This window comes from Luteibacter anthropi (assembly GCF_023699965.1).
Lineage (GTDB): Bacteria > Pseudomonadota > Gammaproteobacteria > Xanthomonadales > Rhodanobacteraceae > Luteibacter > Luteibacter anthropi.
Map to the genome: position 1 here is coordinate 1,843,425 of NZ_CP077072.1, position 57,671 is coordinate 1,901,095.

General features: G+C 63.4%; 40 protein-coding genes (2 of these 40 cut by a window edge). 19 read left to right on the plus strand and 21 right to left on the minus strand.

What is annotated here, in order from left to right:
- Positions 1-1,465, plus strand: partial view of a YifB family Mg chelatase-like AAA ATPase gene (locus KR767_RS08275; protein ID WP_166946177.1) — the 3' portion only. Its footprint begins 38 nt before the window's first position; only the last 1,465 of its 1,503 coding nucleotides appear in the window; its start codon lies beyond the left edge, outside the window; it ends in the stop codon at positions 1,463-1,465.
- A gap of 42 nt (positions 1,466-1,507) precedes the next feature.
- Here the strand turns inward: KR767_RS08275 and map are convergent, their stop codons facing one another.
- Together map and KR767_RS08285 are read right to left on the minus strand one after the other, a co-directional pair.
- Positions 1,508-2,284 carry a type I methionyl aminopeptidase gene (gene map / locus KR767_RS08280; RefSeq protein WP_250878779.1) on the minus strand — a complete coding sequence of 259 codons (777 nt, stop codon included), beginning with the start codon at positions 2,282-2,284 and terminating at the stop codon, positions 1,508-1,510.
- Positions 2,281-2,490: a ParD-like family protein gene (locus KR767_RS08285; protein WP_166946181.1), complete on the minus strand. Its 210-nt coding sequence runs from the start codon at positions 2,488-2,490 to the stop codon at positions 2,281-2,283. The genes map and KR767_RS08285 overlap by 4 nt, the downstream gene beginning before the upstream one ends.
- A 336-nt stretch (positions 2,491-2,826) precedes the next feature.
- On the opposite strand from KR767_RS08285, the gene KR767_RS08290 reads away from it, so the two are divergent.
- From KR767_RS08290 to KR767_RS08305, 4 genes are all read left to right on the plus strand, one after another.
- Positions 2,827-5,130, plus strand: coding sequence for a carbohydrate-binding protein (locus KR767_RS08290; protein WP_250878780.1), 2,304 nt, complete (start codon positions 2,827-2,829; stop codon positions 5,128-5,130).
- Between the two features lie 524 nt (positions 5,131-5,654).
- Entirely contained in the window at positions 5,655-7,160 is a 1,506-nt protein-coding gene (locus KR767_RS08295; RefSeq protein ID WP_250878781.1) for an N-acetylmuramoyl-L-alanine amidase family protein, read from the plus strand.
- A 495-nt stretch (positions 7,161-7,655) separates the two neighbouring features.
- Positions 7,656-8,897 (plus strand): DUF418 domain-containing protein, encoded by a 1,242-nt coding sequence (locus KR767_RS08300; protein ID WP_250878782.1) that lies wholly within the window; start codon positions 7,656-7,658, stop codon positions 8,895-8,897.
- Positions 8,898-9,233: 336 nt separating this feature from the next.
- The gene (locus KR767_RS08305; RefSeq protein WP_250878783.1) at positions 9,234-11,027 is read left to right on the plus strand and encodes a cation:proton antiporter; all 1,794 of its coding nucleotides are present in this window, start codon (positions 9,234-9,236) and stop codon (positions 11,025-11,027) included.
- Between the two features lie 215 nt (positions 11,028-11,242).
- On the opposite strand, the gene aceA is transcribed toward KR767_RS08305, so the two are convergent.
- Together aceA and aceB are read right to left on the minus strand one after the other, a co-directional pair.
- A complete protein-coding gene (gene aceA, locus KR767_RS08310) occupies positions 11,243-12,532 on the minus strand; it encodes an isocitrate lyase (RefSeq protein WP_250878784.1) in 1,290 nt (429 codons plus the stop codon).
- Positions 12,533-12,551: 19 nt separating this feature from the next.
- Positions 12,552-14,147, minus strand: a complete 1,596-nt coding sequence (gene aceB / locus KR767_RS08315; protein ID WP_250878785.1) for a malate synthase A — start codon at positions 14,145-14,147, stop codon at positions 12,552-12,554.
- A 140-nt stretch (positions 14,148-14,287) separates the two neighbouring features.
- On the opposite strand from aceB, the gene KR767_RS08320 reads away from it, so the two are divergent.
- Positions 14,288-15,316: a LysR family transcriptional regulator gene (locus tag KR767_RS08320; protein ID WP_250878786.1), complete on the plus strand. Its 1,029-nt coding sequence runs from the start codon at positions 14,288-14,290 to the stop codon at positions 15,314-15,316.
- 6 nt (positions 15,317-15,322) lie between these two features.
- Here KR767_RS08320 and KR767_RS08325 read toward each other — a convergent pair whose 3' ends face one another.
- The 7 genes from KR767_RS08325 to KR767_RS08355 form a co-directional block, all read right to left on the minus strand.
- Positions 15,323-15,910 carry a 1-acyl-sn-glycerol-3-phosphate acyltransferase gene (locus KR767_RS08325; protein ID WP_250878787.1) on the minus strand — a complete coding sequence of 196 codons (588 nt, stop codon included), beginning with the start codon at positions 15,908-15,910 and terminating at the stop codon, positions 15,323-15,325.
- A complete protein-coding gene (gene arfB, locus KR767_RS08330; protein WP_250878788.1) occupies positions 15,907-16,329 on the minus strand; it encodes an alternative ribosome rescue aminoacyl-tRNA hydrolase ArfB in 423 nt (140 codons plus the stop codon). Before arfB ends, KR767_RS08325 begins: the two co-directional genes overlap by 4 nt.
- Positions 16,330-17,165: 836 nt before the next feature.
- The gene (locus tag KR767_RS08335; protein ID WP_250879136.1) at positions 17,166-17,882 is read right to left on the minus strand and encodes a pseudouridine synthase; all 717 of its coding nucleotides are present in this window, start codon (positions 17,880-17,882) and stop codon (positions 17,166-17,168) included.
- Positions 17,883-17,887: 5 nt separating this feature from the next.
- Positions 17,888-19,540, minus strand: a complete 1,653-nt coding sequence (gene ubiB, locus KR767_RS08340) for a ubiquinone biosynthesis regulatory protein kinase UbiB (protein WP_250878789.1) — start codon at positions 19,538-19,540, stop codon at positions 17,888-17,890.
- Positions 19,537-20,205, minus strand: a complete 669-nt coding sequence (locus KR767_RS08345) for a ubiquinone biosynthesis accessory factor UbiJ (RefSeq protein WP_166946199.1) — start codon at positions 20,203-20,205, stop codon at positions 19,537-19,539. The genes ubiB and KR767_RS08345 overlap by 4 nt, the downstream gene beginning before the upstream one ends.
- A 52-nt stretch (positions 20,206-20,257) precedes the next feature.
- Positions 20,258-20,722, minus strand: a complete 465-nt coding sequence (locus KR767_RS08350; RefSeq protein WP_250878790.1) for a tRNA (cytidine(34)-2'-O)-methyltransferase — start codon at positions 20,720-20,722, stop codon at positions 20,258-20,260.
- Positions 20,723-20,729: 7 nt separating this feature from the next.
- Positions 20,730-20,918 (minus strand): hypothetical protein, encoded by a 189-nt coding sequence (locus KR767_RS08355; RefSeq protein WP_166946203.1) that lies wholly within the window; start codon positions 20,916-20,918, stop codon positions 20,730-20,732.
- A 400-nt stretch (positions 20,919-21,318) separates the two neighbouring features.
- Between KR767_RS08355 and KR767_RS08360 the strand changes: the two genes are divergently transcribed.
- A complete protein-coding gene (locus KR767_RS08360; protein WP_250878791.1) occupies positions 21,319-24,168 on the plus strand; it encodes a M16 family metallopeptidase in 2,850 nt (949 codons plus the stop codon).
- An 88-nt stretch (positions 24,169-24,256) separates the two neighbouring features.
- The gene (locus KR767_RS08365; RefSeq protein WP_166946207.1) at positions 24,257-24,664 is read left to right on the plus strand and encodes a DUF4156 domain-containing protein; all 408 of its coding nucleotides are present in this window, start codon (positions 24,257-24,259) and stop codon (positions 24,662-24,664) included.
- Between the two features lie 9 nt (positions 24,665-24,673).
- Here the strand turns inward: KR767_RS08365 and KR767_RS08370 are convergent, their stop codons facing one another.
- Positions 24,674-25,585 (minus strand): LysR family transcriptional regulator, encoded by a 912-nt coding sequence (locus tag KR767_RS08370; RefSeq protein ID WP_250879137.1) that lies wholly within the window; start codon positions 25,583-25,585, stop codon positions 24,674-24,676.
- A gap of 115 nt (positions 25,586-25,700) precedes the next feature.
- Between KR767_RS08370 and KR767_RS08375 the strand changes: the two genes are divergently transcribed.
- From KR767_RS08375 to KR767_RS08405, 7 genes are all read left to right on the plus strand, one after another.
- Positions 25,701-26,441, plus strand: coding sequence for an SDR family oxidoreductase (locus tag KR767_RS08375; protein WP_166946209.1), 741 nt, complete (start codon positions 25,701-25,703; stop codon positions 26,439-26,441).
- A gap of 29 nt (positions 26,442-26,470) precedes the next feature.
- Positions 26,471-27,367 (plus strand): SDR family oxidoreductase, encoded by an 897-nt coding sequence (locus tag KR767_RS08380; protein ID WP_250878792.1) that lies wholly within the window; start codon positions 26,471-26,473, stop codon positions 27,365-27,367.
- A gap of 502 nt (positions 27,368-27,869) precedes the next feature.
- Positions 27,870-30,659, plus strand: a complete 2,790-nt coding sequence (locus KR767_RS08385; RefSeq protein ID WP_250878793.1) for a TonB-dependent receptor domain-containing protein — start codon at positions 27,870-27,872, stop codon at positions 30,657-30,659.
- 205 nt (positions 30,660-30,864) lie between these two features.
- Complete coding sequence (locus KR767_RS08390; RefSeq protein WP_250878794.1) at positions 30,865-31,356, plus strand: MarR family winged helix-turn-helix transcriptional regulator; 492 nt, start codon at positions 30,865-30,867, stop codon at positions 31,354-31,356.
- Positions 31,357-31,369: 13 nt separating this feature from the next.
- Complete coding sequence (locus KR767_RS08395; RefSeq protein ID WP_250878795.1) at positions 31,370-33,496, plus strand: FUSC family protein; 2,127 nt, start codon at positions 31,370-31,372, stop codon at positions 33,494-33,496.
- Entirely contained in the window at positions 33,486-33,683 is a 198-nt protein-coding gene (locus KR767_RS08400; protein WP_250878796.1) for a DUF1656 domain-containing protein, read from the plus strand. The genes KR767_RS08395 and KR767_RS08400 overlap by 11 nt, the downstream gene beginning before the upstream one ends.
- Positions 33,684-33,694: 11 nt before the next feature.
- The gene (locus KR767_RS08405) at positions 33,695-34,717 is read left to right on the plus strand and encodes an HlyD family secretion protein (protein ID WP_250878797.1); all 1,023 of its coding nucleotides are present in this window, start codon (positions 33,695-33,697) and stop codon (positions 34,715-34,717) included.
- Positions 34,718-34,933: 216 nt separating this feature from the next.
- Here the strand turns inward: KR767_RS08405 and KR767_RS08410 are convergent, their stop codons facing one another.
- Positions 34,934-35,140, minus strand: a complete 207-nt coding sequence (locus KR767_RS08410) for a YdcH family protein (RefSeq protein WP_166946451.1) — start codon at positions 35,138-35,140, stop codon at positions 34,934-34,936.
- 101 nt (positions 35,141-35,241) lie between these two features.
- On the opposite strand from KR767_RS08410, the gene ttcA reads away from it, so the two are divergent.
- The 4 genes from ttcA (at position 35,242) to KR767_RS08430 (ending at position 39,154) form a co-directional block, all read left to right on the plus strand.
- Positions 35,242-36,114, plus strand: coding sequence for a tRNA 2-thiocytidine(32) synthetase TtcA (ttcA, locus tag KR767_RS08415; protein ID WP_250878798.1), 873 nt, complete (start codon positions 35,242-35,244; stop codon positions 36,112-36,114).
- Between the two features lie 36 nt (positions 36,115-36,150).
- Complete coding sequence (locus KR767_RS08420) at positions 36,151-37,338, plus strand: amino acid aminotransferase (RefSeq protein ID WP_250878799.1); 1,188 nt, start codon at positions 36,151-36,153, stop codon at positions 37,336-37,338.
- A 77-nt stretch (positions 37,339-37,415) separates the two neighbouring features.
- Entirely contained in the window at positions 37,416-38,324 is a 909-nt protein-coding gene (locus KR767_RS08425) for a recombination-associated protein RdgC (RefSeq protein ID WP_166946227.1), read from the plus strand.
- Positions 38,325-38,386: 62 nt separating this feature from the next.
- Positions 38,387-39,154, plus strand: a complete 768-nt coding sequence (locus KR767_RS08430) for a M48 family metallopeptidase (RefSeq protein ID WP_250878800.1) — start codon at positions 38,387-38,389, stop codon at positions 39,152-39,154.
- A gap of 214 nt (positions 39,155-39,368) precedes the next feature.
- On the opposite strand, the gene KR767_RS08435 is transcribed toward KR767_RS08430, so the two are convergent.
- The 8 genes from KR767_RS08435 to KR767_RS08470 form a co-directional block, all read right to left on the minus strand.
- The gene (locus KR767_RS08435; RefSeq protein WP_243852965.1) at positions 39,369-40,364 is read right to left on the minus strand and encodes an alpha/beta fold hydrolase; all 996 of its coding nucleotides are present in this window, start codon (positions 40,362-40,364) and stop codon (positions 39,369-39,371) included.
- Between the two features lie 101 nt (positions 40,365-40,465).
- Positions 40,466-42,316, minus strand: coding sequence for a M1 family metallopeptidase (locus tag KR767_RS08440; protein ID WP_250878801.1), 1,851 nt, complete (start codon positions 42,314-42,316; stop codon positions 40,466-40,468).
- A gap of 117 nt (positions 42,317-42,433) precedes the next feature.
- Positions 42,434-45,685, minus strand: coding sequence for a hypothetical protein (locus tag KR767_RS08445; protein ID WP_250878802.1), 3,252 nt, complete (start codon positions 45,683-45,685; stop codon positions 42,434-42,436).
- Between the two features lie 32 nt (positions 45,686-45,717).
- Entirely contained in the window at positions 45,718-49,053 is a 3,336-nt protein-coding gene (locus tag KR767_RS08450; RefSeq protein ID WP_250878803.1) for a dermonecrotic toxin domain-containing protein, read from the minus strand.
- A gap of 128 nt (positions 49,054-49,181) precedes the next feature.
- The gene (ubiE, locus tag KR767_RS08455) at positions 49,182-49,931 is read right to left on the minus strand and encodes a bifunctional demethylmenaquinone methyltransferase/2-methoxy-6-polyprenyl-1,4-benzoquinol methylase UbiE (RefSeq protein ID WP_250878804.1); all 750 of its coding nucleotides are present in this window, start codon (positions 49,929-49,931) and stop codon (positions 49,182-49,184) included.
- A 53-nt stretch (positions 49,932-49,984) separates the two neighbouring features.
- Positions 49,985-53,584: a DUF6543 domain-containing protein gene (locus KR767_RS08460; RefSeq protein WP_250878805.1), complete on the minus strand. Its 3,600-nt coding sequence runs from the start codon at positions 53,582-53,584 to the stop codon at positions 49,985-49,987.
- 54 nt (positions 53,585-53,638) lie between these two features.
- On the minus strand, positions 53,639-56,818 hold the full coding sequence (locus KR767_RS08465) for a dermonecrotic toxin domain-containing protein (RefSeq protein WP_250878806.1): 3,180 nt from the start codon (positions 56,816-56,818) through the stop codon (positions 53,639-53,641).
- A 153-nt stretch (positions 56,819-56,971) separates the two neighbouring features.
- A protein-coding gene (locus KR767_RS08470; RefSeq protein WP_345779901.1) for a dermonecrotic toxin domain-containing protein crosses the window boundary here: on the minus strand, positions 56,972-57,671 show its final stretch. Its footprint extends 2,087 nt past the window's final position; 700 of the gene's 2,787 nt are visible here — the last part of the coding sequence; its start codon lies off the right edge, out of view; it ends in the stop codon at positions 56,972-56,974.

Sequence of the window (57,671 nt, forward strand, 5' to 3'; positions counted from 1 at the left end):
TGTTGCCGCGCCGCAGGTCGTCGTCGAGGTTCACCTGTCCGGCGGCCTGCCCTCCACGTCCATCGTCGGCCTGCCCGAAGCGGCGGTGCGCGAGGCGCGTGACCGCGTCCGGGTCGCCATCCAGAACACCGCCTTCGAGTATCCCAACCGCCGGGTCACCGTGAACCTCGCGCCCGCCGAGTTGCCGAAGGATGGCGGACGTTTCGACCTCGCCATCGCCCTGGGCATCCTCGCCGCCGGCTCACAGGTGCCCCGCGAACGGCTCGACGACTGTGAATTCCTGGGCGAGCTGGCCCTGTCCGGCGAGCTCCGCCCCGTGTCCGGCATCCTTCCCGCCCTGATCCGCGCCCGTCGCAGCGGCCGTCGCATCGTCGTACCTCGTGCCAATGCCGCCGAGGCCGCCATCATCGGCGAGGCCGATGTACTGCTTGCCGACAGCCTTGCCGAGGTCTGCGCCTGGCTGAGCGGGCAGGTCGAGCTGGTGCCACCACCGGTATCCACCGACTTCTACGACCTGCCGCAGTCCGGCCCCGACATGGGCGACATCCGGGGCCAGCACCAGGCGCGCCGGGCACTGGAGATCGCCGCGGCCGGCGGCCACCACCTGCTTCTCATCGGCCCGCCCGGCACCGGCAAGACCATGCTGGCCGAACGCCTGCCCGGCATTCTTCCACCCATGACTGAATCCGAGGCGCTGGAGAGCTGCGCCATCCGCTCACTGGCTGGCGAAGATATCGATCCGGAAGGCTGGCGCCGCCGTCCCTTCCGCGCCCCGCATCACACGGCATCGGGCGTGGCACTGGTCGGCGGCGGCTCCTGCCCCCGCCCGGGCGAAATCTCGCTGGCGCATAACGGCGTGCTGTTCCTCGACGAGCTTCCCGAGTTCTCGCGGCATGTCCTCGAAGTGCTCCGCGAGCCACTGGAATCCGGGCAGATCGTTATCTCCCGTGCCGCGCGCCAGTCCACCTTTCCGGCGGAATTCCAGCTGGTCGCTGCAATGAATCCCTGCCCCTGCGGTTACGCAGGCGATCCGTTGCACGAATGCCGCTGCACGCCGGATCAGGTGCAGCGCTACCGCTCGCGCATTTCCGGCCCGCTGCTCGATCGCATCGATCTGTGCGTGGAAGTACCGCGCGTACCCATCTCGGCCCTCACGGCCGGCCCTTCACCCATGGACGAAGACAGCGCCACGGTGCGCCGTCGCGTCATCACGGCGCGAGAGAAGGCGCTGCTGCGTTCGGGTCAGAGCAATGCGGAACTGAGCGTCGTGAACCTGGAGCGTGACTGCGCGTTGCCGCATGCGGAACGCGAGTGGCTTGAATCGGCACTCGACAAGCTGGGTGCCTCGGCACGCGCCTATCACCGCATTCTCCGTGTGGCGCGCACCATCGCCGATCTCGAAGGCGGCACAGGGTGTGTCGAACAGCCGCATCTGGCGGAAGCGCTTCATTACCGGCGTTTCTGATCGACGTGAGCCGGCGAAACCAGCGTTGCTGGCAGCCTGCACTCAGCTCATGGCACAAAGCGGCTTTTCGTCAGGCCTGAGCGTCAGCACTCGCACGCCGTGTCGTGTCACGGCCACCGTATGTTCGAACTGTGCGGACAGCTTGCCGTCGCGCGTGTACACCGGCCATTGATCGGGATGCGACACGATGGCGGGCCTGCCCTCGTTGAGCATCGGCTCGATGGTGAAGGTCATGCCTTCCTGCAATTCGACGCCCGTGCCGCGATGTCCGTAGTGGAGCACCTGCGGGTCTTCGTGCATCTCACGGCCGATGCCATGGCCACAGAATTCCTTGACCACGCTATACCCGTGTTCGCGCGCGTGGCGGGCGATAGCGTGACCGATGTCGCCAAGGCGTGCGCCGGGGCGTACTTCGGCGATGCCTTTCCACATGGCCTGGTAGGTCACATCGACCAGGCGCCGGGCTGCATAGCCGACTTCGCCGATCAGGTAAGTGGTGCTGGAATCGGCAACGTAGCCGTCTTTTTCCAGCGTGATATCCAGGTTGACGATCTGCCCGTTACGCAGAATATCGTCTTCCGACGGCATGCCATGGCATACGACGTTGTCGATCGAGGCGTTCAGTACATAGGGAAAGTCATACTGTCCCTTGCTGGCAGGGCGGGCCTTCAGTTCATCGACGATCATGCGCTCGACGAAATCGTTGATCTGCATGGTGCTCATGCCTTCCATGGGCAGGCGATCAAGGGCATGGAACACGGAGGCCAGCAAGCGGCCGGATTCCGCCATGCGAACGATTTCGTCGGATTGCTTGATCACGCCGATGCGGCCAGTGGCTGCGACCGGACGCCGGCTTCCCTCAATTCCCTCGCCACCAGTTCCTGGAAACTCAGCTCGGGATGCAGCTCGCAGAGCATGCCGATGCGAATCCAGAAATTGGCCTGGGCGTTGATCGAACGGCTGGTGACCGTGCATGCGCGGCGCAGCTGGTCGTGCAGTTCGTCGTCGATGTTCACGATGCCCATGGGTGTTCCTGCCTGAAGAATATGCGAAACATATATGAATCGTATATTCCATTCAAGGCCAACAGCCGGTGGAAGAACCCGTCTTCACATACCGGAGAGTGATCCCCGTCACGGCACGGCTACCCCCTGTCCGGGGTAAACAAAGCGCGCGATTTTTTGCCATGCACGGGAGTGCGCCAGGGGCTAGCGTGTCAAAGGGCCATGTTTGCGCGGCACGTCATGCCATGACGTATGCCGAGGCAGGGGAAAGTTCATGACCGTCCGGTTCGCCATGGATCCGCGAGCGACTCCATGCCGTGCCCATGCGCCCGATCCCTTCCTTACGAGACGAGCGTGATGATCGATCGCATCCCTTCCGCCCCGCGTATCCTGAGCATGCTGATTCCGGCCCTTCTGGCCGTTTCCGCCGGCGCCCAGGCCAATGGCGCACATACGCCGTTCACCAGTTACGAGGCCGAAGCCGGACACCTCAACGGCGCGCACCTCGTTGCCCTCACGGCACCCCCGGCCGACCGTTTCGCGACGCCTGCGCTGGAAGCTTCCGGCCATTCCTATGTGGAACTGCGCAACACCGGCGAAGAAGTCTGGTGGAGCAACGACACCGGTCAGCCGATCAGCTACATCGACGTTCGCGCCAGTGTGCCCGATGCCCCGCAGGGCGGAGGCATCGAAACGACGCTCAACCTCTACGTCAACGGCGTTTTCCGCCAGCACGTCAATCTCAATTCCCACCAGTCGTGGATCTACGAGGGCCAGCAGTACCAGGCGAGCGACCAGAATCCCGCCAGCGGTCGTCCGCGCGCCTTCTTCGACGACAGTCACTTCTTCGTGCAGGGCGATCCGATCGCACCGGGCAGCACGTTTTCGTTCCGCAAGGACGGTGACAACTCCGCGAGCTTCTATGACCTCGATGTGATCGACGTCGAGAACCCGCCCGCACCGCTCGCGCAGCCGGCCGGCTCGCTGTCGATCACCGATTGCGGCGCCGTAGCCGACAACGCGCCGACGCTGGGCCGTGGCGATACGAACGCGCCCGACAGCTCGGGCGCTATCCAGAACTGCATCAACCAGGCGCAGGCGCAGAACCGCGTGCTGTGGGTGCCGGCCGGTACGTTCTACCTGAAGGGTACGCAAGGCCTCATCGTCAATGGCCTGACCATCCAGGGCGCAGGCATGTGGTACAGCACCATCTATCGCCAGGTGAGCCTGCCCAACAACGCCGGTGGCCTCGGTGCGCTGTTCCAGGTGCATTCGTCCACGATTCGCGGGCTGCACCTGGATTCCAACGCGACCAGCCGTGAAAGCATCGACGGTGCAGGCGGCGCGATGGATATCGCGGGCACCAACTGGCTACTGGAAAACCTGTGGACCGAGCATGTGCTGTCCGGCTACTGGGCCGCAGGCAACGGCGGCACCATTCGCAACAACCGCGTGACCTCGGTATGGGCGGATGGCTGCAACCTCAACAATGTGTCGCTGGATGCCACGCAAGGCAACAACCTCACCGCCACCAACAATTTCATCCGTGGCACGGGTGACGATGCCATGGCGATCAATTCGGTGCATTACAACGGATCGGGCGCAGGGCAGGTTTTCTACAGCCCGATGACCAACATCCACGAAACGGACAATACGCTCATCGCCGCATGGAATGGCAAGGGCATCGGTGTGTATGGCGGTACCGGCCATGACGTGGAAGACAACCTGATTGCTGACACCGCGCGTTATACCGGCCTTGGCGTAGGGCGTTTCGGCGTCAATGGCGACGACCTGCACAATTCGCGTATCGCGGGCAATCGCATCGAGCGTGCAGGCGGCAACGGTTTCGATCAAGGGCAGCCAGCCATTCACATCGGCAACGGCAGCGATGGTCAGAACACCGGCATCGTGGACGGCAACGTCGTGACGGGCAACGTCGTCGTGCAGCCGATGTTCGACGGCATCGGTTTCTCGACGTCGACCAACACGACGCTGTCGAACAATACCGTGGTGTCACCATGGCGCAACGGCATCGTCATCGGAGCGCCGTTCTATCCGGCGAAGAACGGCAATGCCACGCTGACGGCAAATACGGTGAACGGCGTTGCCGCCGGTCAGTTGCCCTACCAGAACAGCGAGCCGACTTTCAGCGCTACGCTGAGTGGCAACAGCTGGCAGGTGCCGGCATCGGAGACCGCGTTCTCCAATGCTCTCGCCTTCCCTGGAACACTATTGTTCAATAGCTACGACCTAGGTGGTCAGGCCGTCGCCTATAACGTGTTCTCCGCCAATGGCGGTGCGAACGTGTCCCGTCCGGACAGCATCGACTTGGAAACGAGTTCGGATGCGGGTGGCGGCTATGACCTGGGTTGGACGGCTAGCGGGCAGTGGTTCAATTACACCGTGAATGTCGCCCAATCAGGTATTTACCAGCTTGCCTTCCGTGTAGCGTCCCCGGGTGGTGTGCCGCGCGCATTCCATCTTGCAGATGCCAACGGCCACAACCTCACAGGAGGCGTCGACGTGCCGTCTACGGGTAGCTGGCAGGCCTGGACCACGGTCACCGCCTCCATGCATTTACAGGCAGGCAAGCAGGTGCTGACGCTGACCGAGGATGCGTCCGGCTGGAATGTGCATCAGGTAGCGGCCTCGCCTCAGTAAGTCAGGCCGCTCGCCGATCACTTACTGAGGTCGGAGAGACCGCGCCGTCCCTGCGCAGCAGGGGCGGCGCGGTCTGGTGAAGGCGTGCTCGACATCGTTACTGTGCCTATATCGGATGAGGTGATAGGCGAGGTTGGCGGTGTGCCAGAAAGCACGTCGCCTCTGCCTGGAGCTTTGCGAATCAAACGTTGCAATTTTGATGGCGAAGTCATTATCTATATCGATATCCCAGCCCGTTTGGCGCTGCGAATGAAGCAAAGGTGTCATTGCTGATTGAAGATGTTTTCGCCCGATTTGCCATCAGGTAGTGAGCTTGCAACGGTGCGCGGAAATGCTCTGATCGGCAAGGCCGTGTACACAAGTAGCAGCCTGTTTCGATGGTGATGTTTTCATCCAACGCCTCCATTGATCGTCGGGCTGTGCCTGATGTCTTGTATTTCTCATCCCATGAGAATGTGGCCGTGCCTGGCGCCATCTTTTGAAGTGGCGTTGTTGTGCATGCCTGCAATTAAGGGGTGTTCGATATGATGCAGTTACAAAAGAAGTATGGATTCGTGATTCTTCTATTTGCTCCGTCGGTACTTCTGCCAATGACGGGGTTGGCGAACTTTGAGGGTGATCTTGCTCAGTACCCATCTGCGATAGAAAGGACGGCGTTTGCTGATGAAGTCAGAGGTCTGGTGCAATCGATTGTCGACAAGCAAGAGCGAATACCTGGCCAGTTGGCAACTATCCGTGTCAAGGTATCCATTCCTGATGAGGGGTCACGAATCACGGTTGATCTTGGGCGTGGATACGTTCCGTCGATCAATGGTGGTGAGTTAGAGGATCTTCTTCATCAGATAAATATTCATGTCTATACGTTGATCGAATCAAGGGCATTGACTTATGACCTGGAATTCAGATTCGAACGTAAGCGTATCGATGACTACTTCGATGATGATCTTCCCCAGTTCAATGGAGTGGGAAGGGCAAGGCTTCGTCGTGATGTGGCAGATGCTCGCCTGAGGGTTGTGGTTGCCGCAGGGCACGGAAAGTACTATCACAGGCATTTCAAGAAATGGCTTTACCAGAGGGAAGAGCATAATGGCATTATCGAGGATGCGATTACGCCACGATTTGCATGGAGGCTTGGACGCTACTTAACGATGAGAAGCGGAGTTGAAGTTTTTCGTGTTCGCGCGGATGGCGTTGATAGGCATGGCGAGTCTGGTGAATATCTATCCAGTCTGGGTGCGCGTTATTACTTGCAATCCATTCTTCCGGACGTGCCCTCTATATGGAATAGCTTTTCAAGCAGAGATTACGGCTTGGTGGAGAGAGATGAGGACATACGTAGCAGGCCATTTTACGCCAACTATCTAAAAGCGGATGCCCTGATTCACATTCATACTAATGCTTCTTCCTCGCATGTTCGTGGTGTGCGAGTGTACTATTATGACGGTCGCTCAACGGATCGTAGGTTGGCGGAGAACGCTCTTTGCTATATGCGAGAATCCATTCATTCAGTTAGGTCGTTCCAGGATTTTCCTGTGTCACTGAAGCCTCACCCTGGAGATCAGGGTGAAAATAAGCACGCCACCATGCCGTCCATCATTGCCGAAGTAGGATTCCATACCAATGCCGAGGATGCTAACGCGATCCAGCATCCGCTTTTTCAGGATGCTGCGATGCGCGGGCTTGAGAAGGGCTATCGGTTATTTCGCGAAGGAAAGGGCTGCGATCCCTTTACAGTTAACTTCCCCGATTCCAAGCTGATATCCGGGAGTTCGGTAGAAGTAGAGATAGCAGTAGGAGGAAATCCGCGCTATCCCATTCATTACACGACTTACGTGAAAGAATGTACACCGGGCATTATTTGTGTGGCTAGTTCGGGTGTTTTCTATAGCGAAGATCAGCGGAAGGTGACTCATCGTTCCTGTAATGGCGCTAAGAAACCGTTTCGGATGGTCTGGGGCGTCACGGCTAGGGACGATGACGGAGTTACCGCAACAACGGAAACGTCGTTGGTTTGCCAGCCAAGAGCTTGAGGCACTATTGGCTCGGTCCAATCATCGTCTTCTGGTGAATGGACGGTGCGTCTCGTCAACTTGCCTCCGCAGCCTATTTTGAAGTTGTTGTGTAGCCATCTTAATTTTTCTCTTCGATAGCGATAGTTTTTGCGCCTATCAGGCTAGAATGGCCAAGTCAGGGGCGTCTCGATTGCTTTAAGCTTGCCGTGCAATCTCGTCAGGGTCGTATTCACGGTAGATATGTCGAAATGCATATAGGTCGAAGTCAGGGGGACTGGCGGCCACGCAGTCTTTGAGGGGATTGAATCGGTCGACACTTAAGCGTGTGTCGATCATCCCTGCTGTCGTTTGAGTAGAGCCTTCATGTCCGATATCACTGCCGGTTCCGTCTCAAGCGGGGGCTATTCCAGGATGTATGCGCGGCTATCCGTGACTGCACAGCCCGTTAGCGTCGTTGATCGCATCGTTACCATCGATACCCTGAGGGGGTTTGCCCTTCTGGGCATTCTGGTAATGAACATCGATGATTTTGCGATCCCCGGTGCATTCGGCGGTATTCCGCTGAATGCATTCACGGGCGACCACGCCACGCTCAACATGATCATCTGGGCGATCAAGTGGATCTTCTTCGAAGGTCGTATGCGCGGCGTGTTCGCCATGCTGTTCGGTGCAGGCGTGGTTCTTCTCACCGAGCGCATCTCGAAGCGGGATGGCGTCACATCCGCGTCGGACATTTATATGCGACGCAACATGTGGCTTCTCGTCATGGGGTTCCTGCATGGCGTATTCATCTGGACGGGCGACATCCTGTTCCATTACGGCCTGTGCGCGCTCATCTTTCTTTATCCGTTTCGTCTGCTCAAGTCGCGCACACTGATCATCACCGGCACACTCGTTTCCCTGTTCATCGCAACAACCAGCATGTCGCTTTTCTACCTCAAGCTTCCGCAGCGCCTTGCACTCCAGCAGCAGGTAGCGGCCGAGGTAAGCCACACGTCGGGCGCCCACCCGGATGCAGAAGCGGTCAAGCGCGCGAAAGAATGGAAAGAACTCAATACATCGCAGGTGACGGACAAGGAAGGGTATGCGGAGCAGGTCGCCGAGGTTCGCGAGCAGAGCTATGTGGAAGGCGTGGAGGCGCGTTTTACCCGTCTTTATGGCGACAGGTCGGGCCGCGGTTACCTGGAGATCTTCGATGAATTCAGTGCCATGCTGATCGGCATGGGGCTTTTCAAGAATGGATTCCTCACCGGACGTCAATCCACGAAGGTCTACGCCTGGACGGTAGCCATCGGTTTCCTGATCTCGGTGCCGCTCTCGTTGCTCGGGCTATGGCACGTGCAGCAGGACGGATTCACCACGTGGAGCATGAGCCTGTGGCTTTACCTGCCTTATTACCTCAATCGTGAAGCCGCATCGCTCGCCATCACGGCGCTCATCCTGTTGTTGATGAGGCAAGGCGTGGCAAAGGGCCTGTGGAATGCGCTTTCGGCCGTGGGCAGGACAGCGCTCAGCAACTACCTCCTTACCAGCCTCATCGCGCGTGCCCTGTTCTCGGTCGGCCCCTGGGCGCTCTACGGCAGGCTGGAGTACTACCAGATCACCTACGTGATCGCCGCCATCTGGGCGTTCAACATCGTGGCAAGCATGCTCTGGCTGCGTGCTTTCCGTTTTGGTCCGATCGAATGGGCGTGGCGCTCGCTGACGTACGCACAGTGGCAGCCCATGCGTATTCGTGAGCCGGTGACGGCCTGATTCCCGATACGGAAAAGAACAGAGCGTGCGCACCGAACGCTTTCGCTGTTGCTACGAGGTCGTGTCGTGATGACGTGAAACAGTGCGTTTCCTCCGGTGAACTTTATTTCATGTACTGAAGAGTTGACAAATAGGGGGTGGGGGCGGAGAATTCTGTACCAGGCGGTTCTCTTAATAATGGCCCGCCCGCCCCGTCCCGATGCTGGATACCCCTCCCTCCCCCCGCTCCAGCATCGGGACCCGGCCTTTCTTCACATTTGGATCCTTATGATCCCCGTTGGCGACCGGCTCCCCGAGCTGGTCGTTTTTCTTTTGGGAACAAGGATCTGCACCTCTATGGAACTGGCAATGCTGCTGACCCTGATGCTCGGCATCGGGTTCCTGTGCCAATGGCTGGCCTGGCGGGTGCGCCTGCCGGCGATTCTCTTCCTGCTGCTCGCCGGTATCGTCGCCGGCCCGGTGACGGGGCTGCTGCATCCCGATCAGCTGCTGGGCGACCTGTTGTTTCCCATCGTTTCGCTGGCGGTGGCGGTCATCCTGTTCGAGGGCAGCCTCACGCTGCGCTTCGGTGAGCTGAAAGGTATCGGGCACGCCGTGCGTGGCCTGGTCAGCTACGGCGCCATCGCGGCGCTGCTGATGCTGGCCGCTGCCGCGCACTGGATCGGCGGACTCAGCTGGGAGTTGTCGCTGCTGTTCGGTGCGCTGACCTGTGTGACCGGACCCACGGTGATTGCGCCGATGCTGCGCACGGTGCGGCCCAATGCGCGCATCTCCAACATCCTGCGCTGGGAAGGCATCGTCATCGATCCGATCGGCGCGCTGTTCGCCGTGCTGGTGTACGAAGCGATCGTGTCGCACCGGCAGGGGCATTCCATCCAGGTATTCCTGGGCACCGTGGCCTGTGGCGTGATCGTGGGTGGCGTGGCGGCCTTCGTGCTCGGCCGGCTGTTACGTCGGCAGATCATTCCCGAGTATCTGCAGAACTTCGGCACGTTGGCTGCGGTGCTGGCCACCTTCAGCGTGTCCAATCACTTCGCGCATGAATCGGGCTTGCTTGCCGTGACGATCATGGGCATCGCGCTGGGCAACATGCGCGATGTGCATATCGACGACATCATGGACTTCAAGGAGCACCTGACGACGCTGCTGGTGTCCACGTTGTTCATCCTGCTGGCCGCGCGACTGGACTGGCCACTGCCCGACGGCGCGTTGTTCGCGGGTATTGCGATCTTCGTAGTCGCGCAGCTGTTCATCAGGCCGCTATCGGTGCTCATCTCCAGCGTCGGCAGCACGCTGGCGTGGAAGGAGCGTGCGCTGATTGCATGGATCGCACCGCGTGGCATCGTGGCCGCATCCGTCTCTGCGCTGTTTGCCATCCGTCTGGAAAAGATCGGCCTTGAAGGCGCGGACAAGATGGTGCCGCTGGTGTTCCTGATGATCATCGGCACCGTGGTATTCCAGAGCGCCACGGCGCGGCCCCTGGCCCGCTGGCTCAAGGTGGCCGATCCGGAACCGCGTGGCGTGCTGATCTATGGCTCGGACAATGTGGCGCTGGAGATTGCGCAGGCCCTGGCGGCGAACGACGGCCTTCGCGTGGTGGTGGCCGACGACGACTGGAACGGCATTCGTGCCGCCCGCATGGCGGGGCTTTCCACGTTCTTCGGTAATCCGGCCTCGCAGGCGGCGGATCGCAATCTCGATCTGGCCGGTATCGGTCATCTTTTTGCGATGTCCACGCACCGCGAACTGAATTCGCTGGTGAGCGTGCATTACCGCGAGGAGTTCGGGCGCGACAAGGTATATCGCCTGCGCAACCTGTCGCCGGAGGAAAGCCATGGTCGCGCATCGCTGGCCGGTAGCCTGCTTGCCACGGCGCTGTTTGCCGACGACATGACCCATGCGCGTTTCGCCGATCTGTTGAAGGAGGGCTGGCGGATCAAGTCCACGCGCCTCAGTGAAACCTTCGACTGGCCGCACTTCATCGAGCAGTACGGCTCGCGCACGGTGTTGTTGTTCGGCATGGAAGAGAAGGGCGCCCTGCGCATCGCATCCGGGCATCGCGAGCTGGAACCGCGCCCGGGCTGGACGGTGATCGCCCTGGTGCCTCCGGAACAGGGCGTCATTCCTTGACGCGCTGCCATAGGAGGCCGAAAATACGCACCGCGACCGCGCGCAGTCTCCCCGCCCTCGGTCGCAGTCTCCCCCTCGACAGCCAGCCAAGCCCCCTTCCGCGCGGGCCCAGCCAGCAATCGTGCGAGCTGCTATTCCTGTAGGAGCGCGCCTTGCGCGCGACCGGGGCATGCGCAGCGCACCTGTCGCGCGCAAGGCGCACTCCTACACAAGCATCAGGCGGCCGAGGCGGGGTGGAACTGCTCTTCTTCCGTCGAGCCTGACAATGCCGACAGCGAGCTGAGCGAGCCCGAGATCACCTGGTTCACCGCATCGAAGTAGCCCGTGCCCACTTCGCGCTGGTGCTTCACCGCCGTGTAGCCGTCCTTTTCCGAAGCGAACTCCGCATCCTGCAGTTCCACATAAGCTGCCATCTGGTGCTGGCGATAGCCGTTGGCGAGCTGGAACATCGAATGGTTGAGTGCGTGGAAGCCGGCCAGGGTGATGAACTGGAAGGCATAGCCCATCTCGCCCAGGCGCTTCTGGAAGCTGGCGATGGTCTTTTCGTCGAGGTGTTTCTTCCAGTTGAAGCTCGGCGAGCAGTTATAGGCCAGCTTCTTGCCCGGGAACTTCGCATGGATCGCTTCGGCGAAGTGGCGTGCTTCGTCCAGATCCGGCGTGGAGGTCTCGCACCAGATCAGGTCGGCATACGGCGCATACGCCAGGCCACGGCTGATGGCCTGCTCAAGGCCTTGGCGGCTTTCGTGAAAGCCTTCCACGGTGCGCTTGCCGGTGAGGAAGGGTTTGTCGTTGTCGTCGATGTCCGACGTAACGAGGCCTGCGCCCTGGGCGTCGGTGCGCGCGATGATGAGCGTGGGCACGCCGGCCACGTCGGCGGCCAGTCGTGCGGCAACCAGCTTCTGCACGGCTTCCTGCGTCGGCACCAGCACCTTGCCACCCATGTGTCCGCACTTCTTCGCGCTGGCGAGCTGGTCTTCGAAATGCACGCCGGCCACACCGGCTTCGATCATCTGGCCCATCAGCTCATAGGCGTTGAGCACGCCGCCGAAGCCGGCCTCGGCATCGGCCACGATCGGTGCGAGCCAGTCGCGGCCATCCTTGCCTTCGGCGTGGTGGATCTGATCCGCGCGCAGCAGCGCCTTGTTGATCCGGCGTGCGACATTGGGCACGGAATCCACCGGGTACAGTGACTGGTCGGGATACATGGTGCCTGCCGTATTCGCATCGGCGGCGACCTGCCAGCCAGAGAGATAGATGGCTTCCAGCCCGGCCTTCACCTGCTGCATCGCCTGGTTGCCGGTGAGGGCGCCCAGTGCATTCACGAAGGGGCGCTCGTGCAGCGAGCGCCACAGGCGTTCGGCACCACGACGGGCCAGCGTATGTTCCACCTGCACGCTGCCGCGCAGGCGCACCACGTCTTCCGCGCCATAGGGGCGCTCGATACCGTTCCAGCGGTCGTTGTTCTTCCAGTCCAGCGTGATGTGTTCGGCGTTGTGCGTCTTCATGGTGGTTCTCCTTGGAATCTCAGGACAGGCGCTCGTAGGCGGGCAGGGTGAGGAAGTCGCGCAGTTCGTCGGCACGGGTAAGCGCGGACAGCAAGGTGGCGGCTTCGTCGGCGCGTGAGGCACCGGGTGCGGAGGAATCACGCAGGCGGTGACGATGTTTTTCCAGTGCGTGATCGAACAGGGCGAAACTGATGGATGCGTGGTCGCTGAATTCGATCGGCCCGTGGTGCAGCCATTGCCATAGCTGTGCGCGGGCGATCTCGGCGGTGGCTGCGTCTTCCATCAGGTGATGGATGGGCACGCAGCCCTGGCCGTCCAGCCATGCGGCGGTATAGCGCAGGCAGACTTCCACGTTGTTGTCGAAACCCTCGCGGGTGACCGTGCCGATGGCGGGCGCGATCAGCGCGTCACGCGATGCGATGACGTCGTCGCGGCGCACGTGCAGCTGGTTCGGTGTTGGCATGTGTTCGTCGAACACTGCCTGAGCCACTGCGACGAGTGCCGGGTGGGCCACCCAGGTGCCGTCGTGCCCGGCAGTCACCTCGCGCAGCTTGTCGGCGCGCACCTTGGCAAGCGCGGCTTCGTTGGCGGCGTCGTCGCCCTTGATGGGAATCTGCGCAGCCATGCCGCCCATGGCGAACGCACCACGGCGATGACAGGTGCGGATAAGCAGCTCGGAATAGGCCTTCAGGAACGGCACCGTCATGCCCACCTGTCCACGTTCCGGCAGCAGTCGCTCGCGGTGTGCGCGAAAGGTTTTCAGGTACGAGAAGATGTAATCCCAGCGGCCGCAGTTGAGGCCGACAACGCGATTGCGCAAGGCATGCAGGATCTCGTCCATCTGGAACACGGCCGGCAGCGTCTCGATCAGCACCGTGGCCTTCATGCAGCCGTCGGGCAGGCCGAGTTCGGTTTCGGCATGGCTCATCACGTCGTCCCATAGCGCCGCTTCTTCCATGCTTTGCAGCTTGGGCAAGTAGAAGTAGGGGCCACGATCGCGCTCGTGCAGCGTCCGCGCGTTATGAAAGGCGTAGAGCCCGAAGTCGAGCAGGCTGCCGGAGACGATGTCGCCATCCACTTCCATGTGCCGCTCCGGCAGGTGCCAGCCACGGGGTCGCACGACGAGCACGGCAGGGTGAGGCCCCACGGTGTAGCGCTTGCCGGCGTCGCTGGTGAACTCGATGCTGCCGTTCACGGCATCGCGCAGGTTGCGCTGGCCGTCGATCTGGTTGTGCCAGGTGGGTGCGCTGGAATCCTCGAAGTCGGCCATGAACACCTTCGCGCCCGAGTTCAGCGCGTTGATGATCATCTTGCGTTCGACCGGGCCGGTGATTTCCACGCGGCGGTCCTGCAAGGCGGCCGGGATGGGGGCGACGGCCCAGTCGCTCTGCCGCACGGCGGCCGTGTCGGGGCGGAAGTCGGGCAGCTGGCCCGCGTCATAGCGCTGCTGGCGGGCGCTGCGTTCGGCCAGCAGGGCGAGGCGGCGGGTATCGAAGCGCCGATGCAGCCCGGCGACGAAGGCGAGGGCCCCCGGGGTCAGGACATCGGCGTGGGCCTTGCGGTCCTCCACGCGGACGCCGGACAGGGGATCGATCGCACTCTTGGGAACGGCCATGACGTGATGCCTCCAGCGACGGGTCGGGAGTTCACGCTACGCCTCGATCATTGAATTTGACAAAGCATATGTTTCAAAGAAACATATTGAAGAAATTAATAGTAGTTCCAGTTCGCTGATTATCATCAGGAAATCGGAGCATGATAAAGCTGAATGCCGGGCGGAAAACCACGCCGAAGAGCCGTTCCAGGGTTTCAAAGGCCCAGGAGGGCGAGGACACCGGCGGCCGTTTCTACTACAAGGGCAATCGCCTCAAGCAGCTACGGGCCTTCGTCTATATCGCCCGGCTCGGCAGTCTCAGCCGGGCGGCTGAAGCCCTGTTCCTGTCTCAGCCCTCGGTGAGCCTCCAGTTGAAGGCGCTGGAACGGGAGCTGGGCGCCACCCTGCTGGAACGCACCCGCCGACGTATCACGCTCTCCGATGCTGGCGAGGCGTTGTACGAGATGGCCCGTCCCCTCGTGGAGGGCTTCGAGGACCTGGACCAGGCGTTCCGCACGCGCGTACAGGGAGCCAGGGCGGGCAGGCTGACCATTGCGGCCGGGTCGTCCACCATCCAGTACCTGCTGCCCGAACTGGTGAAGACTTATCGTGAGCGCTACCCGGGAGTGCATCTGGCGCTGTCCAACGTGACCAATCGCGATGGCATTGCGCTGTTGCGCAGTGACGAAGTGGATATCGCGGTCGGCTCGATGATCGACGTACCCCATGACATCGCGTGGGCACCGGTCTATCACTACGACCCGATGCTGATCATGCCGCCCGATCATCCGCTGGCGACGAAGAGCGACATCCGGCTGGAAGACATCGCGCAGTACGGGCTGATCCTGCCGCCGAAACGGCTCACCACCTACCGCCTCGTGGACATGGTGTTCCAGCAGCGTCACGTGCCCTACAAGGTGGCCATCGAAGTTGGTGGCTGGGATGTCATCAAGCAATACGTCGCCATGGGGCTGGGCATCTCCATCGTGACCGGTATCTGCCTTACCGAGGCCGATCGCGAGCGCCTGGCGATACGGAACATGCGCCAGTACCTGCCGCAACGCAGCTATGGCGTGGTGATGCGCAAGGGCAAGTTCCTGAGCCCGGAGGCACGGGCCTTCGTCGATCTCATCCGCCCCGGTCTGCTGACTCATCGCGATTACGACGAGTCGGGGCATTCCGAGCGTTGATGCGGATCAGGCGTCGCGGTGCTTGCCGTGATAACCGGCAAACATCGCGCGGATGCGAATCATGTCGGCGTCGATATCGTCGCTGGCGTGCACGAGCGGGCCAAACGTGAAGGTCTTCGTGGGGTAATCGATGAAGATCGGCTGGATGGGCACGCCCGACGCGCGGGAGATGCGCAGGAAACCGGATTTCCACTGTGTGACGGCCTTGCGCGTACCTTCCGGTGCGATGCCCAGCCACATCTTCGGGTGGGTGGCGAAACGCTGCACCATCTGGCCGACGATGTCGGTGGCGGCCTTGCGATCGATGGGAATCATGCCGAGCCTGCGCACGATGGGACCGAACGGGCCGCTGAACACTTCGCGCTTGATCATTACGCCAAGATCCAGGCCAATGGCTGATTTCATCAGCAGGCCCCAGATACCGTCCCAGTATGACGAATGCGGCGCTCCGATGAGAATGACGCGCGACAGGTCGGGCAGGTCGCCCACGATGCGCCAGCCGCTGATGCGGATGGCCCAGCGTGAGAAACGACGCCACGCGGAATCGGGCAGGGACGGTACGTTAGGTGGCAGGCGCTCGGGGATGCCCGTCATTCGCGGCTCCAGTCGCGGGAGCGGCCACGTTTGGTGTCGCCGCGTTGCGATTTGCCGGCGAGACGGCGTTCTTTCGAGGCGCGCGTGGGCCTGGTCGCCACGCGCTTCTTCGCCACGACGGTGGCTTCGCGGATGATCTCCACAAGGCGGTCGCGCGCGTCGTCGCGGTTGCGTGCCTGGTCGCGGAAGCGGCGTGCCTGGATCACCAGGATGCCAGCATCGGTCATGCGCCGGTCGCGGCGGGCCAGCAGTCGCGCGCGAACTTCATCGGGTAGCGAAGGGGAGGAGGCGACGTCGAAACGCAGTTCCACCGCACTCTCGGTTCGGTTCACATGCTGGCCGCCGGGGCCGTCGGCGCGCATGAAACGCTCGACCAGTTCGGTCTCGGGGATGGCGATGGATCGGGTGACGGTGAGCATGGTGGGGGGATTCTAGCAGCGCAGATGATGCCGTCATGATGCGTTGCGGCGGGTTTACGCCAGAGGGCCTCTACACCAAAGCCGATGTGGCGTGGTCGTGTTTGCTGGTAAACCGGGCGCTGGGTTCCAGCGTTCGCTGGAACGACGGGTTACCAGGCTGAGATTCCCCGCCCATCCCTCACGTCGTTCCTGCGAAAGCAGGAACCCAGCGCGGTGCGCTGGGTTTTTGCACGAGGGTGACCTACGCACGAGCTGATGTGGCGTGGTCGTGTTTGCTGGTAAACCGGGGCACTGGGTTCCAGCGTTCGCTGGAACGACGGGTTACCAGACTGAGAATCCCCGCCCATCCCTCACGTCGTTCCTGCGAAAGCAGGAACCCAGTGCGGTGCGCTGGGTTTTTGTACGAGGGTGACCTGCACATGAGCCGATGTGGCGTGGTCGTGTTTGCTGGTAAACCGGGGCGCTGGGTTCCAGCGTTCGCTGGAACGACGGGTTACCAGACTGAGAATCCCCGCCCATCCCTCACGTCGTTCCTGCGAAAGCAGGAACCCAGCGCGGTGCGCTGGGTTTTTGCACGAGGGTGACCTACACACGAGCTGATGTGGCGTGGTCGTGTTTGCTGGTAAACCGGGGCGCTGGGTTCCAGCGTTCGCTGGAACGACGGGTTACCACACTGAGATTCCCCGCCTATCCCTCACGTCGTTCCTGCGAAAGCAGGAACCCAGCGCGGTGCGCTGGGTTTTTGCACGAGGGTGACCTACGCACGAGCTGATGTGGCGTGGTCGTGTTTGCTGGTAAACCGGGGCACTGGGTTCCAGCGTTCGCTGGAACGACGGTCAAGTGAGGCGCCAGTTGTCGTAGGCGGTTTGCCAGTTGAAGCGTTCGAGCAGGCGGAGCCACGTCGCATCCAAGCCTGCGTCGATACTCATGGGGCGGCCATCGCGGGGGTGAGTGAACTCCAGCCTCGCGGCATGCAGCAGCAGGCGGTGCGATGCGAAATGCTGCTTGTACAGCCGGTTGTGATCGCCGCGTCCGTGCTGGCTGTCACCCACGATGGGGTGGTGGATATGCGCGAAATGCTTGCGTATCTGGCGGAAGCGCCCGGTGCGTGGCTCGGCGGCGACCAATGCGTAACGCTGCTTTTCGTAGCGACCCAGCGGAATATCCACCTCGATGATGCCCAGCCGCCGGTAATCGGTCTGAGCCTCCCGCCGCGGACCGGTCTCGCGCGAGCCGGGCAGCGGGTAGTCGATGCAGCCGTCTTCCGGGTCGGGCCATCCACGCACGATAGCGACATAGCGCTTGCGTACCGTGCGCTCCATGAACTGCTCGCCGAGCTGCGCGGCGACTTCGGATGAGCGCGCCACCAGCAGCACGCCGGAAGTAGCGCGATCCAGGCGGTGCGCAAGATGCAGTTTTCCCTCGACCTGCTCGCGCAGCATGTCGATAAGAAAGGCGTCGTCCGGCCCGACGAAGGCCGAGCGATGCACGGCGAGGTTCGCAGGCTTGTTGACGGCGACGAGGTCGTCGTCCTGGTACAGGATCTCGAGCACGTCGGTCAGCGACTGCGACGCGGCCATGCGGCCACGAAGGCTGCAACACCCACGATGCCGAGCACCAGCGCCACGGGCCACGCCGCATGCGGCGATAGCGCGTACAGCAACGACGCACCGATGAACAGCGAGCCACCGAGCAGGCCACAGGCGATGGAGCGGTGCAATCGGCGCGCATCTTCGCGCGCGAGTGCCAGCGCCAGCGGATCGGCCACGTGGCGGCGTTCGCCACTGGCGACCTGACGCAACGCATCGCGCACCAGCTCCGGCATGCGAGGTGCGTTGTGCAACCACTCCGGCACGCGACGACGCACGTCGCGCAGCGTGGAGCGAAGGCTGTAGCGCTCGCGAAGGATGCGCTTGAGCACCGGATGCGCCACGGCCCAGATGTCGATCTCCGGATCGAGCATGCGGCCCACGCCTTCGATGTTCAGCAGTGTCTTCTGCAGCAGGATGAGCTGCGGCTGCAGCGTCAGCTCGAAACGACGCGCCGTCTGGAACAGCTTCACCACCAGCTCGGCGATGGAGATCTGCGATAGCGGGCGCGTGAAATACGGCTCGCACACGGTGCGCACGGCGGCTTCGAGCTCGTCGAGGCGGATGTTCGACGGCATCCAGCCCGCGGCGACATGCAACTGCGCAATACGCGCATAGTCACGCTCGAACAGGGCGATGAAGTTCTCGGCCAACCAGTACTGATCGGCCTCGGGCAGCGAGCCCATGATGCCGAAGTCCAGCGCGATGAAGCGCGGTTCGTCGATACGCGCGGTGTCTACCCAGATGTTCCCCGGATGCGCATCGGCGTGAAAGAAGTTGTCGCGGAAGACCTGCTCGTAGAACAGGCGCACGCCCTTCTCGGCAAGGCGCTTGCGATCCAGGCCTGCGGCCTCGATGGCCGCGATGTCGTCGGCGCTGACGCCACGAACGCGTTCGAGGGTGAGCACGCGCTCGGTGCTGTAGTCCCAGTGGACTTCGGGCACGTAGAGATCGACACCGCTGGCGAAGTTGCGCCGGAGCAGGCTGGCGCTGGCGCCTTCGCGCTGGAGATCGAGCTCGTTGGCGAGCATCTTCTCGACTTCGGACACCACGTCCAGCGGGCGGATCTTGTCGGCATTGGGATGCCAGCGCTGGGCCAGTTCACCCAGCGCCTGGAGCAGGTCGATGTCGCGTGCGATGCGCTTGTCGATGCCGGGGCGCAGCACCTTCACCACTACCTCGCGGCCATCGTGCAGCGTGGCCGCGTGCACCTGGGCGATGGAGGCGGAAGCCAGCGCGTTCTCGTCGAAGCGGGCGTAGACCGTGGTGACCGGTGCCTTCAGCTCGCGCTCGACGATGGCGCGGGCTTCGGCGCCGGGGAACGGCTGCACCTGGTCCTGCAACAGCGCCAGTTCGTCGGCCACGTCGCCGGGTACCAGGTCGCGGCGTGTGGACAGCACCTGGCCCGCCTTGACGAAAATCGGGCCGAGTTCCGTCAGCGCGAGGCGCAGGCGCGCCCCTCGCGACATGCCACGCACATCGGCGGCCGGACGCGGGAAAAGCGGCCGCACGAGCTTCAGGGGCCGGAACAGGTGGGCGCCATCAACCAGCTCATCGAGCTGGTATTTGAGCAGGACGGCGGCGACGCGCAGCAGGCGTGGAACGAGGCGCAGCGACGTCATGCGTTGTTGCCTTTAAGCGAGCGCTCCAGACGCGCAAGGCGCGCCTCGGCACGTTCGGTGCGTTCGCGCAGCGCGTCCACACCGTCAAGGAAGACATCCACTTCGCCGGGCGCCACGACGACACGGCCTTCGTCACGCAACCAGTCCGCGCCATCCTCGGTGAGATGGCCGGCCGTCTGCTTCGCATGCACGAAAGCCTTGTGCAGGGCCTGCGCCAGCGGTACGCCGATCGCATCGCCGAAGCGCTGGGCGAAGGCTTCCTCGATATCCGGCGCGTACTGGCGGGCAAGGCGTTCGAGCCGGCGGGCCAGTTCGGCGTCACCGGCGATATCGACCTTGCCCGGGGATACGCCGTCATCGTCGCGGCGCAGGGCCATGGCGAGCAGGCTGCCTGGCGATGCGGTGACGCGCAGGCTGCTGTCGTCTTCGCCGGGGCCGACACGCAGGCGGCCTTTCTCCACCGAGATGCGCAAGGTCAGATCGGGGCCACTCAGGTGGACCTGCACGCTGCGGCCATCGAGGGCATCGAGGCGCTGGCGGGTATCCGGGTCGAGATCCACGGCACGGTTGAGCACGGACTCCATCGCGCGGCCGGCGAGGACACGCAACGGACGGGGAAGGAAACGGGTCGGGCCGGCGTCGGCCGAGGGACGATCGGAGGTCATGGCCGGATTGTAGCCTGCCACCCCCGGAAGGGACGTATCCGCAGTGTCGCGGTCAGCCCGCGCCGTCGAAACCGGTCTGCCGCCAGGTCTCGAAGACCGCCACGGCCACGGCGTTGGACAGGTTGAGGCTGCGGTTGCCCGGCCGCATGGGCAGGCGCACGCGCTGGTCTTCCGGGATGGCGTCGAGTACGTCGTCGGGCAGGCCGGCGGTTTCACAGCCGAACAGCAGGGCGTCGTCGCTGGCGTAGGTCACGCCGGTATGCAGGCGATGGCCACGGGTGGAAAACGCGAATACCCGGGTGGGACCGATCGCCTTCAGGCAGGTGTCCAGGTCGTCATGGACGGCGACACGGGCAAACTCGTGGTAATCGAGGCCGGCCCGGCGCAGGCGTGTGTCGTCCAGTTCGAAGCCCAGTGGGCGGATCAGGTGCAGGTCTGCACCGGTATTGGCGCAGAGGCGGATCACATTGCCCGTGTTGGGCGGAATCTCAGGACGGAACAGGATGACATGAGGCATGCGCCCATTATGAGGCAGAGGGCACGCACATGACGCCATCGTGTGGCAGGGCGCAGCCGGTCGCGGTAGCGGTGGCGCCCTTGGCGGCGAGCTGGATGGGGTCGCCGGAGTAACCCAGCATGTTCCCGAGGATGAGGCCGCAGACGATCATCGAGGCGACCAGCAGGCTACGGAGCAAGAGCAGTTCGTGTTTCATGGCAGTGTCCTTTGGGTGGTGTGGGGTGGTCAGACCATCAGGCCCAGGGTGAAGCCGCACAGCAGCATCGAAGTGACCAGCAGGGCGGCGAGCATCGGCAGTTCGTACTTCACGGCGTGATTCCTTCAGTGGGTGGTGGGTCGGGCCGTCTGGTCCCGGCATGGGTATTAAGGCAAACGCCGTGCCAGCGGGTCAGAGGCTGCAATCAGCTGATTCGTATGAGGTTTGTCAGGTGTCGTTGTCGGTACTGTCTGTCCGCGGACAGGCGCATCCGCAAAGCGGACAGCCAGAGGGCCAGCGGACACGCCTACAAGGGGTATGACCGATGCCGATTGCGCCCGGTGAACCACGCGGGCTAGCCTCGGTCGATAACGTGGCCATTTGGCTTCCAGGAGCTCGCATGAAGAAACGCCTGACCCTGCTCGCGGCAGGGCTGATTTCCCTGGCCGGCGGCGCATCCGCCGCCGACGGCGCGTCCGCCACCCTTCCCGAGATCCCCTTCACCCGGTTCCAGCTGCCCAATGGCCTGACCGTGGTGGTCCACGAAGATCACAAGGCTCCCGTGGTGGCCGTCAGCGTGTGGTACCACGTGGGCTCGGCCGACGAGCCGGCGCGCAAGACAGGCTTCGCACACCTCTTCGAGCACCTGATGTTCTCCGGCTCGGAGAACCACAAGGGCACCTATTTCCAGCCATTCGAACTGGCCGGTGCCACCGACATGAACGGCACCACCTGGTTCGATCGCACCAACTACTTCGAGACAGTGCCGACCACCGCCCTCGACATGGCACTGTGGATGGAATCCGACCGCATGGGCCATCTGCTGGGCGCCATCGGCCAGAAGGAACTCGACACCCAGCGCGGCGTGGTGCAGAACGAAAAGCGCCAGGGCGAGAACCAGCCCTATGGCCGCGTCGATGAAAACGTGCTCGTCAACACGTATCCGGCAAACCACCCCTATCACCACGACACCATCGGCTCCATGGCCGACCTGGACGCGGCGTCCCTCGCCGACGTGAAGCAGTGGTTCCACGATTACTACGGCGCCGCCAACACCACGCTGGTGCTGGCCGGCGACATCACGGTAGAGCAGGCCCGCGCGAAGGCGCAGAAGTACTTCGGCGACATCCCCGCCGGCCCGCCGGTGCCGCGCCAGCAGCCGTGGGTGACACCGCTGGCCACCTCCACCCGTGGCGTGCAGCACGACCAGGTGGCTCAGCCGCGCATCGTGCGCACGTGGATCGCCCCGCAGCTGGGCACCGACGATGCCGTGCAGCTCGACCTTGCCACCACCGCCCTCGGTGGTGGCAAGTCCTCGCGCCTGTATCAGCGCCTGGTCTACCAGGACAAACTGGTAGACGACGTCAGCATTTCCATCGGTCCGTTCGCCCTGGCCAGCCAGGTGCAGCTCACCATGGACGTGAAGGACGGTGTCGATCCGGCCAAGGCCGAAGCCGTCGCCAATGATGTGCTGGCCGAGTTCCTCGCCAAGGGCCCGACGGACGACGAACTGGAGCGTGCCAAGGTGAGCAACCTGGCCGGCTTCGTGCGCGTGCTGGAAAAGGTGGGCGGTTCGGGCAAGGCCACGATCCTCGCCGAGGGCCAGGTCTACCGTAACGATCCCGCGGCCTACCGCAAGGATCTCGAACGCTCACAGCAGGCCACCACGGCCACCGTGCTCGCCGCCTCGAAGCAGTGGCTCGGTAAGGGCAGCTATACGCTCACCGTGCTGCCGGCGCCGGCAGGCTTCGATCCGGAAGCCGAAGACAAGGCAGTGAAGGGGCTGGGCGATGCCGCCGGGCGTCCGAAGGCGGTGCTGCCTGCGGCCAAGAGCTACACCGCGGGCAAGTCCGAGGTCGATCGCGCATCGGGCGTGCCGGCCGTCACCAGCTTCCCGGACCTCAAGTTCCCGGCCCTGCAGCGCGGCAAGCTGAAGAACGGCATCGAAGTGGTGCTGGCCGAACGCCACACGGTACCGGTCACGCAGATCCAGCTGCTGTTCGATGCGGGCTATGCAGCCGACCAGGGCCGCAAGCTCGGCACGGCCAGCTTTACCTCGGCGCTGCTCAACGAGAGCACCACCGACCTGGATTCTGTGGAAGTGTCCAAGCGCAAGGAGCGCCTGGGCGCCATCATCGGTTCCAGCTGCTCGCTCGATACGTGCGCGGTGGCCCTCAATGCCCTGAACAGCGAGCTTCAGCCGTCGCTGGAGCTGTTTGCCGATGTCGTTCGCCGCCCGGCCTTCAAGCCCGAGGACATCGAACGCGTGCGTGGCCAGTGGATCTCCGGCATCGCCCAGGAGAAGACCGAACCCACCAGCCTCGCGCTGCGCACGCTGCCGCCGCTGCTCTACGGCAAGCAGCATGCCTATGGCATCCCGTTCACCGGCAGCGGCAACGAGAAGGCCATCGCGTCGCTCACCGCCGCTGATCTCACGGCCTTCCAGCATGACTACCTGCGTCCGGATAACCTGCGCATTCTTGTCGCGGGCGACACCACGCTCGATGCCATCCTGCCGAAGCTCGATGCGGTGTTCGGCGACTGGAAGGCGCCGGCCAGTGCCGTTCCGAAGAAGAACATCGGCGAAGTCGCCGCACAGGCGAAGCCGCGTGTGTTCCTGATTCATCGCCCGGATTCGCCGCAGTCGCTGATCCTGGCCGGCCTGCTGGCGCCTTCGACCAAGGCGAAGGATGCGCTGGACCTGGGCATCGCCAACGGCGCCTTCGGTGGCACCTTCACCTCGCGTCTCAACATGAACCTTCGCGAGGAGAAGCGCTGGGCCTACGGTGCGGGCAGCATGCTGTCCGATGCGAAGGGCCAGCGCCCGATGCTCATCTACGCACCGGTACAGACCGACAAGACGGCCGAGTCCGCTGCGGAGATCCTCAAGGAGGCCCAGGCCGTGATCGGATCGAAGCCGTTGACCGACGACGAGATCGCCAAGATCCGCGCACAGCGCGTGCGCGCACTGCCGGGCAGCTTCGAGACGACGGGGTCGGTACTGAGCGCGTTGTCGAGCATCGTGATCTACGACCGCCCTGACGACTACGTGCAGACGCTCAAGTCGCGCATCGACGCGGTGGATCGTTCGGCAGCGGAACACGCGCTGTCCGAGGTGGTCCATCCGAACGCGCTCACCTGGGTGATCGTCGGTGACCTGCGCAAGATCGAAGCCCCTGTGCGTGCGTTGAACCTGGGCGAGATCCAGGTGATCGACGCCGACGGCAATCCGGTGAAGTCGCCCAGGTGACCTCATCGGCCGTGCGCGCGATCAGGGTGATCGCGCGCACGGCGCCATCCGGCTAGCATAGCCGCCGACCGTGATTCCGGAGTTACCCATGCGCAAGGCCATCGTTCTCATCCTCCCTCTCGCCCTGTCGGCCTGCTCGTGGGGCATCAAGCTCGACGACAGCGCACGCAACGTACGTACCGCGTGGAACGGCGACGTCTCGGGATGCCGGGAGCAGGGCAAGCTGTCGGTGTCGGTGATGAACCGCGTCGGCCCGGTCGATCGCAGCGACCTCAAGGTACGCGACGAACTGGAAGTGCTGGCCCGTAACGAAGCTGCGAAGATGGGTGCCGACACCGTGAAGCCCGCCGGCGAGCCGAACGAAGGCGCGCAGGACTGGATCGCCTACACCTGTGGTGCCCGTGCACCTTCCGCCGCAGCTCGCAGTGCACCCGCTCCGGCGCCGCAGAGCCCGGCACCTCAGGGTGGCTTCGAAACCGTTCCGCTCAAGAACTGACCGCGCTCGTCACGGCGGGCGGACACCCTGTTCCTCGCTCGTGGCGAATACCGACACCAGCCAGTCGATGAAGACGCGCACGCGCGGCGACAGCTGGCGACTGTGCGGATAAAGCACCGACACCGGTGACGGTGTCGGTGGATAGTCAGGCAGCAGACGCATAAGGCGACCCTCTGCGAGATAACCCGCCACGTGGTACAGCGGCACCTGCACGATGCCCAGGCCCAGCAGCGCCAGGTCCGTGTTGGTCTCCGCGCCGGTCACCGTTACGGTGGACGGCAGCGTGACGTAGCGCACCTCGCCATCCACCATGAACTCCAGCGGGATCATCGCGCCCGTGGCCGATGACAGGAAGCCGATGGCCTGATGGCCCTGCAGGTCATCGGGCGATGACGGCTGGCCATGGCGTTCCACATAGGCCGGGCTGGCGCAGGTCACTTCCTCCAGCATCGCGATGCGCCGGGCCACCATCGTGCTGTCGCCCAGCTCACCCACGCGCAATACGCAGTCCACCCCCTCCCGCACGAGGTCGACCCAGCGGTCGCCTTCGCCGATGTGCATCCGCAGGCCGGGGTAGAGGGCGAGAAAATCCGGCAGAGCGGGCAGTACGAACGTGCGCGCCAGGATGCCGTGCATGTCTACGCGCAGGAGACCCGTGGGTCGCGCATCGACGAAGGCGGCTTCGGCGTCCTCCACGTCGGAGAGGATCGTCACGCAGCGGCGGTGATACGCCTCGCCATCCAGGGTGGGGCTGACCTGGCGCGTCGTCCGCTGCAACAGGCGCACACCCAGCCGGGTCTCCAGTCGCTTGATGGCCTGGGTAGCGGTGGAGCGCGGCAGGTTCAGGTCCGAAGCTGCCAGGGTGAAGCTGCGCCGTTCCACGATCCGGACGAACAGGCGCATGGTCTCGAAGCGATCCAGGCTCATATTGTTCCACCCGAAGGAATAGTGAAGCCAAATCTAAGGGGATTATCCGGAAGTTGGCAACGGCCATGCTTTCCCTGCCCGGCAATGGTGCCGGTACCGGAGCCTCCCCATGAACGAGCAAACCCAGAAGGTCGCCATCGTCACCGGCGCATCCCGCGGCATCGGCGCCGCCGTTGCCTCACGCCTTGCGAAGGATGGCTTCACCGTCGTCGTCAACTACGCCGGCAATTCACAGGCGGCCGAGGCCGTGGTGCGTGGTATCGAGGCCGGCGGCGGTCGTGCCATCACGGCACAGGCCGATGTTGCCAGCCCGGCCGATGTGCGTCGTCTTTTCGATACGGTGGAAGAGGTTTACGGCGGCGTCGATGTGCTCGTGAACAATGCCGGTGTCATGGCGCTTTCGCCCGTGGCGGACCTGAGCGACGAAGACCTGGACCGCCTGCTCGGCGTGAACGTGAAGGGCAGCTACTACACGATGCGCGAGGCGGCGAAGCGCCTGCGCCAGGGTGGCCGCATCGTGAACTTCTCGTCCAGCGTCGTCGCCTTGCTGCAACCGGGCTATGCGCCTTACGCCGCGACCAAGGCGGCCATCGAGGCCACCACCATGGTGCTGGCTCGCGAGCTGCGCGGTCGTGGCATCACCGTGAACGCGATCGCACCGGGGCCGACCGGCACCGAGCTGTTCTTCACGGGCAAGTCCGACGAGCTGATTGATCGCCTGGCGAAGCTCTCGCCGCTGGAGCGCCTGGGCACCCCGGATGACATCGCCGCCGCCGTCGCTTTCCTTGTCGGCCCGGACGGCAGCTGGATCAACGGCCAGGTGCTGCGCGCCAACGGCGGCGTGATCTGACCGCGCTCTTTCCCTGGAGACCCCATGCCATGAAACAAGTCATCCTGATCACTGGTGCGTCCAGCGGCTTTGGCCTGCTTACCGCCCGTGCGCTCGCCGAAGCCGGGCATACCGTCTACGCCAGCATGCGTGACCTTGCCGGCACCAACGCCGGCCGGTCGCAGGAGGTGCTGGCCGAGGCGAAGGAGCGCGGTATCGACCTGCGCACCGTCGAACTCGACGTCACCTCGGAAGCATCGGCCGAAAGTGCCATCAGCACGGTAATGGCGCGCGACGGGCGTCTGGACGTCCTGATCCATAACGCCGGACATATGGTATTCGGCCCGGCGGAAGCCTTTACCGCCGAACAGTACGCCCGGCTTTACGACGTGAATGTACTTGGCACCCAGCGGGTGAATCGCGCGGCCTTGCCGGTGATGCGCAAGCAGGGCCGGGGCCTGCTGGTCTGGGTGTCCAGCAGCAGCACCCGCGGCGGCACTCCTCCTTTCCTGGCGCCGTACTTTGCCGCCAAGGCTGCCATGGATTCGCTGGCCGTAACCTACGCGGGCGAACTGACCCGTTGGGGCATCGAGACGTCGATCATGGTGCCGGGGGCCTTCACCAAGGGAACCAACCATTTCCTCCATGCTGGCAAGCCGGATGACCCGCTACGTGCCGCCGCTTATCTCGATGGCCCGTACGCGGGCGTTCCGGACCAGGTGCTGGCCGGTCTTTCCGCACTGGAGCCGGCCGATGCCGACGCGTCGGAAGTAGCCCGGAAGATCGTCGAGGTGGTGGATATGCCCTTCGGCAAGCGCCCCTTCCGCGTACACGTCGATCCGTCGCAGGACGGGGCCGAGATCGTGAACGGCGTGGCCGACAGGGTACGCAGGGAGTTGTTCTATCGCGCTGGTATCGACGACCTGCTCGTTCCTGCCGGAACCTGACTGGCGATTTTCACGCGTTAAAGCCTGTTTGCGAACATTTTTCGCAAACAGGTCGTGAATTCGATAATGCGGGTTATATCCATGGAATGGATAAATACGAAAGCGCTGACGCAGGTTTCAGCAAATAAGTCAGAAGTAATGGTTGCGTCACGCCTTGTTGGCTAGCGTTCATATAAGTGAATGGCATATGCCGATATTGCGAAACCGGGAGGCGCAAGATATCGCAATATCCTGCGCATGTGGATCGATACACATATATATTTCAAGGTGTTGCATTACCAAGTTATTGCGAGGAATTTCCACTTTCACTTAATACTTGTTCCAGACCCGCAAAATTGGATGGTTGTGTTAACTGCTTGTAAATCGAAGGTGATGCTGGAAGACTCGAATACAAGACGAGGTATTCCCCATCTGTGACCTCGTTATTACCAGCGTTCTTCAGCCAACCTGATCATCGTATCGGGCCAGCTCACTTCGTCCAGAATTCAGGGTAAGGGTCATCATGAAACGCAATCAGCTCGCCGGCGCCTTGGCCGCGTTGCTCCTGGCTCCCGTTGCAAGTAGCGCGTGGGCGCAGTCCGCCGACAACGCCAACCAGCAGGACACAAAGACCAACCCGCAAAACCTGCAGACCATCACGGTCACGGGTTCGGCGATTCCGCGTATCGACACTGAAACCGCCTCGCCGGTGACCACGATCTCCGCCAAGGACATCGCCCGCAGCGGTTACACCACGATCACCGACGTGGTGCGCTCGATTTCTGCCGACAACAGCGGCTCGATTCCCAACAGCTTCACCAATGGTTTCGCGGCCGGCTCCTCCGGCGTGGCCCTGCGCGGCCTGACGGTCAACTCCACCCTAGTGCTGATCGACGGCCATCGCGCGGCCAACTACGCCGTGGCGGACGACGGCCAGCGCTCGTTCGTCGACCTGAATACGATCCCGCTCGCTGCGGTCGATCGCATCGAAGTGCTGAAGGACGGTGCCTCGTCGCTGTACGGCGCCGATGCCATCGCCGGCGTGGTCAACGTCATCCTCAAGCCGGGCTATCAGGGCGTGGAAGCATCCGCTGATGTGGGCAACTCCGCCCACGGTGGTGGCTTCACCCGCAAGGGAACCTTCCTGGCCGGCGGCGGCGACCTGAACAAGGACGGCTACAACGTCTACTTCAGCGCGCAGTACCAGGAAGACAATTCCATCAGTGCGGGAGACCGTGGCTTCCCGTACAACACGGCTGATCTCAGCCGTATTGGTGGTCCCAACCTCCAGGCCGGCCAGCCTTCGCAGAGTTCCGGTTCGATCTATGGTTCCGTTACGCCTGGCACGCTTGGTACGCCGGGTGATGTCACCACGGGTGTCGCGAACCAGGGGGCGACTTCCAGCATCCTGCAGGGTGGCTGCGGCGCCAAGGGTACGCAGACTACCGACAGCACCGGCACGTATTGCCAGCAGAACATGGTTTCGCAGTACGGCCAGATCCAGGCCAAGATGAAGCAGGGCGGCGCTTATGGCCGGTTGACGCTGAAGATCAACGATACGACCAAGGCATACGTGTCACTCAGCTACATGGAAACCAAGACCTATGCGGTCAATGGTCCGGCACAGATCCAGAACTCCACGCCGAACAACACCAACAACATCGCCCTGCCGGTGTACCTGAGTGACGGCGTCACCCTCAACCCGAACAACCCGTTCGCGGGCGCCGGCCAGGCTGCCCTGCTGAACTATGCTTTCGGCGACATTCCGCGTGGCACCAACTACGACAACCACAACCTGCGCATCGTCGGCGACATCGCGGGCACCTGGGGCGAGTGGAATTACGACGCAGCGCTGATCTTCAACCACACCAGCCTCGACACCCAGCAGTACGGCTACATCAACTACAACGCCCTGATCAACTCGATCAACAACGGCACCTACAACTTCATCAACCCCTCGTTGAACAGCGCTGCCGTTCGCAGCATGCTGGCGCCGGGCTACAACAAGACGTCCACGTCGGACCTCAACGCGCTGGATCTCTCCGCCAACCGTGCCCTGTTCGACCTGCCGGGCGGCTCGTTCGGCATGGCAACCGGCGTGCAGCTGCGTCATGAAGCGCAGGCCGATCCCACGCTGAACCCGGACAACGAATTCCAGGGCCTGGGCAATGCCCAGACCAACGGCAGCCGCAACGTCGCGGGTGCCTATCTCGAATTCGACGCACCGCTTTTGACCTCGCTGGAAGCCGACCTGTCCGGCCGCGTCGATCACTACTCCGATATCGGCACCGAATTCGCGCCCAAGCTGGGCCTGAAGTGGAAGCCGCTGGACTGGCTGGCCGTGCGTGGCACGTTCTCCAAGGGCGTGCGCGCTCCGAGCTTCTCGGAAAATGGTTCCAGCTCGAGCGAAGGCTTCACCAGCTACAGCCCGCCGCCGGATTTCGCCGCGGCGCACGGCAACAACGGCTATGTGCAGACCTACCAGCTGGCGCAGTTCACCGACGCCAACAAGAACATCAAGCCGGAGCGTGCCAAGAGCTACACGCTGGGCCTGGTGCTGCAGCCGACCAGCTGGCTGAATGCATCGTTCGACTACTATCACATCAAGAAGACCGATGTGATCACGCCGACCAGCCCGAATGCGATCCTGGCCGCCTACTACGCGGGCCAGCCGCTGCCGGAAGGTACTCAGGTCATCGCCGACAAGCCCGATCCGGAAAACCCGAACGCGCTGGCACGCCCGATCGAAGTGATCGGCAGCTATATCAACGCCAACTCGCTGAAGACCGACGGCCTCGACGTCGACCTGCAGGCGCACTTCACCTTCGCCAACGGCATTCAGTACATCTCCGAGTTCAACGGCACGGATATCTTCAGCTGGAAGCTCAAGCTGCCTGACGGCACCACGCAGTCGTTCGCCGGCACGCATGGTCCGTACAACCTGTCGTCGGGTGCGGGTACGCCGAGGTACCGTGAGTCGTGGGCGAACACCATGATCTGGCACGACCTCACGCTGACCGGCACGCTGTACCACACCAGCGGCCTGAAGAACACGGCGCCCGACGTCTACGGCACCGAGTGCATTCCGGATGGCTACGACAGCTGCCACGTGGGCTCGTTCACCGAGCTGAACCTCACCGGCAGCTACCAGTTCACGCCGCGCATCTCGGTCACCGCGTCCATCATGAACGCGCTGGACCGCAAGGCTCCGCTGGACGTCGCCAACTACGCGGCCGTCAACTACAACCCCACCTATGCGCAGGACGGCGCCATCGGCCGGTTCTACAACCTGGGTGTGAAGGTCAAGCTGTAAGCCTGACCCCAACGCTTGACCATGAATGGCGCGCCGCAAGGCGCGCCATTTTTTTGCCCTGTAGGAGCGCGCCTCGCGCGCGACCGGTGTGGCCCCGCCCTCCCGGGTCGCGCGCTAGGCGCGCTCCTACAGGAAATTTAGTACACCTATTGATATTTCAGAATTAAAATATATATTTGTGAGGGAAGCCATCCCGGACCCTCCCATGAGCGATTTCGCCCCCACCGAAGCCCGCCTTCAGGTCACCCGCACCAAGTACCCGGCCTTCCCGCGCCAGCCGGCGGCCCTGGTGCGCCTGGTGAAGCACCTGTTCAAGGAGATGAGCGACCAGGCCAACGCCACGCTGCGGGCCTACGGGATCAACCATCCCGAGTACAACATCCTGATGATGCTGTATGGCTCGACGGACAACGCCCTGCATCCCTCCCAGCTGGCCGATGCGGCGGGCGAGAAGTCGGCGAACGTCACCCGGCTGACCACCCAGCTCTGCGACAAGGGCTTTATCGCCCGCTCGGGTAGCGAGGACGACCGCCGCAAGGTCACCCTTACCCTCACCCCGAAAGGCATCGCGCTGATCGAGAGCTTCATGCCCGAGATCATCACGTTGCTTCACCGGCAGACGCGTAACCTGTCCGAGACCGAGCAGGGGCAGTTGGAGACCCTGCTCAAGAAGATGCTGGCCGGCTTCGGGGAATGAGCGAGCGCTCGTCATGTCGACCGTGAACCCTACAAACGCCGCTCCCCCCTTCCGTCAGGTGCTCGCCGAGAGCCTGCGCGAAGAAGCGTCGGTGTGGCTGTTCGTCGTCAAGACGCTGATCTCGTTTTTTGCAGCCGGATGGCTGGCGATGCGCTTCGACCTGCCGGCACCGTCTACGGCGATGCTGACCACGATCATCGTGGCCAACCGCCAGTCGGGCATGGTGCTGGCAAAGAGCTTCTACCGCACCATCGGCACCCTGACCGGGGCGACGGCCGCGATCGGCATCGTGGCGTCCTTTCCCCAGCAGCGCGACCTCTTCCTGGTGGCGCTGTCACTGTGGATCGGCCTGTGTGCGGGCGGTGCCACGCTGTATCGCAACTTCAAGTCCTACGCCTTCGTGCTGGCCGGCTATACGGCGGCCATCGTGGCAGTACCGGTGATCGACAATCCGCCGGGCGTATTCGATTCCGCCGTGGCACGTATCAGCGAGGTATTGCTGGGCCTGCTGGTAAGTGGGGTGGTCAACGACGTGGTGTTTCCCAGCCGCATGCGCGATGTGCTTCGCCGTGCGGCACGCGACCAGTTCGCGCACTTCGTGGGTTTCGTGCGTGACAGTACGGAGGGCGCCATTCCCCGTGATGCGATGGAAAAGGCCCATCTTCGCTTCGTGCGCGCGGCGGTAACGCTGGAAGACCTGCGCAGCTCGGTGATCTTCGAGGATGCCGAAGCACGTGCGCGAAGCAACCACATGCGCCTTTTCAACCAGCGCTTCATGGCAGCATCCACCAGCTTCCAGTCGTTGCATCACCTCATCAACCGCCTGAAGCGCGCTAAGCGGACGCGCACGGCGGATACGCTGATAAAGCTTTACGCCCCACTGGGCGAGGCATTGCATGCGCCGATCGATGCCGGTCTTGCCGCACGCGTGCTGTTGCCGCGAATCGTTATGGCGCGCGATGCCATGCGTCGCCAGGCTCTCGAGTTGCGCACGACGCTCGACGATCCGCAGGATCTGCGTGATTTCGATACGGGCGCCTCGCTGCTTGGTCGCTTTGCCGAGGAGCTGCATGCCTATGTGGATGCGGCCGCCTCGCTGCAGTCGCCGCGTGTCATTGGCGGCTCGGCCGAACGCGTGAGCTTCGACCGGGGTAACGATTTCATCGGTGCGGGCATCGCCACCTTCCGTACTACGCTGACGATGCTGGTGCTCGGTGCGTTCTGGATCGAAAGCGCATGGCCCATGGGTGCAAGCGCCATGCTGCTGGCGACGATCTTTGCGGGCCTGTTCGCCACCACGCCGAATCCCACGCGGGTAACCTGGCTGGTCATGCTCGGCTATCTCGCGGGCATGGTGGCGGGCTTTGTCTGCCTGTTCTTCGTGCTGACGCAGGTGGATGGCTATGGCCTGCTCATCATTGGCGTGGCGCCGTTCCTTGCCATCGGACTCGTGATGATGATGACGCCGAGCCTGGCCTCGATCGGCCTGGGCTGGGCGATGGGTTTCGCCTACATCCTCGCGCTGAAGAATGTGCAGACCTACGATCCGGCACACTTCATCAACGACGCCATTGCCCAGGTCATCGGCCTGGGTGCGGCGGCGGCATCCTTCGTGGTGATTCCGCCGGCCATCGGCAGTGCGTGGCTGCGTCGTCGCCAGCTGGCCCGTCTGCGTTCCCAGGTGGCGCTGGCTGCCGAAGCGCCGTTGCCGGGTCTTCGCCATCGCTTTGAAAGCGTGAACCACGATCTTGTCAGCCAGGTCGTGGCGCAGACCCAGCCGGGCAGCGCCGATTCACGCGCGCTCATTGCATGGGCGCTGGCGGTGCACGAGACCGGCCGTGCGCTGATCGAACTGCGTCACGACATGGGGCGCCGCGACGTGCCCGGCACCCTGCGTCCCTACCTCGACGAAGCACTGCACACGCTCGCGCGCTTCTACGAGAAACCCGATGCACCCGGTTATCTGCTCGCGCGCGATGCCGTGGCCACGGCCATCGCCAGCGTCGGCGAGCACCAGGGCGAGGGTTACCTGCTCGAACACCTTCATCTGGTCCGGCTGGCGTTGCTCGATGGCGAATCCGTGCTCGCCGCGTACATGCCGACCGCCCCGCTCACCAAGGACATCGCCCATGCCTCGTGAAATCGCCCTCGGCGACGCCCTCGTTCCGGGGCTGCTCGTCCTTTTCGTCCTGTCGTTGCTGCTGCTCTGGCTGCTGGATGCGATCGCCGGCCGTTTCGGTCTGTACCGGCTGGTCTGGCATCCGCCGCTGTTTCGCCTGGCCGTCTTCGTCTGTGTCTTCGGCGCCTTCGCGCTGTTCCTGATCTGAGTGATATCGCCATGAAACTCGCCACCGTCGTCCGCTTCGCCGTCACCGCGGTCATCGTCGTCATCGCTGCCTTCGTCGGCCATGCGTTGTGGAAGCACTACATGTATTCGCCATGGACACGCGATGGCCGCGTGCGTGCGGAGATCGTACGCATCGCGCCCGATGTCGCCGGCCTGGTCACCGATGTACGCGTGGTGGACAACCAGACGGTAAAGAAGGGCGACCTGCTTTTCGTGGTGGATCGCGCACGCTACGAGAACGCCGTGGCCCAGGCCCAGGCCAACCTCAATGCGGCCGAAGCCTCGGCGCGTGCCTCGGGCGCCAACATCAACGCGGCCAGCGCCAGCGCCCAGCAGAGCCGGTCCAACTACGAGATGTACGAGGCGCAGTCGGAGCGTCGCCAGAAGCTCATCAACAACGTGATCTCGGCCGAAGACAAGGCCAACGCCCAGGCCGCCGCCAACGCAGCCAAGGCCGGCTGGCAGGCCGCGCAGGCCAGCACCCGCCAGGCCTCTGCGGCGCAGGAGCAGGCCCTTGCCGCCGTAGCCCAGGCCCAGGTCGAACTGGCCGCCGCGCAGCTCAACCTCGACCGCACGGAAGTGCGGGCGCCGGTGGATGGCTACGTCACCAATCTCGATGTGCGCGTGGGCGATTACGCCAGCGCGGGCAGCGCACGACTGGCCCTGATCGACAGCCACTCCTACTGGATCTACGGCTATTTCGAGGAAACCAAGTTGCCGGGCCTGCGCGTGGGTGACGCGGTGGATATCCGCCTGATGAGCGGCGGCGTGCGCTTGCAGGGTCGAGTGGAAAGCATCGCCCGCGGCATCACCGATGCAGACAACCCCACGGGCAGCGACCTGTTGGCCTCGGTGAACCCCACCTTCAACTGGGTGCGCCTGGCGCAGCGCGTACCGGTACGCGTGAAGATCGACACCGACCACCTGCCGGCCGGTACGGTGCTGGCTGCGGGCATGACAGCCACCCTGGTAGTACACCCGACGGGCCCTACCAACCAGGTCGCCGAACGCTGACCCCATGTAGGAGCGCGCCTCGCGCGCGACCGGTACGGAGCGATCATCCCCGGTCGCGCGCAAGGCGCGCTCCTACAGAAGACGGGCTGGGGCCGGTGTAGCCGCCCGCCAGCTGGTTGAGGTGAGCACGGTCTCACCGCTGGTGATCTCGCGGACTGCCCAAGGCGACATCCGGTTTTCTTCCTGGCCGCGCAGGGCTGGCCAGACCGCCTCCGTTCAGGCGTCCAGGTCCGGGATGAGACGGCTCTCGATGCGTGAGATGGCGTCCTTCAGCTGGAGCTTGCGCTTTTTCATGCGGGTGAGCTGGAGCTCGTCGCGGCTGATGGTTTCGACAAGTTGCTCGATGGCCGAGTCGAGCTGGCGATGCTCGACTTTCAGCTCGGCGAGCATGCGGTTGAGTTCGGTCGGGTCCTGAACCTGCATGGCGAAAGGCCGGGCGAAGGGGGGAAAGGTGCAAGTCTACCTCCCGGCGCGGCGGCCCGCAGCGGCTACAATAGGGGGCCGCCCGTCTCAAAGCCCGCCCGATGTCCGCCTCCCTCGAAACCGCCCGCAAGCAGACCTACGAAGCCGCCAAGCTGGCCAAGCGCCTGCGCCGGCAGGTGGGCCAGGCCATCGCCGATTTCGGGATGATCGAGGACGGCGACAAGGTGATGGTGTGCCTGTCGGGCGGCAAGGATTCCTACACGATGCTCGATATCCTGCTTTCGTTGCAGGCCAAGGCGCCCGTGCGCTTCGAGATCGTGGCGGTCAACCTCGACCAGAAGCAGCCCGACTTTCCGGAACACGTGCTGCCGGAGTACCTCACGGCGCGCGGCGTACCGTTCCACATCATCGAACAGGACACCTACAGCGTCGTGACCCGCGTGATCCCGCAGGGCAAGACAATGTGCAGCCTGTGCTCGCGGATGCGCCGTGGTGCGCTCTACCAGTGGGCCGCCGCCAACGGCATCACGAAGATCGCCCTGGGCCATCATCGCGACGACATCCTGGGTACCTTCTTCCTGAACATGTTCTATCAGGGCAGCCTGAAGGCCATGCCGCCGAAGCTGCTTTCGGACGACGGCCGTCACGTGGTGATCCGCCCGCTGGCCTACTGCCACGAGGACGACATCGCCGCGTTCGCCGAGGCCAGGGCGTTCCCCATCATCCCCTGCAACCTCTGCGGCTCGCAGGAAAACCTCCAGCGCAAGGTGGTGAAGCGGATGATGGTGGAATGGGAAAAGAACCATCCCGGCCGCAGTGAGACGATCTTCCGCGCCCTGGGCAACGTGGCTCCGTCGCAGCTGGCTGATCGCGGCCTGTTCGACTTCGCCAGCCTGGGCGCACGCGAAGGTGCGGTACGCGCCGACGCGCACGAATGGCTTTCCGGTGGCGACACCGGTGACGACAACGACTGATCCTTCCACCTTTAGACGCTTCAAGGCCTGCCGATCATGACTCTCTTTTCCTCCGTGGAACTCGCCCCGCGCGACCCGATCCTTGGCCTCAACGAAGCCTATGGCGCCGATACCCGCGCCGATAAGGTCAATCTCGGCGTCGGCGTGTACTACGACGCCAATGGCCGCCTCCCGCTGCTCAAGGCCGTGCAGCAGGTCGAGGACGAACGCGTGAAGGCCCACCTCCCGCGCGGCTACCTGCCCATCGACGGCATTGCGCTCTACAACGCCGGCGTGCAGAAACTACTGTTCGGCGCCGCCTCGCCGCTGCTGGAAGATCGCCGCGTGGTCACCGCCCAGGCCCTCGGCGGCACGGGCGCGCTGAAGGTCGGCGCCGATTTCCTCAAGCGTCTGAATCCGGACGTGCCGGTCGCCATCAGCACACCCAGCTGGGAAAACCACCGTGCCCTGTTCGAATCGGCCGGCTTCCAGGTGGTGGAATACCCGTACTACGACGCGGCCACGCACGGCCTCAACCTCGACGGTATGCTCGATGCCCTGGGCAAGCTGCCCACGGGCGCCGTCGTCGTGCTGCACGCCTGCTGCCATAACCCCACGGGCGTGGATCTCGCCACGGCCGACTGGAAGCGCGTGATCGACATCGTGCGCGAGCGCGGCCTCGTGCCCTTCCTCGACATTGCCTACCAGGGCTTCGGCGACGGCATCGAGGAAGACGCCACCGCCGTGCGCCAGTTCGCCGACGCAGGCGTGGCGTTCTTCGTCGCCAGCTCGTTCTCGAAGTCGTTCTCGCTGTACGGCGAGCGCGTGGGTGCGCTGTCCATCGTCACCGGTTCGCACGACGAAGCCGTGCGCGTGCAGTCGCAGCTGAAGCGCATCATCCGCACCAACTACTCGAACCCGCCGACGCATGGCGGTTCCATCGTGTCCGCCGTGCTCAACCACGACGAACTGCGCAAGGTGTGGGAAGAAGAGCTGGGCGGCATGCGCCAGCGCATCCGTCAGATGCGCAGCGGCCTCGTGCAGCGTCTGGCAAAGGTGGGCGACTTCAGCTTCATCCAGACACAGCGCGGCATGTTCTCCTACTCCGGCCTGTCGGCCGCGCAGGTGGATCGCCTGCGTGAGGAGTTCGGCATCTATGCCGTGAGCACGGGGCGCATCTGCGTGGCCGCGCTGAACGACGGCAACATCGATCGCGTCGCCGACGCGATCGCCAAGGTCGTCTGACCGTTTAGACTGGACCGTTCGCCGGCGGGCGCCTTGCGCCCGCCACGGCCCTTCATTCGCCAGAGAATCCCTGATACATGTTCTTTCGCAATCTCACGCTGTTCCGCTTTTCCGCTACCGTTTCCGACGACCTCGAACGCCTCGACGAAGCCCTGCCCGAACACCGCCTGCGCCCCGTGGGGCCCATGGAGCTGTCCACGCGTGGCTTCGTGTCGCCGCTGGGTCGCAACGACGAGGCGCTGACGCACAGCGTGGGCCGCAACACGATGGTCACCGTGGGCAGCGAGGATAAGCTCCTGCCTTCGTCGGTCGTGAACGACGAGCTGGCCAACCGCGTGCAGAAGATCGTGGACGAGGAAGGCCGCAAGGTCAGCGGCCGCGAACGCAAGCGCATGAAAGACGACGTCATGAACGAGCTGCTGCCGCGTGCCTTCGTGCGCAGCTCCCGCATGCGCGCCTACGCCGACAAAAAGAATGGCTGGCTGGTGCTCGACACCTCCAGTCGCAAGTCGGCTGAGAATACGTTGAGCCAGGTTCGCGAAGCGCTGGGCAGCTTCCCGGCCGTGCCGCTGGCACCGGAAGAATCCCCCCGCATCCTGATGACCCACTGGGTCGCATCCGGCGACCTGCCGGGTGGCCTGGCGCTGGGCGACGAATGTGAACTGCGTGATCCGGCCACGGCCTCGGGCGCCATTGCGCGCTGCCGCCGCCAGGATCTCGACACCGATGAGATTCGCGAGCACCTGCGCACGGGAAAACAGGTCTTCCAGCTTGGTTTGGTCTTCGATGACCGCATCTCCTTCGTACTTGGCGAAGACCTGATCCTGCGTAAAATCAAGTTCACCGACGTCGTGCTGGATGAACAGGCCGACAGCCCCGAATCCGCCGCGGCCGAGATGGACGCGAACTTCTCCCTCATGGCCCTCGAATACGAGCGCCTGCTGGGCAAGCTGGAAGAGTGGTTCAAACTGCCGCGTCCGGAGTAAGCGTCGCAGTCGGTGACACGGGTGGATGGGATGTTCGTCGGGATACGCACGAGAACCGGCACATGGCATCAGACGATAGCGAGTGGCTTGAGCTCTCCACCCCCACCGGCGGCACCATCCGGGTGCTGAAGGCGGCGCATCCGCGTGCGCGTCGCCTTCGCCTCACGGTAACGCCCAAGGGGGCGAGGCTCACCTATCCCAACGGCACCCACCCGGCGCAGATGACGGCCTTCCTGCGCCATCACGCCGACTGGCTGGAGCAGAAGCTCGGCGAATTCCATATGGATTCGGTGCCGCTGCCGCGTCTGCGCGTGGGCGTGCCAGCCACGTTCCCCTTCCGTGGTGAGGGCATCACGCTGGACTGGGCCGAGGGGCCTTATCCGAAGGTCGAGGCGCACGAAGGTGGGCTCACGCTCATGATTCCCGGCCCGCACAGCCGGGCCTTGCTGGTTGCGCGTGGCCTGCTGGCGAGTCACTTCGAGGCGCAGATCCGCCGCGATGTGTCGCGCTGGCTGCCGGCCTATATTCCGCAGATCAATGCGGCGCCCACGGCGTTGCGCATCCGCCCGTTGAAGAGCCTGTGGGGAAGCCTGGATACGCGTGATCGCATCAACCTCGATCTCGCGCTGGCGCTCGCACCGCCCGCAGCATTGCGCTACGTGCTGGTTCACGAGCTTTGCCACCTCAAGGTGCGCAATCACTCGCCGCGTTTCTGGCATTGGGTGGAAAACCTGATGCCCGATCACAAGGAGCAGCGTACGTGGTTGCGGGCACATGGCAGCGAGCTGAAGATGCAGCTGGATAGGCTGGTGGCCGACGTGGCGGATTGACGGCGGCAGGCTTTTGCAGGGGATGCCATATCCGGTCGCGCGCAAGGCGCGCTCCTACAAGGCCGCGATTACCACCCAACTTCAGGAACGCGCCCCACGCGCGACAGGCCCGCGACCACGCCACAACAAACACGCCCCCCTGTAGGAGCGCGCCTGCGCGCGACCGTTCATGCCGAAACGTAAAAAAGAGGGCGCCAAAAGCGCCCCTTCTTCGTCAATGCGCCAGCGCAAAACTGCTCAACACCCGCGCCGTTTCTTCAGGCTTCTCCAGCATCGGCATGTGCCCGCAACCGCTGAGCACCGTGGCACCAATGGCCGGTGCACTCTTCAACCCGCTACGCAGCGTATCCAGTGCCGACACGTCGATCAGCTTGTCGTCATGGCACCAAAGACCCAGCACCGGCATGTTGAGCTTGCCGATCACCGGATCGAGCGCAAAGGCCTGCTCCGGACGCTTCAGCTCATCGAACGTACGCGCGATGAAATCGTGATCCTTGCGGTTGCGCGCCAAGAGCGCATCTTCCACGCGGCCCGGAAGGTGCGGCGGCTTCAGGAAAGTCAGCGCAAGGATGGCTTCCAGATCGGCACGGTTTTCCATCAGGAACGGATTCTTGCCGGCCTTCACCTCGCGGGTGAAATCGTTGTCCTTGAAGGTCAGCCCCAGGGAGCTGACCAGCGCCAGGCTGGCGACGCGCTGCGGGTGTTGCTCGGCGTAGACGCCGGCGATGGCCCCCCCCATGGACTGGCCCACCAGCATGAAGCGCTGCGCGCCCACGGCGGCCACGAAATTCTCCAGGCGCGTGGCCTGGGCGGGAATGCCGTAGTCGCCACCGGCATTGCGCGAGGATTCGCCCCAGCCCGGCAGGTCGGGAACGATCACGTGGAAATGGCTGCCGAGGCTTTTTACCATCTCCAGCCATACTTCCTTGTTCGATGCGAAGCCGTGCAGCAGCACGATGGTGGGGCCTTCACCGCCTTCGTAATACGACCAGGTGGTGTCGCCGGCAACGACGGTCTTCTTTTCCACATGCGCCTGCATGGCCAGGCGTGCGGCATCGGCCTTCAGCAGAAGCTGCGGGGCAAACAGGTAGACCAGGCCCGCGCCGACACCCAGCACGAGCGCCACGACGACGAGGAACTTCAACCGGCGCAGGAGCAGGCGCTGCCAGAGGGGACGCGAGCTGGTGGAGAGGGTGGGGGTCTTGGCCATGGATTGGGGAGATCCGGATATGTGACGCCCCGCAAGATGCGGGGCGCGGGCTCAGGATGCAAGCCTTGCGGGGGCCCTGAGAGCCCCCGCAGGTTCCTGCGTCACTTCTTCTTCGAGGTGCCGGCGAGAATGCGCTCGACCGCCTGCTGAGTCAGCGGGTGGTAGCCGCTCTTTGCCTTGGCGTAGACGTCCTTGGCGTACGCGAGGCCTTCCGGCGTGCGGGCGAAGGCGCGGTAGATCGGCATGGACAGGTACATGCGGCCGATGCGGGTGATGTGCTCGGCGGCGGCCGTCCACACGTCCTTGTCGCCTGCGGCGATGGCGTGGCTGTACCAGCGCATGCCGATTTCCGCGTTCGGCGTGCCGGTGAGGTGCCAGGCGGCGTCGATGGCCTTGATGCGGTCCAGCGGCGTCACGTCAGGCAGGCGATCGAGGAAGTACATCCATTCCTGCGTATTCCAGCCCTTGGCATCGAGCTTTGCCGCATCGAGCTTGCCGGCGAGGAAGTCGGTGCGCTCTTTATCGATGGCATCGAAGCGCGGCGACGTCGGCAGGGGCGCATCCTTCGGGATGCCCGGCTGCCAGATCCACTGACGCGCCTCGGCTTCGCTCATCTTGCCCGGGTACTTGTCGAGCAGATTGGCCTTCATGTAAGCGAACATCGTTTCCGTGTCGATGCTCTGGAAGGCGAAGTGCGCGAAATAGCCCTTCAGGTAAGTGTCGAACGTGTCGCGGCCGAAACGCTGTTCCAGCGTGCGCAGGAACCACGAACCCTTGTCATAGGCCACGGACGACAGCGAATCGTCGGCGCCTACGCCGTGCGGTTCCGGCGCCAGCTTCTGCGAATTGGCCGGGATGTCGCCGATGGTCTTTTGCAGCTCGCGTGCGGAAAGCAGGGCTTCCTCGTCGGCCTGCACCTTGCCGTACACGGCCTCGGTGATGCGGCCCTGAACGTAGGTGGTGAAGCCTTCGTTCAACCAGATGTCGCGCCAGGCAGCGCTGGTGACGAGGTTGCCCGACCACGAGTGCGCCAGTTCGTGCGACACCAGCGACACGAGGCTCTTGTCGCCCACCAGTACCGTCGGCGTGGCGAAGGTCATGTTCGGGTTTTCCATGCCACCGAACGGAAATGACGGCGGCAGCACGAGCAGGTCGTAGCGACCCCAGGCATAGGGGCCGTAAAGCTTTTCCGTGGTGGCAATGAGCTTTTCGGTGTCTTCGAACTCATGGGCCGCCTTGCCGACGACACTCGGTTCCGCATACACGGCACTGCGCGGGCCGGTTTCCTTCACCGCGATATCGCCCGCGGCGATCGCGAGCAGATAGGAGGGAATGGGGTGCGGCTGGTCGAAGGTGAAGCTGCCATCCAGCGGATGCTTTGCATCGTTGATGGCGCTCATCACCACGCGGATGTCCTTCGGCGCCGTCACATGGGCGTCGTAGGTGAAGCGAACGGCCGGCGAATCCTGCAGCGGCACCCACGAACGCGCGTGGATGGATTCTGACTGCGAGAACATGAAGGGCTGCTTCTTGTCGGCGGTCTGTTCCGGTGTGAGCCACTGCAGGCCCGATGCTTCGGGCACCGTGACATAGGTGATGCGCACGCTGGCCGGGTGCGAGGGGGCGTCGATGGTGAGCTTCGAGCCCAGTTCCTTGTCGCGCGGCGCCAGGGCGAATTTCAGCGGCGACGCCTTGCCCGCGGCATCCAGGCTCTCCACCGAGGCGATCTTCAGGTCGCGGGTATCAAGGACCAGGGACTTCGCCTCGCCGTCCTTCCAGTCGAGCTTCAGCGTGGCGTTGCCGGCCAGCTCGCGCTTGCCGAAGTCCAGCTTCAGGTCGAGGTCGAGGTGGGTGACCTTCACCACCTCCGGCTGGGCGTAGGAATGCGGGTCGGCGGCGAAAGCCACGACGGGGAAGGCCATGGTGATGGCGGCAAAGGGAAGAAGGCGCATGGAGCGTTTCCACAGTCAGGAAGGCCCCAGTATGCCATTGTCGGCCACCGGGGCCCCAGCCAGGCCTTCTGCTGTGGCAGAGAGACTGGCCGGGGCCCTGCGTGGCAGGCCTCGCGATCAGATGGGCAGCTGTTCGATGAGGCTGAACTGGCCCCTGCCCATTTCAAGCAGGTTATGTGCCTTGGGACGGATGATGTACTGATCCGTCTTGCCCACGACTTCATAGACCTCGATACCGAGCAGCCCCGGCGGTTGCTGACGGATGATGTCCTTGATGCGTACCTCTACCGCGAATCCCAGCCTGCGCACGAAATCGGGAATCGCCATAGCGGTACCGATCGAGTGATTCGATACATCGGGGGTAAGGGTCGTCGCCCGGATGCCAACAAGGCCTGGTGCCTGCAGTTCGCCGATCAACGCGGCCCAGTCATGGTTCACGGGGCCACGCTGGTGTAATGCCGATCTGACGAACGAACTCTTGTACAGAGGCCCCTGGCCGTAGAACCACAGGCATTCCGGTATCTCGCTTTCCGTGAGTTTCCTGAGTTGTCCTCCCGAAGCGACACTGCCTCCTTCGCTGGTGCGGGTCACCTGTTCGGCTTTTGCCCAGGCACGCTCGAAGCGGATGCGCTGGTCACGACTCAGCGTTCGCAACGGAGGTAATCCGACCAGCTCGCGATCCATCTGGTGAAGTACGTTTTGTCGTTCCAGTGCATCTGGGAATTCTTTCTCAAGCTGCACCAGGTACTCCTGATACAGGCTGAGATCGCGTCTTCCGCCGGCAGTACCCGCCACCGATTCAGTGGCCGGCAGCGACTCTGGTCGCCCTGGCGCAGTGCGCGGGTGTTGCCAGCGGGCGTGATGAAAGCGCAGGGCTGCATGGGCCGCCTTTGCATCCATCGGATGCGCCATGTCGGCATAGACGGTGCCTTTGCTCATGTCGTAATGGGCTGGATAGAGCCTGCCTTCGACAGCCAGCGCAAAGTGACCGTCAACCCTGTAGGCGCCCTGAAGCTGAGGCTTCGTGACGGGGGCGTTGGCCGGACGGGGGAGCGCCCGGACCGTCATGCCGGTATCGGTGGCGCGAAACCGGATGGTAGGCGCAGTGGCGGCCTGAAACGCCGATCGCGTGGATGCCATGCTTACAGCCGCGCTGTAAGCCTCTGCGCCTTGAGCCAGTGCGTTGACGTAATCGCCTTGTTTAAGATGGTCGTAGACGCGCCAGCTGGCAGGCGCCACATGGAAGGGGGCGGTCAGTACTCCCATGGCGAAACGCCCTGCAACCTGCTCGGCGGGTCGCAGGTGCAACAGATCGATGATGCTTCGCGTATCCGCCTCGGCAGTGCTTCGCGTCAATGCCCGGGCATTGCTTTCAATGAGATCGATGCTCTGGTCGTACATCGCCTCCAGAATATTGTTCTCCACGTTCCGGGTAACGAACGCGGTGGCGGTGGGCGTATAGCCTTCGGGCTCCGTGCTGCCGAGAATCCAGTCCGTCCGGCGATGGGCCTTGAAGCGTCGGACGATACCGTTCTCTGGTACTTCGGCCACATCGCCGGGCAGGCGATCAAGAAGGTACTCCACGAATGCCGGATTCCGGAAGAACAACTGCTGGGCTTCTTCCCAGCTGGCAAACTCCCGGAAGGAGGCCCCATCGGGTGCTCCCGGCGTGTAATAGACACGGGAAGACATCAGGTCCACGGGATAGAAGACAGGGATGTCCTTCAGGGCGATTTCCACGACATCGCGCACGGCCACGCCTTGATAGGTCACCAGCCGGGTGGCGACTTCGAGATCGTGGACCTTACGTCGCCCCGATGATTCCGGTGAGTCGAGTACGGCCGTGACCCACTGCCATCCGCGTTGCGACAACGCAAGGTGCTTTTGTGTTGGATGCTCGCCAAGAAACCCGGACAGGCGCGACTCCACGGCCTCATATCGCATTCGCGCGGCCAGCGATTCGATGGCGGTTGCACGACGTATACGAGCTTTTTCGCCTGTGCGCAGTTCCGTGGAAAGCAGGGAAAGATAACGGTTGTGAAGATTAAATCCCCTGACAAGCGCGCGGATATTTGTATCGTCAAGGGTGGGAATCGCCTGGCCATTCTTTCGCTGTGCGGTAAAGGTGCCGAGTCCGGGAGGCGGAGTGTTCTCGTATGCCAGGTCAAGGAGGGTGGTCTGCTGCGAGGAAGGGCCTTCGAGAAGAGAAGGCAATGATTCAATACGAGCGATGGGATCGTTCTTCCTGTCCAGGGTGATGCAGATATCCGGCGCAGGCTCGTCCACACCCATGGCCGTGAGGATCGAACCGAGCATGTCGACCGCATAATCATGCAGGTCGGGAACAGGGTCGATGCCTTGCAGCGCCCGGCGAGCGACACCGGCACGCACTGCTTCAAGATGGTTTGCCGCGGCCTCGTGCCATGCTGCACGCACGCCATCCACATTCTGGAAAGCGGCCATGTCGTCGCTGGGAAGCTTTGCCAGGCGTGCTTCGGATACGGCTCGGTCAAGTAGCGCTTCGCGTACCGTCAGGATGGCGCCGGCATCGAACATATCCGTCAGGCGAAGGGCTTCGTCGACCCGGTCGGCGAGATGATCCGATCGCTCAGCCACTGATCGTTCCAGGGCGAATTCCACCCAGGCCTGCTGGATCTTTTCCTGCTGTACGGCGAGCTGTCGAGTGACGAGCATGTCGCCCGGGGATCCGGCACTTCGGCGTGAGGTTGCATGCGGAAGAAGGTCGGGCCGGGTCTCGCTCCTGGAGAAACCGGGCAATCCGGCTCGCCATGCAAGCGAGCGGCGGACCCATTGATCCACGTGAGCATGTGCCTTTTGCAGGCCGTCGAAGACATCCCATCCCCGGCCAGGGGTAAAGAGCACGACGGTTTCCGGTTTGCGGTCGTCGAAGGCAATCAGCGCCCCCGCGTATACGATGTCCCCGAAAATGATCTCATGGACCTGCATGTGCGGGGGCGGTGTCGTGCCTTCTGCAACAAACGACCTGATCAGCTCCAGTGTCGGGCCATCCATGCTCCCGTCCAGATGGCGGAGCGTTGCTGTATCCAGCATGGCCGATGCGAGTTTACCGATGAGTACCGTTCGTCGGCTGGCCATGTAACCGGGAGCCTGCGGAACGCTGGTGTTCCAGTAGGCATGTAGCGCGGCATCGAAGGCGTCCCGGTCGGCCTGGGTAGGTGCATCGGGTAGTGAAGGCATCAGCTGCTGCTGCTCCGTGAGCCAATGGCCCAGGCTGGCGATGCGTCCATACGCATCGATGGCTTCCTGTTGCGTGCTTGAGACAATGGAAGGAGGTGGGGGTGGTGGCAAGGTGTCCATGATGTCCTTATCGATACGGTTTTCAGTCATTGTCCTGGGATGAGGACCAGCGATCTGGGGTCTTACGGCTGTGCGCGGGGCCATTGCCGGCTGCGGACCGGAGGTGCGAAGTCGCCACCCTGCAGCTCGATATCCAATCCCGATGTGGATCTGAGTACGAACTGCTGTCCACCGGTGTCGCCGACTTCGAGAAGTTGAAGCCGTGGCCGTGGCCCCATCATGTCGCGCGCGGCGATGCGGCGCATGTCAAGCTGCACGGTAAACGCGGCATGCACGCGTGAGATGCCGGTTATCTGTGGAATACCTGGCGAGCCCGGTGGCTGAGTGGTCAGCCGGACCCCACGGAGGTTTTCCCCCAGCACCTGCTGGCGAAATGTTGCCGACATGTTGGAGTATGTCGTGCCAGCATGATGACGACTCATGTTCCTTTGAAAGGAACTACCGGCGTACGGACCCACATCGTAGAAGTACAGCGACTGTGGCAGGGCTTCGGGCGCCACCACGCGATAGCCTTGAGGCGCGGGTATCACAGGCATCACTTGCGTATCGGGCAGCGCGACAGACATGTTCAATGGCATGGGGCTGCCGGACGCTGGCGCGGACTCCCGGAAACGACGGACGTTGGCGACGGCGGCATCGGCGGCATCGATCCATGCCTGCGCGTGCTCCGGCGATAGCCGCGCGGGGCGACCGAGCATCACGCCGTTTTCGATCTCCCGCCACATGTCCTGGCGGACGACGTCGTTAGGAATGCGTGCACGGAGCTCCTGATCCATGCGCAGGCGGAACAGGATGCGTTCGGCATAGTTGAGATCATCGAGGATCGCTGCCTGCCGGTCTGTGACCGACAGTAAGGAGCTGCTTCGCGTGCCTCGCCCTGTGCCGCCGAGAAGCCCGACACGATGTGGGGCCCAGGTGTCATGCATGGTCTTCCGTACCGAAGGACCGATGGCACTTGGTAAGTCACCGGGCCGGTGAAGCCTGACCGTTTCGAACGCGCTGTCGTAGCGGGCACCGTACAGCTTGCCCTGGTGCTCCAGATACGCATGTCCGTCGATGTCGTACAGGCCGTATCGATTGGGTCGGCCCGACTTTTTCACCTGTTTTGCGATATAGCTCGCATCCAGCGAGGGGGCAACCATTGCTTGGACGGGTCCGGATACGAGCTTGTTGCCCGAGCGCGACAGTAATGGCATGCCTGGGCGAGGCATGAAAACTCCTGCACCTGTCGTACGCCCGATGGCGTAGTAGGGAAGCAGCGATAGCGCCTGCGTGTAGGCATCGGTGAAGTCGACGAAGGCCTGTGCATGATCGCCCGCCTTGAGTGCATCGTAGAGGCGCCATGACGCCCGGGCTGCGTGGAAGGGTGCGGTAAAGGCGCCGCGGATGGCCTGGCTGATAAGGTTGTTCCAGGCAATTTCCTGCGGTCGTACAAGAAGGAAATGCCAGTCGGCTTGCGCAGCGCTTCGCGTATAGGTGGTCGTGTCGTGGAAACCTTGTGCGATAGCTGCCTCGTAGGAGGCATCGAAGAAGTCTCCGGGGATATCCTGCTGGCCAAAAGGTTCACCGGTGGGCGTATAACCCGCGTCGGCAGACCCTCCGAAAATCCACTCCCGCCGATCGACATCGAAGCGCCGCCCAAGGCCGTCAGGCGTCATGGCGGTAAATGCCATGGGAAGCCTGTCCAGGAGGTAATCACGGAAGGCCGGGTGATAGAGGAATCGCTTACCCGCTTCCTGCCTGTCGTCGAATTCGCGAAACGTCAGGCCATCCGGTGCACCGGGCGTATAGAGAATGATGGTGGGTACGCTGCCCGCGGAGCGTACGCCGATCTCCAGCACATCTTTCAGGGCTACACCGCGATACGTCACATGCCGGACGACCACATCATGTCCTTCGACCTGGCGCCTGTTCCGTGGTGACGGTGCGTCGAGGATGGCCTGGATCCAGCGGAATCCCCGCTCGTTCTGGTCGAAGCGGAAGGACTGGGGTTCATGAGGCAGGTAATACGCAAGCCTCGCGTCGTTCGCCTCAAGTTGCATGGTCACCTGCTGTTCCAGGATGGCCGTGTCACGGCGTTGCCTGGCTTCATCGCTTTCCCGGAAGTGCAGGGTGAGGTACCGGGTGTAGCTGTTGGCAAGATCGAGCGCTCGGGCCAGGCGACGGATGCTGCTGTCGTCTAGTGCGGTAATGGGCTGGCCTGTCGCATCTTCGGCATGCAGTTGCGTGAAGTCGACCGAGGCGACGTTCTGGAAAGCCAGATCGATCAGCCTGATGCGTGCGGGGGATGGCCCTTCGAACAGCGATTGCAGGGATTCCACGCGTGCTGTGGGGTCGGTTGACCGATCGATGCGGACCATGATGTCTTCCGGCGACGTCGTCACCCCGAGAGCGATCAACCGGTTACGCAGGCGAGCCGAGGCATAGCCGGCCAGGGTTTCGAACGGTGCGATGCCTGTTTCTTCGCGGGCCTGCGTGGCGACAGACAAGTGATTTTCGAAGGCATCCTCCCAGTCTTTGCGGACATGCTCGGGAACCTGCGCCAGCCGTTCGGCCTGGATCGCTTCTACCAGCGAGGCTTCACGAGTTGCCAGTATCGCCTCGATATCGAGGTGATGAACCAGCTGCAATGCGTCGTTGACCTGGTCCACGAGAACCTGATCCCGGTTCGGATCGTGCGTGGCGGCGTGATGATCCATCCACGCTTCGCGTACTTTGTCCTTCTGCACGGTGGCAATACGCGTTGCCATGGTGTGGAAGATGTCGGAAGTAACCTGCCGCGTACCGACGAATGAAGTGTTCAGTGCATCGAGCAGAGGGCGGCGGACCATTCCCGGCAAATCGGAGTTATGCGCGAGGTGCCTCCTGATGCGCCGTTCGATTTCCGCGTGCACGTCGGAAAGGCGGGCGAAGACCTCCCAGCCATGGTCGGCGGTGAACAGCAGTGCGACGCCGGGAACATCGTGGTCCTCGGCAACCAGTGCGCCGGCATAGGCGGTGCCTCCGACGGTGAGTTCACTCAGTACGAGCGAGGACTGCCCGGTGGAAACGCGTGTCGCGGCGACGCGCCGGGCGATGGCCGCAGCTGTGGTATCCATCGTGCCGTCGCGCTCGCGCAGCAGGGCATCTTCACGCAAGACGAGCGCGAGGTGGTCGGCAAGCACAGAGAGTCGTGGGGCAATCGACGTACCCTCGGCCGGTGCTTGCCAGAACGCATCCAGCGCATCGAGGAGGCCCTGTCGTAAACCCGGGTCAAGTGCGCGAATTCCCGCTGGAAGCTGTGCCTGCTGGCGCGCGAGCCAGGTTTGCACCGCGCCCATGCGCTGATAGGCATCGGTGATATCGCGGGCTGCGGGCTGGATTATCGCAGGGGGAGAGGGCGGCGGAGAACTGTCCATGACGCATCCATGACGTTGGTGGTGTCATGGATGGTAGGCAGCCGCCTGGTGCGTCATATGCAGGCGAACCCTTGCATCGTGGAAGATGGTATTCCCGGGTTCGTGTAGCCCGCGGCGCGGGCTCGATGTCAGAGCTTGTAGCCGCGATGGATGGCGACGATGCCGTTGGTCAGGTTGCGCACTTCGACGTGACCGAAACCCGCATTGAGCATCATGCCCTTCAGGGTGTCCTGGTCGGGATGCTTGCGGATGGATTCGGCAAGATAACGATAACTGTCGCCGTCGTTGGCGAACAGGCGGCCCAGGCGCGGCAGCACGTGGAACGAGTGCACGTCGTAGAGCTTCGACAGCAAGGGGCTGCGGACCTTCGAGAATTCGAGCACCAGCAGGCGGCCACCGGGCTTCAGGATGCGCTGCATGTCGGCCAGCGCCTTGTCCTTGTCGGTGACGTTGCGCAGGCCGAAGGCGATGGTCACGGCATCGAAGCTGTTGTCGGGGAAGGGCAGCGCTTCGGCATTCATCTGTGCCCAACGCAGGCCGGCCACCAGGCCGCGATCGGTGAGCCTGTCGCGACCGACGCCCAGCATGGCGGCGTTGATGTCGCCGACCACGACTTCGCCTTCGTCGCCCACCACGGGCTTCAGCAGTGCGGCGATGTCGCCCGTGCCACCGGCGAGATCGAGCACCCGGTCACCCCGGCGCACACCGCTGACGGCCACGAAATGGCGCTTCCACAGACGGTGGACGCCGAACGACATCAGGTCGTTCATCAGGTCGTAGTTGCCCGCCACGGACGTGAACACCTGGCCGACAAGTTTCTGCTTGTCGGCCACGGGCACGTCGCGGAAGCCGAAGTGGGTGGTTTTCTGCTGGTCCATGCGTCGGATGGTACCGCGCCCGCCCCTTGGGAGGCGAGCGCGGTACGCGGGACTCAGTCCGGGCGACGTCCCGTGCGGTAGCTGCCGGGTGGAAGCCTCAGGTGGTGGAACCAGGAGCGCAGGCTGAGGCGGTGGCCGCCGTGGCCTACGGCGGAGGGATAGAGGTCGTAGGCGGGAGAGCCGTTGGCTACCTGCTGCTCGCGCAGCGCCCGAGTATCGATTTCCACCCAGTAACCATAACCCGTGTCCGCGGTGCCGCGTCGCCACTGTGGGATGCCCAGCACGTCATCCAGGATGTCGGCTTCGGTGGTCGGCGGAAGGGTGGTGACCCGGAAGCGGGTCTGCGACTGCGGGTTTCGTCGTGCCTGGCGTGGGGAGAATTCCATGCCCTGGTCGGCGCGCCCGAAACGGGGGAGGTGGTCGGTATAGAACCAGATCCGGTCGGGCCACTGGTCCCTGGCAATCGGGGCGAGGCGCTCGCCCGGCGCCAGGGGCGCTGCCTCGGGGACACGGGGCGGAAGGCGCGGGTGCTCGCGCGCCACCCGCAGTGCCTCCTGCCAGCGCTCACGCTGGGCAGCGGTGAGCGAGGGGAGCTCCGGCAGATCGAGCGGTCCGCCGGCGGCCTCGCCGAGATCGTCGGCGGTGGTGGACGATACGACGGGTACCTGGCCGTCGTCGCCGCGATAAGGCACACGTTCCGGCGAGCGGGGCGGCGAGGGAACCCTGCGTCCATCCCTGGCCAGGCCTAGCTCGTTCATCACCTGGGCACGTTCAGTGGCCAGGGGAAACCGGGCATCCAGTTCATGCATGAACATACGCCGTTGATGAATGCTGAGCGCGGAAAGTTCGGCGGAGAGGCCGTCCCGGGTAATGTGGGCACTGGTCGCATTGACGGCAATGTGGAAGCGACGCCCGTCGTTCCGCACCAGCGCGTGGCCCCCGGGGTTGTCGGCCAGTGCCGCCATGACCTGCGGCCGCAGGTGCTCCGCTTCGGGTGGGAACCAGTGCCAGTCCGCTTCCATCGGAACGGGTTCGGGAAGCGGTGCCGCGGGTGCCTGCGCGGCCGGCGCGGGGTCATCCAGGTGCATCACGCGACGGAACCGGTCGCGCAGGGCGCGCCGCATGCCGCCATGCAGGCCGACCTGCCGGGCGTACTCCCAGCGCTCGCCCACCCGTTCGATGGCGGGGCCACTGAAGCTGGCATCGAGCGATCCCTGGGGCTTTTCCAGTCGCCAGTATCCGTAGGTGTCGTCATGCCGGACCGGATACATCCGGCCATCCTGTTCGACGTAGTTGCGCCCCCGGATACGCCGGATGCCGAAGGCATCGGCGTTGCCCTGCACGGATACCCCTTCGGCGACATACCCGGCTTCGAAGGCAGGGCCGCCCGCCGGTATCGATGTCTGCGCGGGGCGCAAGGTGCGGGAGCCGGCATGTGCGCGCACCAGCGGTGTCCGCGCGACCTGGCCAAGTGCCGGAGGCACCACGATGTTGAGCGCACTGGTATAGCCTTCGGCGAAGGTGACAAGCGCTTCGCGATAGTCGGCGGCCTTGACCTGATCGTAGAAACGCCACGATGCCTGGAGAGTACGGATGGCGCTGGTCGGAATCTCGATCAGTGCCGAGGCAATGAAGCGTGCTTCCGGACCGACCGGCGCATCGAGCAGGGGATGACCGAGGATGGCATCGCGGTCGGCGGTGTCCTGGTCTCGCGTGACGAAGCGCACGTTACGCTTGCGCAATCCCACCGCGGCGTCGTACATCGCATCGAGGAAATTGCTGGTGATTTCCTTTTCTGTGAATGGCTCCTCCGTGAGCGTGTAGGAAGCGGCGCGGTCTGCACCAAGCACCCAGTGGGCGCGCTGGTTGCCGCGAAATTCCCGGGTTCCCCCTGCCGGATTGGTCCGTGCAAATTCGGCCGGCAGCCGGTCGAGCAGATATTCGCGAAACGCGGGGTGATAGAAGAATTCCCGTGCGGCCTCCTGGCGGCTGGCGAATTCCCTGAAGGTTCGTCCATCCGGCGCGCCGGGCGAATAGATGACGATGCGTGATGCGCTGGCCACGGCACGCGTTCCCATCACCAGCACATCGGTCAGTGGTGCACCTTTGTAGGTCATCTGGCTGACCACGATGTCATGGCGGCTTACTTTCTCGCGCTGGCTGGCGACGGGAGCACGAAGCAGCGCGTCGATCCATCGGTATCCCTGTTCTTCGCGGTCGTCCGCCAGGGATGCCTGTTCGTCGGACAGATAGTAGGAAAGCCTCGCCTCCTCGGCTTCGAACCGCATGCGCGCCGTTTGCAGGTGCCTGGCCAGTGCCCGTGCCGCGGCACCCTTGGTGCCGGTGGTGAAGAGTGCGTCCAGATACGCCTGGTAGCTTTCGGACACCCGGGCATTCCTGACAATGGCGCGAACGGCGCCGGCGCCCTGCAATGATGCAAGCGTGTGGCCATCGGCGTCCTGGGCGATGTAGTGGTCGAGATCATGCTGCCCGATGCCATGCATGGCGAGGTCAATCAGTGGCATGACCCGCTTCGCTGGTCTATTGATCAGCCGGTCGGCGAGTTCAAGAGGCGATGACGGATCTGGCGGCGGAGTGACCTGCACCCGTATGTCACGAGGATCCGTCGTCACGCCGTGTGCCTTGAGCTGTTCCGCCAGCCGGCGGGAAGCGTATTCGTACAGCGACTCCGGTTCGGTCAGTCCCACGGCCTGCCGCAACGTCACCACATCGGTCAGTGCGCTGTTATAGGAACGACGCGCTTTCTTCCAGTCTTTTCGAACGTTGGCGGGAAGACCGGCCAGGCGTTCGTTCCTGACGCGCTCCACGAGCTGCGCCTCACGCAAGTCAAGCATGGCGGAGATATCGAACTGGCTGCTCATCCGCTGATGGTCACGGATATCGTCGAGAAACCTGATCGATGCATCCGGGTCGTCGCGATCAAGGGTGTAATCGTCCCAGGCTTGCGCGATCTTCTCGGCCTGGGCACTGACGATGCGGTCTGCCAGTGCGAGGAATACATCGCCGGTGATCGGCCGCTCCCGGATATCGCCGTCGATGGCTGCCTGGGCATGATCATCGGACGTCAGCCCGGGCAATACGGTCGTTTCCCTATGGGGCAGCAGGCGTTGCCGGAGGTATTCCCTGAGGCTGTCCATGTCGCGGAAGGACTCCCAGCCCCGGTCGGGAAGAAACACGAGGGCGGGATCGGAGTCCTGTGTGCCCTGGACGATGAGGCCGCCTGCATAAGCAAAGGGGCCGAGCATGATTTCGCTGGCGTTGATGCTGGCCGCCGCCGTTTCATCGCGTTTCGCGAGCAGCCGGTTGATGGTGGACGTGGCGCGCTCGTCGAGTGTGCCATCGGTGGCACGGATCACCCCTTCATCGCGCATGGCCTGCGCCAGGTGGTTTGCCAGGGTCTGGCGTCGTGTCAGGCCGGATACGTCATCGAGACCATGCCAGAACGCCCCGACCAGGGCGAGGTGCTGATCGATCGTCGACAGCGATTGCGGTGAAACAGGCGCTGGCATGCGTGCCTCGCACTGTTCCAGCCACTGTCGTACCGCAACAAGTCGCGTGAACGCGGCGTTCGTCGTCTCCGCTTCCGTGGTTCCCGCATGCACAGGCGGGGAAGAGGGTGGTGTCATATCCATGGAATTTCCTTGATGTCATGCCGGATGCATGGCGCACCCGGTCGTTCCTTGCCTTCAGCGTGGGCCTGTTTCGGCGGGAAGGCTGAACTCGCCGGGCCTGAGTACCATGACGGGGACATGGCCGTCGGTGGCCGGCTGCACGATGTAATTGACCTCCGTGCCATGCCGTTCCTGGATCACGCGTATCCGTGGCTGCCCGGCGGCCTGGTCCCTGATGAGTGATAGATGGATGCCGATATAGCCATGGCGTGGCTGGGATTCCGCATGGGCTCCGGCGAACACGGGGTTCTGGGAAGATGTGCGCAATCCGCGCAACCCGGTAGGCGTGAGCTCCGGTTGCGGCATGAACATCACGCGTTGCCCTGGATACGTCGGCAACGGTTCCACCGGGTAGTACCAGACGGTAGCTGGCCATTCCGAGGGGGCCAGTACCCGTCGGTTACCCTGTTCCGCTGCAAGCCGGGAAAGTACGGGCGGCGTATGTGGTGGTCTGGCGTAGGGGGCCTGGCGGGCTGCATCGAGCGATTGTCCCCAGACCTCCCACTGCCGCGACGTAACACGGATTGCCCGGCCCGTGCTGCCCACGACATCCCAGTAGATACGGCTGGCCTCCGCATGGCTGGACATGCGGGTCCAGAGTGTTTCCATGAAGACTTCTTGCTGGAAAGGCGACAACGGCAGGAGGTCGGTCCGGCTGACCCAGCGATCTCCTGCCGTTTCCGGTGCCGGAGAACCACCACGTAAGCCACCTCCCGCATGCATATGCCAGCGATTCCCGATACGTTCGATCTGCGGGCCGGTGAACGATGCATCCGGACCGCCGGATCGGGTGAGGCGCCAGGAGCGATAGCTGGCGTCGTATCGCACTTCGTAGACGGCACCGTCCTGCTGGACGTAATCGCGTCCATGCACGCTTCGGATGCCCCGTACATCGGCGGTGGTGCCGCCGATGTCGACGGAGGCACGATATCGCGGATCGAGGCGTGCCTGTGGATGGCGAAGCACGCCTCCGGCCTGGACCAGCCGGGTATGGGAAAGCGACGGCCTGATGGTGGGTTTCGAAATCATCGTGGGGCGCAACGCGCGTAATCCGACGATGGCCAACGAGGCCGTGTAGGCTTCCGTACCTGCGACGAAGGCTGCGGACATATCGCCGGTTTTTATGTCGTCATACGTGCGCCACAGGGCCTGCAACCCCCGGGATAGCGCCGAGACCGTGCCAGCGAGCGCATCGGCAGGTGCCGCGGTACCGCTGGCGGCCAGCCCAAGAAGCCCGGCAGTAGCCTGCAGGTCGGCTTCTCCGGTCGTTCGCGTCATCGCAGTGGCATCACGCGCGAGGCGGGACACCGTCGTGTCGTACAGCACGTCAAAAACGTTCGTGGTGACGAGGCTTTCGGAAAAGGCTTCATCGGTCAGTGTGCGTGCTCCGCCTCCGGGTGCCTGCCCGAGTGCCCATGCGGCTTGTCGGTTCGCGGCGGATCGCCGGAAGTGACGACTTCCTGAGGAAGCATCGGTGAACTCCACCGGCAGGCGGTCGAGCAGATAGCCCTCGAAGGCCGGTTCGTACAGAAAACGGCTGGCCATGTCCGCACGGTCGGTGAACTCACGGATGGCCTGCCCGTCGGGAGCATCCGGCGTATAGGCGACGATCCGCGGTGCACTCCGGCCGTCTCCCGCACTGATGATCAGGATATCTTCCAGCGGAATGCCCTTGTAGGTGAGCTGGTGGACGCCGATGTCGTGGCCGTCCACTGGTTGGCGTCCTTGTGCGCCGGGGCTGCTGAGAACACTGCGTACCCAGGCGTCACCACGATCCTCGCGGTCGAAGATGTAGCTGCGCGGCTCGGCGTCGCGGTAGTAGGACAGGCGTGCATCGGCCGCTTCGAAACGCAGGCGCGCCTGTTGCAGGCGCGTGGCGATGGCGCGAAAAAGATGCCCCGGTGCCGACTCGCGAAGTTGCTGTAGCAGATAACGGTGATAACTCCGGCCTACGTCCAGCTGCCGGATGAGGTCGCGGAGCTGGCGATAGGCAAGCCGTGCTCCCAAGGGCCGGCCTTCTGCGGTCGTTACGCGGGCACTGCGGAAGTCGAGAAAGCCGACATTGGCGCAGGCCAGTTCGATCAGCGTAAGTCGTTGCAGCGGGGGGTCCTGTGTATCGGTGAGAAGATCGCCTGCGGAGCCGGGCACTTCCGTGCCTTTGAGCTCGACGACGATGGTGGCGGGATCATCGTTAATGCCAAGGCCATGCAGCCTTGCCTTCAAGGCATCGCTTGCATAGGCCGCAAGCGACAGGGGGCCGGACAGGCCCTGGCTGGTCCGTGTCTCCAGGGCGTGAATCCATTCCATCTTGTAGATGTCACGACTATCGCGCCATTGGCTGGCGATATCTGCGGGAACCTCGGCGAGGCGCTTTATGGTTATGGCCTCTTGCTGGCGGAATTCACGCTCAAGAAAAATAGCGCCGACATCGAAGTAGCGATGCATGTCCAGCGCGTCGATCATCCCATCGATTCGTTTCCCTGGATCGTCATTCCACGCTGTTTCGGCGCGTGCCCTCTGCAATGCACGTATCCGGTCGACAAGGCTTTCCGAAGGATGTGTTCCCGCGAGGCGCAGCGAAACGAATCCACGGGTCGCGATCAGCTTCTCGAAATCATCGTCTTCCAGGCCGGGCTGATTCAGCCCCGCCGCGGCGCGTTGTCGTGCCCTGTGCTCGATGACATTGAACAGATTCTGCTGGCTGACGAAGGCTTCCCACCCGCGATCGGGAGTGAATGCGTACAGTGGACTTGCCTTACTTGTACGCGTGATGACGATCGCGCCAGCGTACGGATGTTCGCCGAACATGAGTTCGTGTACTTGCACATCCGCAGGCAGTGTTGTGTCTGACTGCTGCACTAATGACACGAGAAAGCTTCCGGGTACCTGGCTGGTTTCTCCATCGAGCCGCCCGAGAGTGGCGGCATCCCGCATGCCCCGACTCAGATGCAGTTCGAATGCATCTGAACGAGATGTCTGCGAAGCATCTTCCCTGTTGGTGGGCCGTTCGCTCCAGAACGTGTCGAGCCGTGCGAGATACGATGCCTTGCTCTCGCTATCCGTGGGCAGTGGCATCTGCGCCTGCTGCGCAGCGATCCACTCGTGCAGACCAGCCAGCCGGCCGATCGTATCGATGATTTCCTGGTGACTGGACCGGACGATCGGTGGCGGTGCCTGTGGTGGCGCCATATCCATGTGGCATTCTCCATGCGGTTCATTACAGGCCTTTGAGTGCGTTTGGCTCCTGCTATCTGAGTCTAGACGCCAGACTTTTTTCGTCTTGCCGGTGGGTATGTCACGCGCCTGTAGGTCATGCGATCCGCATCGCGTAGCGTGTTTCCCTGGTTTTTACAGCGGCGACAGCGCGTGTACGGAGAAATGATCCAATAGGGTCAGCGCTGGCGCGCCGGCGGCCGATGCCGGCCCAGCTTCCGGGCGAACGACGAGGGATGAGGAGGGCCCTGTGGGTGATGTGTAGACGGTGAGACGCCTGTCGGATAGATGTCCTGAATGCAGCGCCTTCCTCAACTCGATGCGTACCCACGCGCCGCCCGCCTGGGCCGGCGTGAGGGTCGATCCGGCAGGTGTGCGCGGAAGCCATGGTCCGGCGATACCTGTCGTTCCTGGCAACGGGGTCCAGGGTGGCAGGGTCAGGAGCGGAATGCCCTGTACTCCGTCCCGGGCCAGTCGCTGCTGTGGCAGCACGAGAACGCCGGTGCGATGCGCCTCGCGAAGCTCGGCCGGCGTGGCGTAGTAATAGGCTGTCTCGGGCCATTCGCCCTCCGGCACCTGCCGGAGGCGAAGGGAGTCACTACCGTCAAGGTGTGCAGCGTGCGCGGGTCGTCTTCCGGTACCTGTCACGCGGGGAGGTGTGAGTAATGACCTGCCACCACCTGGGAGGTGCTCCATCCGTAGTGCTGTGCCGCGGCCTTGCGACCCGGCTCGCGTTCGCAGGTACTTTCCGGCGATGTCGCGCGAAAAAGCGCCGCGAAACGGAACCACGTTCAGCGCAGCCACGTAGCCTTCCACGGTGTCGAGGAACGACTGC

Bases quoted from the DNA above. Each gene is read 5' to 3' on its own strand.
- KR767_RS08295 (WP_250878781.1), top strand. From the start codon at position 5,655: ATGATGCAGTTACAAAAGAAGTATGGATTCGTGATTCTTCTATTTGCT.
- KR767_RS08450 (WP_250878803.1), bottom strand. From the start codon at position 49,053: ATGGACAGTTCTCCGCCGCCCTCTCCCCCTGCGATAATCCAGCCCGCA.
- KR767_RS08420 (WP_250878799.1), top strand. From the start codon at position 36,151: ATGACTCTCTTTTCCTCCGTGGAACTCGCCCCGCGCGACCCGATCCTT.
- KR767_RS08395 (WP_250878795.1), top strand. From the start codon at position 31,370: ATGTCGACCGTGAACCCTACAAACGCCGCTCCCCCCTTCCGTCAGGTG.
- aceA (WP_250878784.1), bottom strand. From the start codon at position 12,532: ATGAAGACGCACAACGCCGAACACATCACGCTGGACTGGAAGAACAAC.
- KR767_RS08345 (WP_166946199.1), bottom strand. From the start codon at position 20,205: ATGACCTCCGATCGTCCCTCGGCCGACGCCGGCCCGACCCGTTTCCTT.
- KR767_RS08400 (WP_250878796.1), top strand. From the start codon at position 33,486: ATGCCTCGTGAAATCGCCCTCGGCGACGCCCTCGTTCCGGGGCTGCTC.
- ubiE (WP_250878804.1), bottom strand. From the start codon at position 49,931: ATGGACCAGCAGAAAACCACCCACTTCGGCTTCCGCGACGTGCCCGTG.
- KR767_RS08445 (WP_250878802.1), bottom strand. From the start codon at position 45,685: ATGACTGAAAACCGTATCGATAAGGACATCATGGACACCTTGCCACCA.
- KR767_RS08385 (WP_250878793.1), top strand. From the start codon at position 27,870: ATGAAACGCAATCAGCTCGCCGGCGCCTTGGCCGCGTTGCTCCTGGCT.
- KR767_RS08285 (WP_166946181.1), bottom strand. From the start codon at position 2,490: ATGGGCATCGTGAACATCGACGACGAACTGCACGACCAGCTGCGCCGC.
- KR767_RS08405 (WP_250878797.1), top strand. From the start codon at position 33,695: ATGAAACTCGCCACCGTCGTCCGCTTCGCCGTCACCGCGGTCATCGTC.
- KR767_RS08305 (WP_250878783.1), top strand. From the start codon at position 9,234: ATGGAACTGGCAATGCTGCTGACCCTGATGCTCGGCATCGGGTTCCTG.
- aceB (WP_250878785.1), bottom strand. From the start codon at position 14,147: ATGGCCGTTCCCAAGAGTGCGATCGATCCCCTGTCCGGCGTCCGCGTG.
- KR767_RS08380 (WP_250878792.1), top strand. From the start codon at position 26,471: ATGAAACAAGTCATCCTGATCACTGGTGCGTCCAGCGGCTTTGGCCTG.
- KR767_RS08360 (WP_250878791.1), top strand. From the start codon at position 21,319: ATGAAGAAACGCCTGACCCTGCTCGCGGCAGGGCTGATTTCCCTGGCC.
- KR767_RS08465 (WP_250878806.1), bottom strand. From the start codon at position 56,818: ATGGATATGGCGCCACCACAGGCACCGCCACCGATCGTCCGGTCCAGT.
- KR767_RS08390 (WP_250878794.1), top strand. From the start codon at position 30,865: ATGAGCGATTTCGCCCCCACCGAAGCCCGCCTTCAGGTCACCCGCACC.
- ttcA (WP_250878798.1), top strand. From the start codon at position 35,242: ATGTCCGCCTCCCTCGAAACCGCCCGCAAGCAGACCTACGAAGCCGCC.
- ubiB (WP_250878789.1), bottom strand. From the start codon at position 19,540: ATGACGTCGCTGCGCCTCGTTCCACGCCTGCTGCGCGTCGCCGCCGTC.
- KR767_RS08320 (WP_250878786.1), top strand. From the start codon at position 14,288: ATGATAAAGCTGAATGCCGGGCGGAAAACCACGCCGAAGAGCCGTTCC.
- KR767_RS08410 (WP_166946451.1), bottom strand. From the start codon at position 35,140: ATGCAGGTTCAGGACCCGACCGAACTCAACCGCATGCTCGCCGAGCTG.
- KR767_RS08325 (WP_250878787.1), bottom strand. From the start codon at position 15,910: ATGACGGGCATCCCCGAGCGCCTGCCACCTAACGTACCGTCCCTGCCC.
- KR767_RS08300 (WP_250878782.1), top strand. From the start codon at position 7,656: ATGAACATCGATGATTTTGCGATCCCCGGTGCATTCGGCGGTATTCCG.
- KR767_RS08440 (WP_250878801.1), bottom strand. From the start codon at position 42,316: ATGCGCCTTCTTCCCTTTGCCGCCATCACCATGGCCTTCCCCGTCGTG.
- arfB (WP_250878788.1), bottom strand. From the start codon at position 16,329: ATGCTCACCGTCACCCGATCCATCGCCATCCCCGAGACCGAACTGGTC.
- KR767_RS08430 (WP_250878800.1), top strand. From the start codon at position 38,387: ATGGCATCAGACGATAGCGAGTGGCTTGAGCTCTCCACCCCCACCGGC.
- KR767_RS08435 (WP_243852965.1), bottom strand. From the start codon at position 40,364: ATGGCCAAGACCCCCACCCTCTCCACCAGCTCGCGTCCCCTCTGGCAG.
- KR767_RS08375 (WP_166946209.1), top strand. From the start codon at position 25,701: ATGAACGAGCAAACCCAGAAGGTCGCCATCGTCACCGGCGCATCCCGC.
- KR767_RS08350 (WP_250878790.1), bottom strand. From the start codon at position 20,722: ATGCCTCATGTCATCCTGTTCCGTCCTGAGATTCCGCCCAACACGGGC.
- KR767_RS08365 (WP_166946207.1), top strand. From the start codon at position 24,257: ATGCGCAAGGCCATCGTTCTCATCCTCCCTCTCGCCCTGTCGGCCTGC.
- KR767_RS08460 (WP_250878805.1), bottom strand. From the start codon at position 53,584: ATGGATATGACACCACCCTCTTCCCCGCCTGTGCATGCGGGAACCACG.
- KR767_RS08355 (WP_166946203.1), bottom strand. From the start codon at position 20,918: ATGAAACACGAACTGCTCTTGCTCCGTAGCCTGCTGGTCGCCTCGATG.
- KR767_RS08425 (WP_166946227.1), top strand. From the start codon at position 37,416: ATGTTCTTTCGCAATCTCACGCTGTTCCGCTTTTCCGCTACCGTTTCC.
- KR767_RS08290 (WP_250878780.1), top strand. From the start codon at position 2,827: ATGATCGATCGCATCCCTTCCGCCCCGCGTATCCTGAGCATGCTGATT.